The organism is Amycolatopsis sp. NPDC004079 (genome assembly GCF_040610415.1).
In the GTDB taxonomy this organism is placed as follows: Bacteria; Actinomycetota; Actinomycetes; order Mycobacteriales; family Pseudonocardiaceae; genus Amycolatopsis; species Amycolatopsis halotolerans.
The window spans coordinates 1-40,488 of record NZ_JBEXMH010000074.1 but is presented as its reverse complement, the minus strand read 5'-3'; the positions used below and the strand labels follow the sequence as shown (position 1 = coordinate 40,488).

The window sequence follows — 40,488 nt, the reverse complement described above, 5'->3', positions numbered from 1 at the left end:
GTACTACGTGTTTCTTGTTTATTGTCTTTGTTTTTTTGGTGTTTGGGAGGCGGATCTGGGGGCGCCCCCCCCCGGGGGGGGCGGCGGGACGGCCCGCCGCCACGCCGATAACGTGCCCGACCGTGCGCTATCACGACGTGCTGTCCGGCCCCCGCAAGCGGAAGATCCCGGAGGTCCCCGCCGAGCCAGGCCTCGTGGTCGAAGACCCGGCCAGCGGCTACTGCGGCGCGGTGGTGAAGATCGAGTACGGGAACGTCGTCCTCGAGGACGCCAAGGGCCGCCACCGGGTGTTCCCGCTCGCGCCCGCCGGGTTCCTGCTGGAAGGCAAGCCGGTCACGCTCGTGCCGGTCAAGAAGGCCGCCGCCCCCGTGCGGCAGGTGTCGGCGTCCGGCTCGGTCCGTGTGCAGGGCCTGCAGGCGCGGGTCGCGCGCGACTCCCGGATCTGGGTCGAGGGCAAGCACGACGCCGAACTGGTCGAACGCGTCTGGGGACACGACCTGCGCGTCGAGGGCGTCGTCGTGGAACCGCTCGACGGCGTCGACGTGCTGGCCGACCGGATCGCCGAGTTCGGCACCGGACCCGGCCGCAGGCTCGGCGTGCTCGTCGACCACCTCGTGGCGGGCAGCAAGGAATCCCGGCTGGTCGGGCAGATCCGCGACGAGCAGGTGCTCGTCACCGGGCACCCGTACATCGACGTCTGGCAGGCGGTGAAGCCGGCGTCGGTCGGCATCCGCGCCTGGCCGGAGATCCCGCGCGGCATCGAATGGAAAGCCGGCATCTGCGACGCGCTCGGCTGGGGCGAACCGTACGAGGGATGGCAGCGGGTGCTCGCCGGGGTGCGCAGCTTCCGCGATCTCGAAACGCCGCTGATCGGCGCGGTGGAACGGCTCATCGACTTCGTGACCGAGCCGGGCGACGACGCTCCGTAGTGTCCTATTTGTCGGAAACATCCAAGGTCACGCGTCGGTCACGTCGAGTAGTTTGCCCGGTGCGAAACGACGCGATCTGAGAGCATGAGGGCATGGCAGCGGCTCTGATCTGGCTGATCATCGGCATCGTCCTGATGATCGCGGAGGTGATCTCCGGGGACTTCGTGCTGATCATGCTCGGCGTAGGCGCGTTGCTCGGAGCCGGTTCGGAAGCGCTCACCGGCAACATCTACATCGACGTCGCGGTGTTCGCGGTCAGCTCGGTCGGGCTGCTCGCGCTGGCCCGTCCGGCGCTCAAACGCCGCTTCCTCGCCGGGGCGGGCGTCCCCACGGGCATCGACGCGCTGGTCGGAGCCCGTGCCGTCGTAGTGTCCACTGTGGACTACGATGCCGGCCAGGTGAAAATCGGCGGCGAGGTGTGGTCGGCGCGCGCCGTGCACGAATCGCAGCCGCCGATCGCGCCGGGCACCAGCGTCACGGTCGTCGAGATCTCCGGCGCCACGGCCGTGGTGGACATCGTCGCGTGAGGCGCCGTCCGAGGAAAAACGGTACTAGGTAAGGGGAAACGCTCTTGTCGACAATAGCGATCGTCGTGGTCGCGCTGCTGGCCCTGTTCGTCATCATCACAGTGGTCAAGGCGATCATGGTGGTGCCACAGGCCCAGTCGGCGGTGATCGAGCGGCTCGGCCGGTTCCGCACGGTCGCTTCGCCCGGCCTGACCTTCCTCGTCCCGTTCCTGGACAAGGTGCGCGCTCGGATCGACCTGCGCGAGCAGGTCGTCTCGTTCCCGCCGCAGCCGGTGATCACCGAGGACAACCTGACGGTGAACATCGACACTGTCGTGTACTTCCAGGTCACCGACTCGCGCGCCGCGGTCTACGAGATCTCGAACTACATCATCGGCGTCGAGCAGCTCACCACCACCACGCTCCGCAACGTGGTCGGCGGCATGAGCCTGGAAGAGACGCTGACCTCCCGCGACGCCATCAACACCCAGCTGCGCGGCGTGCTCGACGAGGCCACCGGCCGCTGGGGCATCCGCGTCGCCCGCGTCGAGCTGAAGGCGATCGAGCCGCCCGCCTCCATCCAGGACTCGATGGAGAAGCAGATGCGCGCCGACCGGGAGAAGCGCGCGATGATCCTCACCGCGGAAGGCCAGCGGGAATCGTCGATCAAGACCGCCGAGGGCCAGAAGCAGAGCCAGATCCTCGCCGCGGAAGGCCAGAAGCAGGCCGCGATCCTCGCCGCGGAAGCGGAACGGCAGTCGCGGATCCTGCGCGCACAGGGTGAACGAGCCGCCCGCTACCTGCAGGCGCAGGGCCAGGCGAAGGCGATCGAGAAGGTGTTCGCGGCGATCAAGGCCGGCCGCCCGACGCCGGAGGTCCTCGCTTACCAGTACCTGCAGACGCTCCCGCAGATGGCGCAGGGCGACGCGAACAAGGTCTGGATGATCCCGAGCGATTACGGCAAGGCCCTCGAAGGCTTCGCCCGCGCGCTCGGCGCCCCCGGCGACGACGGCGTGTTCCGCTACGAGCCGCCGAAGGACGACACCCCGGCCCGCCCGGACCTCGACGACGACGAGGTCGCCGGATGGTTCGACACGAGCAGCGACCCGAAGGTCGCCGAGGCCGTCGCGGCCGCGGAAGCGGTGGCGCGCAAGGAGGTCGACGGGCCGCTGGGCGCGTCGGCGGAGCGCCGGGCGATCGGCGGGGCTCCCGCCGCCAAGCCCGAGGCTCCCGCGCCGGTCCGGGAAGAGGAGCCGCCCGCCCCGCCGGAGCGGCCGCAGCAGCCCAGCACGCCGCCGCCTGCCCAGCAGCAGCAGTCGTTGCCGCAGCCGCACCCTCCCGCAGGGCCGCAGGGCGGGCCGTACCAGGGACCGCCGCAGCAGCAGTTCGGCGGACCGCAGGGTCCCGGGCCGGGCAGTGGGCCGTTCCCGCAGCAGGGTCCGTTCGGCGGACCGCAGGGCGGGCCGCCTCCGCAGCGCTGATCACGTCGGGAAAAGGGGCTGTCGCACCGGAAACGGTGCGACAGCCCCTTTTCTGTGCGCTCTGCCCAGCCCGCCGCGAAACCGCGCATAACCGTATGCGGATTCGGCAGTACCGCACCTCAACCGGGGTCGGTAACTTCGCGCTTGGATGACATCGCTCCCGGGGGCATCCGTCTTTGAATGCGCGCCGAAAGTGAGGGTTCGCAGTCACGAAGGGGCCATAGCGTGGATCAGGCACCAGAAGAAAACCTCGTCGACGTGCTTCGGGCGAGGGCCGCGTCGCACGCGGACAAACCGGCCTACACCTTCCTCGCTGACGGCGAGACCGACGCCGCCAGTTCGGTCACCTTCGGCGAACTGGACCGGAAGGCCAGGGCCGTAGCGGCGCGGTTGTCGCGGGACGTGCGGGCGGGGGACCGCGTGCTGCTGGTCCACCCCGCCGGACTGGATTTCGTCGAATCGTTCTTCGGAACCCTTTACGCGGGTGCGGTTCCGGTGCCGTGCCCGTCCCACGAGGGGGCGTCGCCGGAGCGCGTCCTCTCCCGCATCAGGGGCATCGTCGAGGACTGCCGTCCGGTCGCCGTGGTTTCGGTGGCGAGGTTCGGCGAACAGCTGATCCGGCACGCTCCCGCGCTGAAGAACCTCCCGTTCCTCGGCAGCGATCGGGTGTCCCCGGACGATTCCGGCGATTGGCACGCGCCCGCGATCCGCCCGGACTCGCTCGCGTTTCTCCAGTACACCTCGGGTTCCACCGGCAATCCCAAGGGCGTGATGGTCGAGCACCGGAATCTGACGGAAAACCTGCGGATGATTGATTCCAGCATGCGGCAGCGGGCCGATTCGGTGCTGGTGAGCTGGCTTCCGCTGTTTCACGACATGGGCCTCATCGGAATACTCCACTACGGAGCCTATCTGGGCGCGCACAGCGTTCTGATGTCGCCGGGACGGTTCCTCCGGAACCCGGTGAGCTGGCTGTCGGCGATGAGCCGCTTCCGGGGCACGATGACCGGCGCGCCCAACTTCGCCTACGAACTGTGCCTGCGCAAGATCGGCGCGGCGGAGCGGGCCCGGCTCGACCTGAGCTCGGCCGAGGTGATGTTCAACGGAGCCGAACCGGTTCGGGCGGACACTCTCGACCGGTTCGCCGAGACCTTCGCGGAGTGCGGTCTGCGCCGCGAAGCGCTGAAACCGTGCTACGGCTTGGCCGAAGCCACCCTGATCGTCTCCGCCGGAGCGCACGACCGGCCCCATCGTGCGCCGCGTTTCGACACCGGAGCGCTCGAAGCCGGGCACGCGGTACCGGACGAGCACGGGCGAGAGCTGGCGAGTTGCGGCGTGGCCGCTGGGGAACAACGGGTCGAGATCGTCGATCCGGTCTCCCGCCGGATCCTCGGGCCGGGGGAGACCGGCGAGATCTGGGTCGCCGGAAACCATGTGGCGCGGGGGTACTGGAACCGTGCGCGGGAAAGCCTGGAGACCTTCCGGGCTGCCACCGAGCCGGCCGACGGGAGGCATTACCTCCGTACCGGGGACCTCGGGTTCCGGATCGGCGAGGAGCTGTACCTCTTCGGGCGGCGCAAGGACGTGCTCATCGTCCGAGGCCGCAACCTCGCGCCGCAGGACGTCGAGCGGTGCGTGGAGAACGCCCATTCCGGCCTGCGTCCCGGTTGCGGGGCCGTGTTCCAGACCAGCCAGGACGAGGGCGAGCCGAAAGTCGTTGCGGTACAGGAGTTCGACCCCGCGGCCGGGGGCGATCCGGCGGCGGCGATCGAGGCGATCAGATCAGCGGTGACGCGGAGCTTCGAAATCGAACTGGACGCGGTGTCGCTCGTCGCGCCGCGCACGATTCCGAAGACCTCCAGCGGGAAGATCCAGCGCCGCGGTTCCCTGCGCGCGTTCTCCGGCGGTCTGCTCGACGAGATCGCGAGGTGGGAGCGGCCGGCGGACGGTGCGGAACTGGCGGACCGGATCGAATGGCATCTCCGCGAGCTGACCTGCGCCGATCCGGACGCTGCCTCGCTGCCCGCGCTGGGCGTCGATTCCCTGCGAGCCGCCGAGATCGGCGGCCAGCTGGAACGCGAGTTCGGCAGGCCGGTGTCCGCGGCCGATCTGCTCGGCGGGGTCGAAATCCCGGAACTGGCCAGGAAAATCGCCGCCACGCTGGAGCGGCCGCGGGAGACCGTGCCCGCGGGTTCCGCGCGGGAGTTCCCGCTCTCGGACAACCAGATCGCCCTGTGGTTCCTGCAGGAACGGCAGCCGGCGAGCAGCGCGTACACCATCGCCACCGCGCTGCGGATCCCGGCCGGGCTCGACGTGGCCGCGTTCCGCCGCTCCTGGGACGTCCTCGTCCAGCGCCACGAGGCGCTGCGAACCCGGTTCGGGCAGCGGGACGGCACGCCGTATCAGGAGGTGCTGGCCGACCGCCGGGCCGAGGTCACCATGGTTCCGGCCGCGGGCTGGTCCGCCGAACGCCTGCGTGCGGCGGTCACCGAGGAGGCGGAGCGACCGTTCGACCTGACCGCGGATCCGCTGCTGCGCATCGGCGTTTACGACCGCGGGCCGGACGGGCACTGCGTGCTGATCGCGGTACACCACATCGTCAGCGACTTCTGGTCCCTGGCCAGGCTTTTCCGGGAACTGGCCGAGCGCTACCGCGCCGAAACCGGGGGCGCGCCCATCGACTGGGCGCCAGTGCGCGGACGCTACGCCGAGTTCGTGCGGGAGCAGTCGACGTGGCTCGCGGGCCCGCAGGGCGCGAGGCAGCTTTCCGGATGCGCCGCCGGGCTGGATCCGCTGCCCGCTCCGCTTGAGCTGCCCACCGACCGGACGAGGCCGCCGGAACAGACCGAACGCGGGATGGCTGTCTCGGCCGAACTGCCCGGTCCGCTGTGCGCACGGGTGACCGCGCTCGCCAGGGAGCGCGGAGTCACCCGGTACACCCTGCTGCTCACTGTGTTCCAGGTCCTGCTGCACCGCTACACCGGGCAGGAGGACTTCGTGGTCGGTTGCCCGGCCGCCGGGCGGGAACCGAAGTTCGCCGACGTCGTCGGGTACTTCGTGAACCCGTTGGCGATCCGTGCCGGACTCTCCGGCGATCCGCGGTTCTCCGAGGTGCTCGCCGGGACCAGGGACGCGGTGCTGTCCGCGATGGACCGGCAGCGCGTTCCGTTCGTGCGGGTGGTCGAGCGGCTGGCGCCGGAACGCGATGCCAGCCGCGGCCCGCTGTTCCAGGTGATGTTCGTGAGCCAGCGGTCCCCGGTCACCGATCCCGGGCTGGCCGGCCTCGCGCGGTTCGCGCTCGGGGACGGCACCGGAAACCTCGAACTGGGCGGCCTCGCCGTCGAATCGTTCGCGCTCGAGCGCTGCCCGAGCCAGTCCGATCTGGTGCTGATGGCCGCCGAATGCGCGGACGAGGTGGGGTTGTCTCTGCGGTACAACGTGGATCTGTTCGACGAGGCCACCGCGCGGCGCCTGCTGCGGCACTACCAGGTGCTGCTGGAGGAAGTCGTAGCGGATCCCGAGCGGAGACTGTCCGAGTTGCCGCTGCTGACCGCGGCCGAACGGCGACAGTTCGCCGCCTGGCACGACACTGGCCGCGATCACAGCGGCTACGGCTGGATCCCCGAGGAGTTCGCGGCACGCGCGGCCGAGCACCCGGACGCGATCGCGGTGCGGTACCAGGACATCGAGGTCGCCTACCGCGACCTGGAGAAACGGGCCAACCAGCTCGCCCGCCACCTGCTCGAACGCGGTGCTGGCCGCGGCGCGCTGGTCGGCGTCGCGCTGGAGCGCGGGGTCGATCTGGTGGTGGCTCTGCTGGCGACGATGAAAGCGGGCGCGGCCTACCTCCCGCTGGACCTGGAGAACCCGCGGCGGCGGCTGGCCGCCATGCTCGGCGACGCGGCGCCGGCCGTGGTGCTCACCGCGAGCCGGTGGGCGGGATTACTGCCGGAATCGGCCGCCCAGGTGGTCGACCTCGACGCGTGCCGCCCGGAGATCGCCGCATACGACGACGCGCCGCCGGACGTAGCGATCGAGGCTGGAGACGCGGCATACGTGCTGTACACCTCCGGCTCCACCGGCACGCCGAAAGCGGTGGTCAACACGCACGCCGGGATCCGGAACCGGTTGGCCTGGACGCAAAACGCCTTCGGCCTCACCGCCGACGACCGGGTCCTGCAGAAGACCCCGATCGGATTCGACGTCTCGGTCTGGGAGTTCTTCTGGCCGCTCACCACCGGCGCCGGGCTGGTGCTGGCCGAACCCGGCGCGCATCGCGACACCGGCCGCCTGGTGTCGCTCATCGACCGGCACCGCGTCACCACCGTCCACTTTGTCCCTTCGATGCTCCAGCTGTTCCTGAGCGAACCGAACCTCACCCGGTGCGCTTCGCTGCGCCGGGTGATCGCCAGCGGAGAGACCCTGCCGGCCGGGCTCGCCCGGCGGTTCTTCCAGACGCTCGGCTGCGAACTGCACAACCTCTATGGACCCACCGAAGCCGCGGTGGACGTGGCGGCCTGGCGGTGCCGGCCGGACGACCCCCGCGACTTCGTCCCGATCGGCCACGCGATCGACAATGTCCGCCTCCACCTGCTCGACGGGCACGGCCGGGAGGTGCCGGTCGGCGTGCCGGGCGAGCTGCACATCGGCGGAGTCCAGGTGGCCGCGGGCTACTTGAACCGGCCGGAGCTGACCCGGGAGCGGTTCCTGCCCGACCCCTTCGGCCCGGACCCGGACGGGCGGCTCTATCGCACCGGGGACCTCGCGCGCCGGCATCCGGACGGCAGCCTGGAGTTCCTCGGCAGGCTCGACCGCCAGCTGAAGTTCCGCGGCAACCGGATCGAACTGGAGGAGATCGAACGCAAGATCGCCGCCCACCCGGCGGTGCGGGACGCCGCGGTGCTGGTGCGCGGTTCGGGTGAGGAGGCGGAACTGATCGGCTACTTGGCCGGGCTGGCAGCCGCGCTCCCGGAACCTGGGGGGCTGCGCGAGTTCCTGGCGCTCGAACTGCCCCGGTACATGATTCCCCACCGGTTCGTCACGCTTGCCGAACTGCCGCTGACCGCCAACGGGAAGGTGGACCGGAAGGCGTTGCCGCTGCCGGAGAAGCCAGCTCGGAGTGCGACCGCGATCTCGCCGCGGACCCCGGAGGAGCGCAGTCTGGCCGCGGTGATCGGCCAGGTCCTCGGGCACGACGAGATCGGCGTTCGCGACAATTTCTTCGAACTGGGCGGCGATTCCATCAGGGCGCTGCAGGTGCGCGTGCTCGCCCGGCAGCGAGGACTGGACTTCACCATTCCCGAGCTGTTCCGGGCGCAGACAGTGGAGACGCTCGCGGCGACCGCGCGGACAGTCGAACCCGCGACCGGCCCGCGCTCCGTCCGGCCGTTCGCCCTGCTCGCGGCCGAGGACCGGGCGGCGCTGCCCGAAGGGGTCGAGGACGCCTTCCCGCTCGCGCGATTGCAGGCGGGACTGGTCTTCCACAGCGAAATGAGCCCCGACTACGAGACCTACGTGATGGGTTTCCGCCTGCGTGGGCGCTTTGCCCGGCGGGCGATGACCGAGGCCCTTCGGCGGCTGGCGGCACGGCACCCGATGCTGCGGACCTCCTTCGCGCTGACCGGATTCAGCGAACCGCTGCAACTGGTGCACGCGAAGGCCGAGATCCCGTTGACGGTGCACGAGATCTCCGGTTCGGCGGCCGAGCAGGACGCCGAGATCGACCGGTTCATGCGGGAGCGGAAGTGGCGCAAACCGGAGTGGGCGGTGGCCCCGCTGCTGGAGATCGACGTGCATCTCCGGTCGGCGGAGGAGTTCCAGTGCACGTTCGCGCATCCGCTGTTCGACGGCTGGAGCATGGCGCTGCTGGTCACCGAACTGTTCGAGGCGTACGCGGCGCTCGCGGCCGGAACACCGCCGCCGCGCCTGCCTCCGATCCGGCAGACCTACGCTGATTTCGTTGCCCTCGAACGAGAAACCGTCGATTCCGCGGCCGAGCGCAAGTTCTGGGCCGCTTACCTCGCGGGCGACTCCCGCGGCGATCTGCCTCGCTGGCCCTCGCGCCGTCACTCCGGGCCCGCTGCGGCGCACCGGCGCACCGAAGTCGCGATCGAGGACGAGGTGCGCGACGGGCTGCTCGAACTCGCGCGGCAGACCGGGACTTCGCTGAAATCGGTGCTGCTCGCCGCGCATCTGCGGGTGGTGAGCGTGCTGGCCTGCCGGCGTGCGGTGACCGCCGGGATCATCGCCAACGGGCGGCCCGAGGAACTCGACGGCGACCGGGTGGCCGGCCTCTTCCTGAACACCGTCCCGCTGCGCATGCGCTTCGACGGCGGCACCTGGCGGGAACTGGTGCGGCAGACGCACGAGGCGGAGCGGGAACTGCTGGACCACCGCCGCTTCCCGCTGGCCGAGCTGGTGCGCGAGTTCGGGGCGGGCGAGCAGTTGTTCGACACCGCGTTCAACTACATCCACTTCCATGTGTACCAGGCGCTGCGCGAACTGGACGGGCTCGAGGTGCTGGGCTGGAAGAGCCCTTCGGACCAGACCTATTTCCCGTTCACCGCCTACTTCCACCGCGACGTCTCGACCTCGAAGCTGCTGTGTTACCTCGACGTGGACGAGGGAACGTTCGATCCGGCGCAAGTGGACTTGGTCGTCGGCTATTACCGCACGGTTCTGGCGGCGATGGCCGCCGAGCCGGACGCGCGGTACGAGGCGCGGAGCCTGCTGGGCCCGGCGGAGCTGATCCGTCAGCGCGAGGACTGGAACGAGACCGCGACCCCCTGGCCGTTGACGATGCCGCGGGGGGTGCACCGGCGGTTCGCGGCGCAGGCTCGGCGGTGCCCGGACGCGGTCGCGGTGCGCTGCGGCGACGAGGCGCTGACCTACGCCGAACTCGAGCGCCGGGCGAACTGCCTGGCACACCGGCTGCACCGGCTCGGGGTGCGGCCGGGCGACACGGTCGGGATCGCGTTGGGCCGCGACGTCGCACTGCCGGTCGCGCTGCTGGGTGTGCTCAAAGCAGGGGGCGCGTACGTGCCGATAGACCCCGGGTACCCGCGCGAGCGGCTTCGGCAGATGCTCGACGACTCCGGCGCGGCGGTGGTCGTCACCGAATCCTCAGTGCTGACCGGGATCCCGGAGACCGCCGCGGCCCCGCTCGTCCTGGACCGCGCGCCGGAGCCGCTGGCGGCCGAACCGGACACCTGCCCGGAAATCCCGTTCGACCCCGACCGGCTCGCCTACGTGATCTACACCTCCGGTTCGACCGGCGTGCCCAAAGGCGTCGAAGTCTCCCATCGCGCGCTGGACAACCTGTTGCACGCCATGGCGGAACTGCTCGGCTGGGACGACCGGGACGTGCTGCTGGCGGTCACCACGCTGTCCTTCGACATCGCCGGACTGGAGCTGTTCCTCCCGCTCACGACCGGGGCGCGGCTGGAACTGGCGACCGCGCCGCAGACCGGCGACCCCTACCGGCTCGCCGAACTGCTCGTCGACCGCGGCGTGACCACCATGCAGGCGACCCCGGCGACCTGGCGGATGCTCGTGGACTCGGGCTGGGCCGCGAAACCGGATCTGCGGGCGCTCTGCGGCGGCGAAGCGCTCACCGCGGAACTCGCCGAAGCGGTGCGGAAGCGCTGCGACGTCCTGTGGAACCTGTACGGGCCGACCGAATGCACGATCTGGTCGACCGCGGCGCGGATCGAGGAGGTCGACGGGCCGCCTCCGATCGGCCGCCCGCTGGCCAACACCACCTGCTGGGTGCTCGACGAGCACGGGCAGTGCACGCCCGCCGGCACCCCCGGAGAACTCCACCTCGGCGGGCTCGGACTGGCCCGGGGCTACCGCAACCGGCCCGAGTTGACCGAACGCGCGTTCCGGCCGCATCCGCACGCGCCGGGGGAGCGGCTGTACCGGACCGGAGATCTGGCCCGCTGGCGGCCGGACGGCACGCTGGAGTTCCTCGGCAGGCTCGACGACCAGGTGAAGGTCCGGGGTTTCCGGATCGAACCGGGCGAGATCGAGACGGTCCTCGGGCGGCGGGCGGAACTGAGCACCGCGGTGGTCGCCGCCCGGAACTCGGGCGAGGGCGGCGCGCGGCTGGTCGCCTACGTCGTCGGGCGGCCCGGCGCGGAGGTGGACACCGACGCGCTGCGGGGCGAGCTGACCGAGGCCTTGCCGTCGTACATGGTGCCGGATGTCGTGGTGGAGCTTGACGCGTTGCCGATGACCCCGAACGGGAAGGTCGATCGCAACGCCCTTCCCGCGCCCGCGGCGCGACGGCGGAAGGGGACCGAAGGGACTGCGGGTCCGCGCACCGGAGCGGAGCGCATGCTCGCGGAGATCTGGGGCGTCTCGCTGAAACTGGACGCGCTCGGGATCGACGAGCCGTTCTTCGAAGCCGGCGGGCATTCGCTGCTGATGATCCGGGTGCACGCGCAGATCCGGGAGCGGTGGGGCGAGGTCCCGCTGAGCGCTCTGTTCGAGTACCCCACGATCCGCGGCTTGGCCGCCTTCCTGGAACGAGGCTTCCGGCCCGACGGCGGACTGGACGACGCCCGGGGGAAGGCCGAGCGGCGGCGCGCGGCGGGCGGCCGCGCGAGGGCCCGGCGGGGCGTGCCCGACGGCAGTCAGGAGCGACGATGACCGAACCCGTGCTCGACGGGCCGGAAGCAGAGGACTTCACCGCCGTGGTCGGACTGGCAGGCCGCTTTCCCGGCGCGGCCACGATCGAGCAGTTCTGGCGGAACCTGCGCGACGGCACCGAATGCATCAGCTTCTTCAGCGCGGAAGACCTGCGCGCGGAGGGCATTCCCGACGAAGAGTCCGGGGCGGACGACTACGTCCCGGCGAAAGGCGCGCTGGAGGACATCGCGGGTTTCGACGCGGAGTACTTCGGCTACAGCCCGCGCGAGGCGGCCCTGCTCGATCCGCAGCACCGGCTGTTCCTGGAGATCTGCGTGGAGCTGATGGAGCGGGCCGGGGTCGTGCCCGCGCCCGGCAACGACCGGATCGGGGTTTTCGCCGGAGCGAGCAAGAACTCCTACCTGATGTTCAACCTGCTGTCGCATCCGGAACTGCGCGAGTCCCCGATGGCGACGCAGACCCTGCTGGCCAACGACAAGGACTACCTCTCGACGCGGGTCTCCCACAAACTGGGGCTGCGCGGGCCGAGCCTGGCGATCCAGACCGCGTGCTCCAGTTCGCTCGTCGCGGTGCACCAGGCCTGCCAGAGCCTGCTGCTCGGCGAATGCGAGTACGCGGTGGCCGGCGGGGTCGCGGTCGATGTGCCGCTGCGGGCGGGCTACCGATTCCAGCCGGGCGGAATCCTCGCCCCGGACGGGCACTGCCGACCGTTCGACGCCGACGCCAGGGGAACCGTGTTCGGCCAGGGCGCCGGTGCGGTCCTGCTGCGCCGCCTGCCCGACGCGCTCCGCGACGGCGACTCGATCTACGCGGTGATCCGGGGCAGCGCGGTGAACAACGACGGCCGCGAGAAGGTCGGGTTCACCGCTCCGAGCGTGTCCGGTCAGAGCGAGGCGATCGCGGACGCGATCGCGGCGGCCGGGATCGACGCCGGGACGATCGGCTACGTCGAGGCGCACGGCACCGGGACCCCGCTCGGGGACCCGGTCGAGGTCGAGGCGCTCACCGCGGCGTTTCGGCGGTGGACCGACCGGAGCGGGTTCTGCCTGCTCGGTTCGGTCAAGGGGAACATCGGCCATCTGAACGCGGCGGCGGGCATCGCCGGCCTGATCAAAACGGTGCTGATGCTGTGGCACGGCGAAATCCCGCCGAACGCCGGCTATCGGCGGCCGAATCCGGCGATCCGGTTCACCGACACACCGTTCCGGGTCAGCGCGGCGCGGACCGAATGGCAGGCGGACGGGCGGCCTCGCCGGGCAGGCGTCAGCTCCTTCGGCTTCGGCGGCACCAACGCGCATGTCGTCCTGGAAGCGGCCCCGCCGAGGGAACCGGCCTCGCCCAGCACCGGATGGCAGCTCGTCCCGGTCTCGGCCCGGACCGCCGAACGGCTGCCGGTCGTGGCGGCCGAACTCGCGGACGCGCTGGAGCGGAATCCGGAATGGAGCCTCGCCGAGGTCGCGCACACCTGGCAACGCGGGCGGCAGGCGCATCCGCACCGGATGGCGGTGGCGGCGCGGACCCCGCGCGAAGCGGCCGAACGGCTGCGCAGGCCGCCCCGGCGCAGCACATCCGGTCCGGCCGCGGACCGGCCCGGGGTCGCTTTCCTGTTCCCGGGACAGGGCAGCCAATACCCGGGAATGGGCCGCGAGCTGTATCGCCGCTGGCCGGTCTTCCGCGACGAACTGGACGCATGCGCGGAGGAGATCGTGGCGCACGGCGGCGTGGACCCGCGCGTCGCCGAGCTGGGCGCCGACGATCCCGAGGCGGCAGCGGACCGCCTGCGGCAGACCGAAATCACCCAGCCCGCGCTGTTCTCGGTGGAGTACGCGCTGGCCCGGCTCTGGATGTCGTGGGGCGTGCGGCCGGACGCGGTGCTCGGGCACAGCCTCGGCGAGCTGACCGCCGCGTGCGTCGCCGGGGTGTTCACCCGCGAGGAGGCGCTCCGCGTGGTGATGGCGCGAGCTCGCGCGGTCGGCGGGCTGCCGGGCGGAGCGATGGTCTCGGTGAACGAACCGGTCGACCGGCTCCGTCCCGATCTGGAGCCGGGGGTCGAGGTCGCGGCCTACAACGGTCCCGGGCTCACCGTGCTGTCCGGGCCGGAACCGGCGATGCGGCGCACCGTGGCCGCGTTGCGCTCCCGAGGGATGGAACCCCGTCCGCTGCGCACCTCGCACGCGTTCCATTCGGCCATGCTGGACCCCGCGGTGGCTCAGGTCCGCGCGGCTGTCGAAGCCGTGCGCCCGCAGCCGCCGGAGATCCGCTGTCTGTCCAATGTGAGCGGCACCTGGCTGACCGACGAGCAGGCGGTGGACCCCGGCTACTGGGCGCGGCAATTGCGGGCGCCGGTCCGCTTCGCCGACAACGTCGCCGCGCTGCTGGCCGAACCCGGCCGGATTCTGGTCGAGACCGGGCCGGGGCGAACCCTGGTGTCGCTGTGCCGCGGGCATCCTGACTGGCCCGCCGGACAGATCGCGGTCACCTCGCTGCCGGACCGTCCCGAAGCCGGCCGAGGCGCTGGCGAGACGGTGCTGACCGCTCTCGGCGCGCTGTGGGCGGCCGGAGTGGCACCGGACTGGCGGCGATTGCACGAGGACGGAGAGCCGCGGCGTCTGGTGCTGCCCACTTATCCCTTCGCGCGTGCCCGGCACTGGATCGACCCGAGGCAGGGGCCGAAGGTGTCCGGCAGTGAGATCGTGCCACCGGACGACAGGAAACCGGACCCTCGGGCCCAGCGCGCCGTCCCGGCGGAAGGCAGCGTCCTGGAGCGATCCGTGGCCGAGGTGTTCGAGCGATTGCTGGGAGTGCGGAACATCGGCGTTTCCGACGACTTCTTCGAACTCGGCGGCACCTCGCTGCTCGGGGCCGAACTCGCCGCGCGGCTCCGGGAGATCGGCGTCCGCCTCCCGCTGAGCGAAATCCTGGCCGACGCTCGACCAGCCGCGATCGCGACCCTGGCCGGAACGAACGGTCACGACAGCGACGACGGCCGAGCGGACATCTGGTTCGATCGCGAGCTCCCGCGAGGCAGGCGGCGCGGCACGCCAGCCCGGCCCGAGTCGGTGCTGCTCACCGGCGCGACCGGGTTCGTCGGCTCGTTTCTCCTGCGCGAACTCCTGGACCGCACCGGAGCGCGCGTGAGCTGTGCGGTGCGGTGCGCCGAACCGGAAGCCGGGCTGGCGCGGATCACCGCCGGGCTGCGCCGGTTCGGGCTCCTCGACGGCGCCGACCTCACCCGGATCGAGGTGGTGCCCGCCGATCTGGCCGCACCGCGGCTGGGGCTGTCCGACCGGTCGTACGCGAGGCTCGCCGCCGGTGTGGAGGCGATCTACCACAACGGCGCGGCGGTCAGCTTCCTCGATCCGTACCGGCGGCTACGACTGCCCAATGTGGACGGTACGCGGGAAGTCCTGCGGCTGGCGTGCGAGGGAAAAGCCAAGGCGGTGCACCACGTCTCCACGATCGCGGTGTTCGACTCGGACCGCTTCGCCGACCTCGAGGTGGCGGGCGAGAACACCGATTTGCGTGCGGCGGCAGGGTTTCACGGCGGCTACGACCAGAGCAAGTGGGTGGCCGAGCAGGTGGTCATGCTGGCGCGCCGGCACGGGGTGCCAGCCGCGATCTACCGCCCGGGCAACGTTGCCGGGCATTCGCGCACCGGCACGACGTCGGACGGGCACCTGGTCACCGCCATGCTGAAGGACTGTCTCGCGCTCGGGCTGGCCCCGGACAGCGATGCCTTCGTGGACGTGGTCCCGGTCGATTTCGTCGCGCGTGCCCTGGTCGCGTTGTCCCTGCGGGAAAGCTCCCTCGGCCAGAACTTCAACCTGGTCAATCCGCACGCGGTGCGCTGGAACGACATCGTCGGGCAGCTGCGCTCGCTCGGGCATCCGCTCCGGTCGGCGCCGTTCGGCGAATGGCGGGAAGCGATCCGCGCGGATCGGCGGCCGGACAGCGCCATGCGGGTGTTCCTGCCGATGCTGGACGAGCGCCCGCTGTTCTCCGGGCGCCGGTACCGCTGCGACAACACCCTGGCCGGACTCGACGGCAGCGGCATCGCCTGCCCACCGCTGGATGCCGCGCTGCTCACCACGTATCTGCGCCGGCTGACGGCGGCGGCCGCGGTGTCGGGATGACGAGCGGGAAGGAGCCGGCAATGGACCGGCGTGACTTCAACAAAGAGGTCGTGCTGGGCCTTTTCCGGGCGGCGCTGCGCGGTGACGTGCCGACCGCGCTGCGCCCGGTGGCCGACGACTACGTCGAACACAGCGCCTTGATCGCGCCCGGCAAAGCCGGGCTAGCCGAATTCCTGCGCGCGCTGGCCGCCGCGGAGCCTCCGCCGGCGATCGAGGTCCGCCACGCACTGGCGGACGGCGATCACGTGGCCGTGCACTACGAGTCGACCGCCGCCGCGGACGGCAGCGGATCCGAGGCGGTCGACATCTTCCGGCTCCGCGACGGCCGGATCGTCGAACATTGGGACGTGGTGCAGCCGCGTCCGGCTCGGCGGGACGAGCGCGAAGGCTAGCGCCCGAGCGCCGCTCTAGGCGGTCAGTTCCTTGGCGAAGCACCACAGGTTTCCGTCGGCGTCTCGTGCGCCGAACTCGCGCTGCCCGTACGGCATGTCCGTCGGCTCGTACTCGATCTTGGCGTCCGCCGCCTTGGCCTTCTCGTAGACCGAGTCGACGTCGTCGAGATAGACCATGACGAGCGAGTGCAGCACATTGGCGTGGCTCGCGGCCTCCATCCGGCCCGGATGCGGACGCGCGACCGAGACCGCGTAGTCGCCGAGATAGGCGCGGCCAACCAGTGCCTTGCCCTTGTCGTCGCGGGACAGTTCGCCTTCGGCCAGCCCGAACGCCTCGACGAGGAACTTCTGGCTGGCCTCCGGGTCGTCGGAGAAAAGGAAGGTGCTGATGCTCGGTGTCTTATTGCGTGGCATGTGGTGACGGTACCGCACCGCGGGTGCGCGCGGGTGCGCGAACGGATGACGGCCGGCCGGACGGTAAAACGGCCGTCGCGGACGGGATTCCGGCACGTCCATTGCCGAGCCCTTATGAAATGTGGTGTCCGAACAGGACCGCACTCGGCATTGGCCGCATTACCCGGATCGTGCTAATCGAGAACGGTCGTACTTTTATATGTTTGGTACGGGTGGGCATCCCGAGCGACCCGGCAAGGGGGTCCGAGGCCGAGATATCGCCGAGTGCGCATGTTTGGCCCGTCGTCACCCCGCGGTGGCCGGCTGTTCGCCTGCGCGGCGCTGACGGACGCGGCGAATCTTGCACTGTCGTCGCGACGCGCGAGCAATGAACTAGCGTCCGGTCAACAGTTCCGCATGTCCGGGCCCGGATGCCCGGCGACCGAGTGGGTGCCTGCGCAAACGGATTTCGATGAATGTAAAACAGTTGAGCGCGTAACCATTGTTCGCGGGGTCCGGCGCTCGCCGGCCGCCATTCCACTGCGGGACGCGGCAGGGCCGGACTGCCGGGTGCGCGGGGTGTGAAGTGGGCCGGAGCCGCGAGACGGCGGACGCGACCGCGGCCCTGTAACTCAATCGGCCTATTGCGATGTCCTCCGTCGTTGTGAAATGTTCGGGTTGGATCCCGATAGCGTTGCCGCTCCGAGCGGCAAATATCGGACTGGGGGGCTACTGGCGGGGCAAGCGGGGGCTTCCGGTCGATATAACTGATATTCCCACGCCTCTTTCGAGTCTTCCGAATGGGCGGGCCGAACAGTGCTGCGCCCGAATCGCACGGCGGGGAACGTTTGCTGCCAACGTGGGGGAGGAGAGCTCGCGATGACGACCACCGGGCACCTTTCGTCCGATGCGAGGAGAGCAGGCCATGCCCCCGGCTGCTCGGGGATGCGGGTGGAACCGCCCAGCCGGGAAGATCTGGCCTTGTTGCAGGGGGTCGCGTGCGCCGGCACGCTCAAGGGCGCGGCGAAGGCGGCGCGCACCACGCAGCCCGCGGCCAGCCGGCGCTTGTGCCGGTTGGAGCGCAGGGTCGGCGCGCCGCTCATCCGGAGCGACGAACACGGTCTCCGGCTGACCGAGGGCGGCTGGGGCCTCTTGCAGGCGGGGAACCGGCTGCTGATGGCTCTCGGGTCCGCGCTGAGCCTGGTTTCGCAGACCCCGGGCCGGCCGTCAGGGCCGCTGCCGATGCTCCGGATCGCCGCCTTCGGCAGCGAGTGGTCCGAGCTGATCGACGATATCGCGGTGAAGGTGCCGGGGATGCTGCTGAGCCTGGTGAGCGCGGAGCCCGAGACCAGCGTGGAGTTCTTCGAGCGCTACAGCGTCGACGCGGCGTATGTCTGGGAGCCGCCCGATTTCACCCGCCAGTGCACCCGTCCCTCCCGCTCCGAGGTGGTGCTGGAGGAACCGCTGTGGATGGCGCTGCCGATGAACCACCCCCTCGCGGCCGGCGAAACAGTGTCGATCGCGGACTTCGCGAACGACGAGTGGCTGGTCCGGGCGAACGAGCACGCGCGGGCACTGCTGGCCGAGGGGGCGCGGCGGGCGGAGTTCGAACCGCGGATCGCGCACGTCACGGAGGTGGCGTCGGAGATGCGAGGACTGCTCGGCCACGGCAAGGGCGTGTCGCTGGCATCCCCGTTGACGCGTCCGCCCGGTTCGCACGGGTTTGTGCTCAAACCTCTCGCCGAACGGCTGTGCCGTAAGTACGTCCTGCTGACCGATCCCACGGTGGTCAGCGACAAACTGTCCGCCGTGCTGTGTTCCCGCCTGCGCGACTGCTATCTCAACCGGGCCGCGCGACGCAACCCGGCCTACGTCGCGTCGCCGATGTTTCCGTTGCCCGCCAACAGCTCTGACGACGACGAAGCCGATCTGGAACTGTTCAGCGGCCTGGCGGTGGCGGTTCCCCTCGGGGAGCCGGAAACCCCGCAGGACGCGCTCGCGCCGGACGATCTGCACCTGCTGCGGGTGGTTGACGAATGCGGGAGCCTCAACCGGGCGGCACCGGTGCTGCTGATCACCCAGCCAGCGCTGACACGCCGGATCCTCCGGCTCGAGCGCAGGCTCGGTCTGCGGCTGTTGTTGCGCGGACATCGGGGGACCGTGCTCACCGCGACCGCGCGGCGGCTGCTCGACGGCGCCAGCGAGGCGGAGACGAGATTCGAGGCGATGCTGGCCTCGATCCACCGCGGGGAACGTGCCGCCCGAGTGCGCTCGGTCTCCTGACTCGCGGGCACCCGGTATGCCGATGCGGCGGCCGGTTCTCCTCCGCTATGCCGATGACCGGCCGGAGGTTGAGCAGTGGCGACGGCGGCGGCGAGAATCGGGACGCGAAGGCGCGTGCTCGCGAGGCGCGCGCCCCAGGGAAGGAAGCGACCCTTGTCTTTGCGGCTCTACTGGTTCCTGCCCTCGCACGGAGACGGTCGCGAGGTCGCCCGGGCGCGGGACAAACGGGATCTGCGACGGGAACCCGACATCGAGTACCTCATCCAGGTGGCCCGGGCCGCGGAAGGCCTGGGGTTTGCCGGCGTGCTCACGCCCACCGGGCTGTTCTGCGAGGACGCGTGGCTGGTCGCCGCCGCCCTCGCCCGGGAGACCGACCGGCTGAAATTCATGGTCGCGCTGCGGCCGGGATTCCTGTCGCCGACCCTGGCGGCGCAGATGGTCGCCACCTACCAGCGGCTGTCCGGCGGCAGGCTCCAGCTGAACGTCGTCTGCGGCGGCGATCGCGACGAGCAGGCGCGATACGGGGACTGGCTGAGCCACGACGAACGGTACGCACGGTCCGCCGAGTTCCTCACTGTCCTGCGGGAAGCGTTGCGCGGCAAGCCTTTTGACTTCTCCGGCCAATTCTACCGGGTGTCCGGCGCGATGGTCGCCCGGCCGCCGCGGGAACTGCCCGAGATCTTCCTCGGCGGATCCTCCGGCGCGGCCAAGGAGGTCGCCGCCGAGCACGCGGACATCTATCTGTGCTGGGGAGAAAAACCCGCGCAGCTGACCGAGCACCTCGACCTGCTCCGGGCGGCGGCGGACGGCCGCGGCCGGAAGCTCCAGGCGGGTACCAGGTTCCAGGTGATCGCCCGGGACACGTCGGAAGAGGCGTGGACAGTGGCCGATCGGTTGCTGGAAACCATGGACCCGGCCCGGATCGAGCAGGCGCAGCGCCGGTTCGCGCGCAGCGAGTCCGAGGGGCAGCGGCGAATGGCCGCGCTCACCGGCGGCGGGAGAGCCGAGCTGGAGGTCTACCCGAACGTCTGGGCGGGCTACGCCCTGGTGCGCCCGGGCGCCGGGGCCGCGCTCGTGGGCAGCCACGGGGAGGTGGCCGACCGGATCGAGGAGTTCCATTCGCTGGGGCTCGACCACCTGATCCTTTCCGGCCAGCCGCACATCGAGGAGGCCTACTGGTTCGGCGAGGGCGTGATCCCGCTGCTGCGCGAGCGCGGCGTGCTCGCCGGCTGAACGCCCTTCAGCCCCGCAGCCGGTAGAGCCGGTGGAACCGTTCCTCGACCGGCAGCACGTCCACCTCGGCGAAACCGGCGTCGCGGGCGAAGGCACGCACGTCGTCCGCCCGCATCACGGTTCCCGTTCCGGCCGACGGCGGGTCGGCGAGGCAGGCCGGAAGGCAGTGCAGAACGCTGGTGGCGTATTGGAAACGTTCCACCTCGTCGGCGGGCGCGGTGAAGGCGTCGCGCACCCGTGCGTCCATCACGAGCACCGCGCCGTCCGGGGAACGCAGGCACCGGCAGGTTCGCAGCGTCGGCACCGGCCGGGGCAGTTCGTGCAGGACGTCCAGCACGCACACCAGATCGAAACGGCCGGTCAGCTCGTCGGCCGCTGCTTCGATGTCCTGGACGCGGAACTCCGTTCGCTCGGCGACCCCCGCGTCGGCCGCGTTGCGGCGCGCTTGTTCCAGGCACTCGGCGTCGACGTCGAAGCCGGTGATCCGCGCACCGGGATAAGCGAGCGCGAGCGCGATGCTCGCCCAGCCCGCGCCGCAGCCGACGTCGGCCACGCGCGCGTCGCCGGTCGTGAGCCGGGCGTGCACGTCGGGCATGGCCAGCCGGATCCAGCCGGGGAACTGGTGAGTGAACAAGGCCCGGTTGGCACCGGAATGGCCGACCCGCCAATCGTCGCCGTAGACGGCGTCCGGCACGCCGGCGCCGCTGCGGTACGCCGCGAGCAGTTCGGGCAGGGCCAGCGCCACGCCGCCCAGCGGGAGGACCGCGAGCGAGCCGATGGCGGAGGGATCCGCCGTCTCGACCAGGACTGTCCGATGTGGATCAGGGAGCGTGTAGACCCGCTCGTCCCGCGGGCGGGCCGGATCGTCCACCTCGACGATCCCCGCGACCGCCTGCTGTTCCAGCCATTCGGTCGCGTACCGCACCGCGATTCCGGCGCGTCCGGCGAGCTGCCGCGGGGTCGCGGGCGTGTCCAGGGAACGGTAGAGGCCGAGCCGGACGCCGAGATAGATGGTCAGCTGTTCCTGGGTGGCCAGGCAGGCGAGCCACAGCCGCACGGTCAACGCCCTGGTCCGCGGGTCGGCGGCGGTCATCGTTTCTCCAGCAGATTCGGTCCGGTGCGGAGCGGAGCGAGGAAGTCCGCGATCGCGTGCACGGCTTCGGCGGACGGGGCCAGCACCGACGACAGCCCGAAGAAACCGTGGATCATCCCCGGCATGGTGCGCGCCTGCGCCGGGGTCCCGGCCGCGCACAGCGCCCGGTGGTAGGCCGCCCCGTGCGGGCGCAGCGGATCGCATTCGGCCAGGACGAGCAGCGCCGGGGGAAGCCCGCCGAGCCCGGGGCCGAGCAGCGGGGCGAATCGGGGGTCGGCCGGGTCGGCGCCGCCGAGGTAGAGCCGCTCGAAACTGGCCAGGCCCTCGGCGCTGACGAAGAAATCGTCGTAGCGGAGGTCCAGCAGATCGCCGCGGGCGGTGGTGACCACCTGCGGGTAGACCAGCACCTGCGCGGCGATCGCGTCCGGCCTTGCCTGCGCGACCGCGGCCGCCAGGTTGGCGCCCGAACTGTCGCCGACGAGCACGATGCGGCGCGGATCGTTTCGTTCCCTGAGCCAGTCGACAGTGTCGGCCACGTCGTCGTAGGCGGCGGGGAACCGGTTCTCCGGCGCCAGCCGGTAAGCGAGATTGAGCACTCGCGCGGAGCAGGCCGCCGCGAGTTCGCGGCACTGGCTGTCGGCGAGCCACAGGTCGCCGAGCGTCCAGCCGCCGCCGTGCAGATAGAGCAGGATCGGCGCAGATCCGGTCGCGTGCTCGCCGTACCACCGGGCCCGCAGCGTCCTTCCCGGCAGCGGCACGTCCACCTCGGCGCACGATTCGTCACGGGCTGATCCGTTGTCCTGCGGGAGGTTCGCGAACAGCGCACGAAGATTCGCGCGCTGTTGCGCCACCGGGAGTTCGTGGGTGATCCCGCCGCGCGCCGCCCACAGCAGCTTCACCAGCCGGCGGGCCTTCGGGTCGAGGCGTCGCAGATCCGCCGATCTCGCGACGACCTTCGCGACGTATTCGCTGGGCGTGCCCGAAGCTTCGGTCATCGGCTCCCGTCCCTGTGTCGCGTCCGGACAGTCCACGACGCCACGTTAGGGGCGCTGCGGCGGTTCCGGTGCCGATCGACTATGCGTTGCCGGGTGCCACCGATGCGTTGTGCGCGCGGGAATCCAGGGGCTGTACGCGGGTCGGGGTAGCGTCGGGCGGACCTGGTGCGCGTTCCCGGGAAGGTGAGGAAGATGCCCGTGCTCGAGACGGCAGCGAACGACTACCTGGACCTGTTGAAGAAGGTGCTCACCAACGTCATCTACCGGGACCCGCCGGTGGCCCGGTCGAAATACCAGGAAGACAGCGGGTTCGAGTTGGCCCAGCGTGCGCGCGGCAACGACTGGCCGAGCAGCGCGCACACCATGGTGGGGCTGGAACGGCTGGACAATGTGCAGCACTGCGTGGAAACCGTGCTGGCCGACGACGTGCCCGGCGACCTGATCGAGACCGGGGTGTGGCGGGGCGGGGTGTGCATCTTCATGCGCGCGGTGCTCCGGGCGCACGGGGTGCGTGATCGCAAGGTCTGGGCGGCGGATTCGTTCCAGGGCATGCCGGAGGTTCCGGCTCAGGGCCATCCCGGCGACCGCCGGGTCCGGCTGCACGAGTACAACGAGGTGCTCGGGGTGTCCCTGGACACCGTGCGGCGGAACTTCGCGACCTACGGACTGCTCGACGACCAGGTCGAGTTCCTGCCGGGCTGGTTCCGCGACACGCTGCCGTCCGCGCCGGTGGAGCGGCTGTCCGTGCTGCGCCTCGACGGCGACCTCTACGAGTCCACAATGGACTCGCTCGCGCATCTCTACCCCCGGCTCTCCCCGGGCGGGTTCGTCATCGTGGACGACTACGGGCTGCCCGCCTGCCGGCTCGCGGTGGCGAAATACCGCGCCGAGCACGGGATCGACGATCCGATCGAGTCGATCGACGAATGGGGGGCCTACTGGCGGCGCGGCGGCTGAGCGCGGCGGGCATGGCCGGGCCGGCCGGTTCTCATAACCGGCGCCGGGCCCGCGCCGATAGGCTCAGCCTGGTTCTGGTGTCGTGACTTCGCAATCCGCGTACGGAAGATCGGTGAGGAACGCATGTCGGTAACGGAACTCGCGGTCGAGGCGCGCCGCCGGGGCGCGATGCAGAAGGAACGCGAATTCTCGCAATTGCTCGAACTGCTCGCGGCGCGGCCGCCGAAGGTGCTGCTGGAGATCGGCGCCGGAGCGGGCGGCGCGTTCTGGGCGTTCGCGAAGGTCGCGGCCGAGGACGCCCTGCTGGTGTCGCTGGACAAGGCGAACGAGCAGTTCGACTACCAGGTGAGCGAGGAAGCGGTCGTGACCGCGTTGCGGGATTGCGCGCGGGAACGGCAGCGGGTCGAAGTCGTCCGGGCCGATTCGCACGATCCCGGAACCGTCGGCGCGGTCGCCGGAATACTGGGCGGCGAGGCGTGCGTCGATTTCCTGTTCATCGACGCGGACCACAGCGAGGCCGGGGTCGAACAGGATTTCCGCGACTACGCGAAATTCGTGCGGCCGGGCGGGCTGATCGGTTTCCACGACATCCTGCCCCCGCCGGAATGGCTGGGCTGGTGCAAGGTGGACCAGTTCTGGCAGCGGATCCGGCCGGAGTACCGGACGGAGGAGATCCTCGACCTGCGCAAGGGATTGCGGCGCTACGGCGGGATCGGGCTGATCCACTGGGAGGGCTGAGTGCCGGTCCGTGGCCTGCTCGACTGGCTCGAGCGCCCGTCGGCCGAACGGGGGATCCGGTTCGCCGAACCCGACGGGGGCTGGGATTTCTGGTCCTACGCCCGGCTGGCCCGCCTCGTCGAGCGGTGCGCTGCCGCGCTGGCGGCACGCGAGGTGGAGCCCGGTGCTCGGGTTGCCGTCCTGGCCCGGCCCGGGCCCCGGATGGTGGCTTCGCTGTTCGGCACGATGCTCGCCGGGGCGACCCCGACGCTGCTCGCGCCACCGCTGGCCCTGCAGGACGGCAACGAGCACCGGCGCGCCGCCGCCGCCGTGCTGGCGGCCGCCGATCCCGCGTGCGTGCTGATGGACGCCGATCTGCTGGACCGCGTCGAAGCGTATGCGCCGAAGGCGGTGACCTTCGACGCGCTGCTGGCCGAAGCCGGTGGCACCGTCGGGAAACGAGACCTCGCGGAACACGCCCTGGTCCAGTTCACCTCGGGCACTAGCGGCGCGGCCCGCGGCGTCTGCGTGTCGCACGACGCGCTGGCCGCCAACGTCGCGGCGATCGGACAGTGGCTGCGGATCACTCCGGAGGACACCGCCGCGTGCTGGCTCCCGGTGCACCACGACATGGGATTGGTCGGCTGTCTGCTCGCCCCGGTCGTGCACGGCGCGGCGATCCGGTTGATACGCCCGGAGGACTTTCTCCGGCGGCCGCTGCGTTACCTGCGCTGCTTCGGCGAAGACGGCGCCGCGCTCACCGCGATGCCCGCGTTCGGGCTGGACTACCTCGCCCGGCGGGTGCCCCCGCGGGAGCTGGCCGGCCTGGATTTCTCGCGCTGGCGCGCGATAGTGGTCGGCGCCGAGCGGATCCGGGCGGACACCCTGGACCGGTTCTACCGGCTGTGCGCGCCCCACGGCCTTTCTCGAAGCGCGATCCTGCCCGCGTACGGGCTGGCCGAGACCACGCTGGCGGTGACCGGCCTGCCCCTGGGCGAACAGTGGGGGACGCGCGCCGTGTCGTCAGGGGCTCCGTTGGTCGGCTGCGGCCGAGTGCTGCCGGGGATGCGCGCGAGCATCGTGAACGAGGAAGGCACCCCGCTGCCGGCAGGCGCGGTCGGCGAGATCGTGGTGCGCGGCGACTCGGTGGCGGCGGGGTATCTCGGCGCGGTGCCGGACGGGACGCAGACCCGGTTCGCCGGGGATGCCGTGTACACCGGGGACGCCGGGTTCCTGGTCGACGGGCAGCTGTACGTGTTCGGAAGGCTCGGCGACGCGCTGAAGATCCGCGGCCGGACGCTGTTCGCGGAGGACCTGGAACTCGCGCTGACGCCGCTGGGCCTGCCGATCGAGCGGTACACCGTGCTGCTCGGCGAGCGCGAGCGCGCCCCGGTGGTGGTGGGCGTGCTGGAACAGGGAGACCGGGGTTGCCGCGTCGCGGCGGAGCGGATCCTGCGCGGGCGGAGCGAGGGCGCCGAGGTCGTGGTGGTGCGGGTGCCGCCGGGCACCGTGCCGAGGACGACGAGCGGGAAGCCGAAGCGACGCCGGGTTTGGGCGTCGTTCCTCGCTGGTGCTCTGCCCGAAGCGGCCGAGAGAAAGGACCTGGGGTGACGACGAGGATCGATCCGGCCGAAATCGGCGAACTGACCGCGGAGATCGCGAAGCGGGCCGAGCAATGCGAACTGAACCGGCGGGTGCCTGCCGATCTGCTCGACGTGCTCGCCGCGGCCGGCGCGCTCCGGATGGGCGTGCCCGCACGCTATGGCGGCCTCGACCTGGCCGTGCCCGAGGTGCTGCGGGTCATCGAGGAGATCTCGCGCGCTGACGGGGCGGTCGGCTGGACGGTCGGGCAGATCTACATCGCCCAGCTGATCTTCGCGCATTTCCCGGCTGCGGCGACCGACGAGATCTACGCCGACGGCCCGGACGTCCTCGGCGCGGGCGCGGTGGCGCCGAAGGGCCGGGCGACCCGCGAGCCGGCCGGCTGGCGGGTGTCGGGGCAGTGGCCGTTCGTCACCGGATGCGAGAACGCCGCCTGGATCTACCTGCAGTGCCTCGAACACCACCGCGGCGTGCCCCGGTCCGCCGAGGACGGGCTGCCCCCGTTGCGCATGGTGCTGCTCCCCGCCGAGCAGGTGGAAATCCTGGACACCTGGCACGTCGTCGGGCTGCGGGCCACCGGCAGCCACGACGTGCGCGTGACCCGGATGCCGTGCGCGGACGAGCGCACCTGCGGGCTGGACGAACCGATCCCCGGCGGCGGCGCGGCGGCTCTGCGGATCACCCCTCGAGACCAAGGCGGCCTGGTCGTCGCGGCGACCGCGTGCGGCATCGCGGCGGGTGCGGCGGACGCGGTCGCCCGGCTGGCCGCCGACGGCAAACGGCCCGCGTTCAGCACCCGCGGCCTCGCGGGTTCGCCGGTTTTCCAAGACCAGCTCGGCGAGGCGTTCATGTCGCTGTGCGCGGCGCGGGCGCTGCTGGCCAGCGAAGTGGAAACGGTCGACGCCGCGGCGGCGAGCGGGCACCAGCCGACCGAGCTGGAACGCGCCCGGCTGCGCGCCGCGGGACCGCGCGCCGTCGCGCTGGCGACCGGTGTCGTGGACGCCGCACACCGGCTCGGCGGCGGCTCGGCGGTGTACGAGACCTCGCCGCTGCAGCGGCGGTTGCGCGACGCGCACACGGTGACCCAGCACTTCTCGGCGGGACGGGATTTCTACGCCTCGCTCGGCGGGCTGCTCGCGGGCGCCGAGCCGGGAGCCGGCGGGTTCTGATCGGCGCGTCGTCCCGCGGCCGCCTTCAGCGCGTTCTTGTCGATCTTGCCGGCACCGGTGCGCGGGAGCGTTTCGACGACGCGCAGGCGGTCCGGGAACTTGAACTCGGCCAGCCCCGCACCGGTGAGGAAGTTCTTGATCCCGGCCAAGGTCGGCGGGCCCCCGGCGGGAACCACGAAGGCGCAGGTCTTCTCGCCAAGGGCCAGATCCGGCACGCCGACCACAGCGGCCTCGTCGATCTCGGGGTGGGCTTGCAGATGGGTTTCGACCTCTTCGGCGGGGATCTTCTCGCCGCCGCGGTTGATCACATCCCGTGCCCGGCCGCGCACCACCAGGTTGCCCTCGGCGGTGCGGCAGACCAGGTCGCCGGTGCGCAGAAACCCGTCCCGGGTGAACGTGCGGGCGTTGTATTCGGCGTTGTCGTAGTAGCCGCGCAACGTGGTGGGGCCGCGCACGAGCAACTCGCCCGGTTCGCCGGGCGCGACGTCCTGCCCCTGATCGTCCACCACCCGCAGCTCGTCCGCGGCGGACAGCGGCCGCCCCTCGGTGCCGAGCCGCACCGCTGGCTCGTCGTCCAGCCTGGTGAAGATCAGCGGACCCTCGGCCATGCCGAACCATCGGGTCAGCGTGCAGCCGAGCGCGCCCGCGACCCGGTCTGCCGTCTCGGCGGACAGCGGCGCGCCGCCGACCTCCACCACCAGGCCGGACAGGTCGGCTCCGAAAAGCCCGGCGGTGTCCGCCCACAGCCGCAGCAGGCTCGGCATGAGCGTGGTCAGCGTCGCGCCGGTCCGCTCGGCGAGCGGGAAGATCTGGTCCGGGCTCGGGTTCCCGGCCAGCGCGACGACCCCGCCCGCGGCCAGCGCGCCGAGCACGCCGGGACAGCCGAGCGCGGCGTTGTGCGCCATCGGAAGAGCCGCCAGGTACACGCCGTCGCGGCCGAAGCGCATGGCTTCGGCGGTGGCCCGCAGCTGGTAGGCGTAGTCGTCGTGGGTGCGGGGGATCAGCTTGGGCAGGCCGGTGGTCCCCCCGGACAGCAGCAGCAGCGCCGGGCCCTCGGGATCCACCGCGGCCGGCGCGAGCGGCCGGCCGCCGCGGCCGAAAGCGGCGAGCGCGGTGAACTCGGCCGGTTCGCCGGCGACCACGACCTCGCGGAGCGCGGGCCGTGCCCGGCGGACCTCCCGGGCGAGATCGCGGTAGTCGAACCGCTGGTGCACGTCGGGGATCACGTAGGCGGCCGCGTCGGCGTGCTCGCTCAGATAGGAGATCTCGGCGCTGCGGTGGGCGGGCAGCGCGAACACCGGAATCGCGCCGATCCGGAACAGCGCGAGCGCGACCGCGAGAAATTCGGGAATGTTCGGCAGTTGGACGATCACCCGGTCGCCGGGCCCGATGCCGCGTTCGCGGAAACCGGTGCCGATCGCGTCCGCCCAATTATCGAGTTCGGCATAACTGACGGATTCCCGCGTCGAAACTATCGCGGCGCGGGATCCGTCGCGGCGGGCCTCGGCTCGGGCGATCTCGCCGAGCGGAGCGCCGGTCCAGTACCCCTCCCGGCGGTAGCGGTCGGCCACATCCTCTGGGTAAGCAACAAATCCGGGTAGCACGACGACAGGCTCCGATCGTCTGGGAGGCGTCTGGCGAACCGGCCTTCGGGTATGCGCCGAGCCGGTTCGCGGCGAGCGGTTTCGGCATAACACGCCAAGCACGCGCGCACATCTGGACGTTACAATAATAACGTGCCAGCCTTGGACGGCAATACTCATATCAATCTCACCGTTTCCGATCTCGACCGGAGCGTTCCGTGGTACTGCGAGGTATTCGGATTCGTTTCGGTGAACGACGTTTCGCCGGACGGATCCGGTTTCCGGTTCTGCACGCTGGTGCATCCGGCGTCGCTGGCCTCGGTCGTGCTCGGCGCCACCGAGGACGGGGACACCAGCCCGTTCGACGAGTCGCGGACCGGCCTGCACCACCTGGCCTTCCACGTCCCGGACCGGGAAGCGCTGACCGGGTGGGCCGAGCACCTGGACCGGGCGGGCGTCGCGCGGTCGGAGATCACCGAATCCCCGTTCGAGACCGGGGTGCAGATCTGGCTGCGCGACCCGGACAACATCTGGCTGGAGCTGTACTGGGTCAACCGCGCCTTCTTCGCCGACGGCCTGCGCCGGGCCTGGCGAGCGGCGCGCCGGGCCGGGATCGAGCGGCCCTGGACCGCGGCCGGGCAGCGCTGACATGACCGGGCGCCAGGCGAGCCTGCTGCTGGTCGGCTGGGACGGCGGCGGCGCGGTGCAGCCTTTCCTCGGCCTGGGCAGGCGGCTGGCGGCGCGCGGGCACCGGGTCGACCTCATGGGCACCGCGACCCTGGGCGATCGCGTGCGCCGGGCGGGGCTGCCGTTTCACCCGTTCCGCCGCGCCACCTCCTGGTCGCCGGAACCGGGCCAGCCGATCGAACGGAACCTGCCGGCCTTCACGCTGCACCTGCTCGGCCCGGAAATGGCCTACGACACCATGGACGCGATCGAGCGACTGCACCCGGACACGGTGGTGATCGACCACATGGCGGTCGGCGCGCTCTGCGGAGCGGAGCGCGCGGGAGCGGCCACCGCGGTGCTCGTGCACAACCTGTACCGGCCATGGCTCGACGGCGGTTACGCTGCGGAATGGGCGCGCGGGCGGTTCATCGTGAATGGCGGCCGGGCCAAGATCGGACTGGACGCGCTCGACGGACCCGGCAGCTACCACGCCGAACTGTGGTCCCGTGCGGATCTCGTGCTGGTCAACTGCCCGGCCCAGCTCGACGAACCTCCCGAGCCGCTGCCGAAGAACACGCACTACGTCGGCCCGATCTTCGCCGACCCGCGCGCTCCGGCGGCTGGCGCGCCAGTGCCGGAACCGAACCGGACGCCATTGGTGCTGGTGAGTCTCAGCAGTACCTACATGGCACAGGAATCTCTCGCGCAGCGGGTGCTCGACGCCTTCGAGGGCCTCGGTGCCCGCGCGGTCGTGACGCTCGGCGAGGGGCTCGATCCAGCCGGCTTCCGGGCACCGCCCGGGGTGACGGTCGAGCGGTTCGTCCCGCACGCCCGGCTGCTGCCCTCGGTTGATGCAGTGGTGTCCCACGGCGGGCTGCTCACCGTGCAGGACGCGCTCGCGCACGGCGTGCCCGTGGTGTGCCTCCCCGGCGGCCGGGACAACTACCAGAACGCCGCGCGGGCAGAGGCCTGCGGCGCGGGAATCGCGCTCGACGCCGAAGCCGAGCCCCCGCGGATCAGGGAAGCGATCGGCGAGGTGCTGGTCGAGCCCGGGTACGCGCGCGCCGCGCGGGACATGGCCGGGCATATCGCCGAATGCGCGGACGGCGCCCGCGCGGTGGCGCGGATCGAACGGCTCGCGGCCGCGGCTACGCGGGCGCGATCTCCACGATCTTGAGCATCGGCGTCGGGATGAAGGACACGACGCGCAGCCCGGCCGCGGCGGTCAGCGAAGCGAACTGCTCCTCGGTCCGCGCGCCGGCGCCGGTCATGGTGATCAGCAACAGGTCGTAGAGCTTCCCGACGTCCTCGCGGTTCCCCGCTTCGATCACCGGTTCCAGCACCAGCAGGCGGCTGTCCGGCTTCATCGCCGTCCGGACGTTGCGCAACGCGGTCCCGGCCTGCTCGTCGTCCAGGCCGTACAACACGCGCTTGAGCAGGTAGAGGTCGATCTCGCCGGGCGCGTCCTCGAGGAAACTGCCCTGGACCACTTCGCAGCGGTCGGCCACGCCGGCTTCGGCGAGGGCCGCCGGTGCGTTGCGCGCGGCGTGAGGCAGATCGAACAGCACGCCGCGCATTTCCGGGAACCTGCCCAGCAGCGAGGCCAGGAAGGCGCCGTTCCCCCCGCCGAGGTCGGCCACCGTGCCGAAGCGGGCCCACGGATAAGCGGACAGCAGGCTGCGTGACTCGAGCGCGGTCGCCGCCTGCTGGGAACGCAGCCAGCGGGCCCCCTCTTCGGGATGCCGCTCCAGGTAGTCCCAGCAGGAGGTGCCGTGCACTTCCTCGAACGCCGAGCGCCCGGTCCGGATGGTGTGGTCGAAGTTCGACCAAGCCTTGATTTCGCCGGGCAGCAAGGGAAACGCTTCGCGCAGCGACAGCGGATGGTCGCCGCGCAGCGGTTCGGCCAGCGGAGTCAGCTCGAAGTCGCCGTCGTCCGTTTCGGCGAAGATCCCCTTCGACGCGAGGGCGCGCAGCGCGCGCTGCAGCGAGGGGGCGTGCGTGCCCGATTCCGCGGCCAGCTCGACCACCGGGCGCGGCCCGGCGACGAGCAGGTCGGCGATGCGCAGGTCGCAGACCACCCGGATGGCGAACGGCACGATGTAGTCCGCGAGTTCGCTGAGCTTGAACACCGATTCCAGGTCGATCCGCGATTTCATCGGCGAGCCTTTCCGTTTTCGGCTGCGGCTCTTCATGGCTACCACCGGATCGGGCCCCGGCGGGCCGCCGGGACACGAGAGGCATCAGCGAAACGGGTGACACGCATGAGTGAACGGCCCCGCGAGACGCCCCGGATCGAAAGAATTTCGGCGTGGAACGTCGGAGCGAACGCCCCCGGAACGATGATGGGAATGTGACCCCACGTCCGAAAGTTCAGCCGGACCCGAGGCTCAGGCTGCTCGAGCTCTACGACGAGGCACTGCCCGAGGTGTACGGGTACCTGTTTTCCCGCTGCGGAGCTCGCGCGCTGGCGGAGGACCTGACCGCGGAGACCTTCCTCGCCGCCGTCAACGGCACCCAGCTGGAGATCCCGCCGGTGATCACCGTCGGGTGGCTGATCGGCATCGCCCGGCACAAGCTGGTCGACCACTGGCGAAGACAGGAACGCGAACGGCGCGGGCTCCAGGTGCTCGGCGGACGGCGCGAGGAGCCCGAGGACCCGTGGGACGAACGGCTCGACGCGATGGTGGTGCGGGAGGTGCTGGAGAACCTCGAGCCGCACTACCGCGCGGCGCTGACGCTGCGCTATCTCGACGGCCTCCCAGTGCCGCAGGTGGCCGAGTACCTCGGCCGGGGCGTGCGTTCGGCCGAGGGGTTGCTGGTGCGGGCGCGCACCGCATTCCGTCTCGCCTATCAGGAGCGGGGAGAAGCGCGATGACCGACGTGCTGGACAGCCTGCGGGCGCCGATCGTCCCGATCGACCCGGATCCGGAATTCGCCGCGGATCTGCGCGCCCGGCTGGAACAGGCCTTGCTGCGGATCGGGTCGCCGGAACCGGAACCGTCCGGGCCTGGCGAAGGCGAGGACGTCGCGCCGGGCACGCTGACCGCCTACCTCAGCGTCGACGGCGCGCGGGAGGCGCTGGAGTGGTACGCGGAGGTCTTCGGCGCCCGTCGAAGGGGCGCACCGATGGAGATGCCGGACGGGCGCGTCGGGCACGCGGAGCTGATCCTCGGGGATTCGGTGCTGATGCTGGCCGACGAGGCGCCCGAGCACGGGGTGCTCGGGCCGAAGAAAGTGGGCGGGGTCAGCCAGACGCTGATGCTCGCGGTGTCCGATGTGGACGCGACGGTCGCCAGGGCGCTGGCCGGGGGAGCGACATTGTCCCGGCCGGTCACCGAGTACCCCTACGGCCGTTCGGGGGTGATCCTCGACCCGTTCGGGCATCGGTGGCTGATCTCGACGCGACCGGAGAACACACGAGCGGCGAAGGAGCGAAGGACATGACCGCCCGGAAGAAGAAGGACCCCGCGCCCGATCCGCTGGCCCGGCTGCGGGAGGTCTGTCTCGGGCTGCCGGAGACGAGCGAGCGGCCCAGCCACGGCGTGCCGGCGTTCTTCGTGCGGGGCAAGAAGGTTTTCACGATGTACGTGGAGCTGGAACGGGACGGGGACCGCCCGACGATCTGGTGCCCCGCGCCGCCGGACGCGCAGGACGAGATGGTCCGCGAGGAGCCGGAACGGTTCTTCGTGCCGCCGTTCGTCGGGCGCAGCGGATGGGTCGGCGTGCGCCTGGACGTGGATCTGAACTGGGAGGAGGTCGCGGAGATCATCCGCGAGTCCTACCGCCAGGTTGCTCCGAAGAAGCTGGCCAGCCTGCTCGACTGAGCGGCGGCCGCGGCGAGGCGAACGACAACGAAAGGCGAAGGGATGACGACCGATACCACCGGGCCGACGGCCCAGCGGAGCGAGACCGCGGCGAGCGTGCAGGTCGAGGGCCTGCGCAAGACTTACGGGAAACAGGAGGTCCTCAACGGGATCGACCTGCGTGTCACGGCGGGCAAGGTACTCGGCCTGCTCGGCCCGAACGGCGCCGGCAAGACCACTACGGTGCGCTGCCTGACCACGCTGGCCCGGCCGACCGGTGGCACGGTCCGCGTCGCCGGCCGCGACGTGGTCCGCGAACCTTCGCGCGTCCGTTCCGCGATCGCGCTGGCCGGCCAGCACGCCGCGGTCGACGGGATCCTGACCGGCAAGGAGAACCTGATCCTGATCGGGCGGCTGCTCGGGCTCGGCCGCAAAGCGGCGCAGCAGCGGGCGACCGAACTGCTCGAATCCTTCGACCTTGTCGAGGCGGGACAGCGGCGCGCGTCGACGTACTCGGGCGGGATGCAGCGCAGGCTGGACCTGGCGATCGCGCTCATCGGCAAGCCGGAGGTGCTCTTCCTGGACGAGCCGACCGCGGGGCTGGACCCGCGCAGCCGGCTCGCGGTATGGCAGATGATCCGCACTCTGCGCGCGGACGGGCTGACGGTGGTGCTGACCACGCAGTACCTCGAGGAGGCGGACGAACTGGCCGACCACATCGTGCTGATCGACCGCGGAGTGGTGATCGCCGAGGGCACCCCGGACGCGTTGAAGCAACGGGTCGGCTCCGCGGTCTGCGTCGCCGAACTGGCCGACGACCGCCAGGCCGAGACCGCCGCCGGCCTGCTGCACGAATTCGCGGGCGCCGAGGTCTCGGTCCGGCAGGAGCGCCACGCGGTGACCATTCCGGCTCCCGGCGGCCTGGCCACCCTGATGGCCGCGACCGAGAAACTGCGCGCCGCGGACCTGGACGTGGAGGACATCCAGCTCCGGCGCCCGACCCTGGACGAGGTCTTCCTCTCCCTCACCGGGCACGACGGGGAGGACCGGCGGTGACCGGAGTGGTGCGGCCGGCCGCGGTGCTGGCCGGCCGCCACGTCCGCCTCATGGTGCGGTATCCGATGGTGCTGGTGTCCGCGATCGTGATGCCGCTGATGGTGATGCTGCTTTTCCTGGCCCTGTTCGACAAGCTGAGCGGGCAGCGCGGACTGGACTACGTGCAGTGGGTGACCCCGGCGATGGTCGTGCAGGCCGTGCTTTTCACCGGCATGGGCGCCGCGTTCGGCATCGGGATGGACATCCGGGCCGGGTTGCTGGACCGCTGGCGGTCGATGCCGATGCCGTGGGCGGGCATCGTGCTCGCCCGGGTGGGGGCCGACCTGGTGCGCGGGTTCGCCTCGATCGTGGTGATCGTCGGCTGCGGCGCGGCGCTGGGTTTCCGGCTGCCAGCCGACCTTCCGGCGCTGCTGCAGTTCGTCGCGGTCTGCGCGGTGCTGATCGCGGTCCTCTCCGTCGGCGGCGGCCTGGTCGGGCTGCGCACCGGCGATCCGGAGGCCACCACCGCGGTGATCCTGCCGCTGGTGATGCTGTCGTTGATGGTGTCGAGCGCCTTCGTGCCGGCGAGCAACTTCCCCTCCTGGCTCCGCCCGGTCGCGCAGGTGAATCCGGTTTCGCTGGCCAGCGAGGCGCTCCGCGCGGCGACCGACGCGAGCGTGAACGGCGCCGCACTGCTCGGCACGGCCGCGTGGGCGGTGGGACTCGGCGTGCTCTGGCTGGTGTTCACCGCCCGCCGCTACCGACGGGACGGGTGACGAACACATGGTGGTTCAATCGGCTTTGCTCATCGGCCGCAACCTGACGCGGACGCTGCGCATCTCGGAGATCATCGGCAGCGCGCTCGTCATCCCGCTGCTGCTCTACGTGCTGTTCATCGCGGCGTTCGCCAAGACGGTGCTGCCCGAAGGAAATTATGCCGACTACGCGAATTTCGCGCTGCCGGGCGTGATCGCGTTCGCGCTCGGTTTCGCGCTCCCGCATTCCGGCGGAGCCGTCCAGCGGGACGCGGAGGAGGGCTACCTCGATCGGTTGCGGTCGCTGCCGATCGGCCGGTCGGTGATGCTGATCGGCCGGATCGGCGCGGACGCGCTGGTGACCGGGGCGCAGGTGGTGCTGCTGACCCTGATCGGGCTGCTGTTCGGCGCGAGGTTCCAGGGAAACCTGCTGGAGGCGCTCGTGTACCTGCTGGCTCCGATGGGCATCGGCGCGATGCTCGCGTCCTTTGTGGTCGTTCTGGCCCTGCGGGCGAAGAGCGCGGAGGACGTGTCGGGGATGATCAACCTTTTCGTGCTGCCGCTGGGTTACATCTCCGGCGGGATCGTCCCGGTGTCGGCGTTGCCGAACTGGCTCCAGCCGGTCGCGGAGATCAATCCGCTGACCGCGATGGTGCGCGCGATGCGCAGTTCCCTCGAAGGGACGCTGCATTTCGCCTCGCTGTGGCCCGCGCTGGCCTGGATCGTCGGCGGGCTGGCTGTCGCGGTGCCGCTCGCGGTGCGGGTGGACCGGCGGATGACGCGGTGACCGCTGGCCGCCGGGAATGCGCCGCTCCGGCTCGGCTATGCAGAGTCCCGGCATTCCTTGACGCTGTCGCGGATGCGGAGTGATATGGGCCGTGCGCCGCGGGAAATCCTGACGGCGCACGGGAAACCGCGTTCGGTCCCCGTTCGCCCATGACCGCTCTCGCAGGAGGATGGCTAATGGCCGGCAAGAACATTCCCGATCTCTACCCGGGCATCACCGCCCATATCGTCTCGAAGGACGCGCAGGCGCACGTCGATCTCCTCGGGCAGTTGTTCGGCGCGGAGATCATGGGCGGGCAGCGCAACGAAGAGGGAAAGTGGTGGTACTGCGAACTGCGGATCAACGAGGGTCGGTTCATGGTCTCCGACGAGTTCCCCGAACTCGGCTTCCTGTCGCCCGACACCGTGGGCGGCACTCCGGTGATGCTGCACGTATACGTCGACGACGTGGACGCCACCCACCAGCAGATGCTGGACGCCGGCGGCACTTCGCTGATGGCGCCCGCAGACCGCTACTGGGGCGATCGCTCCGGCCAGGTGCGGGACTCGTTCGGGCACATGTGGACGGTCAGCACTCGCAAGGAGACGTTGAAGAACGACGAGATCGTGCGTCGTGGCGACGAGGAAGTCAAGCGCCTGTCGCACGCCTGAGCCCCCGGCCGGGACGCGAGCAGGCGTCCCGGCCGGATCCTGTTCGCTTCGACGGTATTGGCGGTAGGCCGTGAATGACACCTTGGTGCGGGACGGCGTCCTGCGGACCGCGACCCGGCTCGCCGACGAGCTGCTCCGCCCGGCGGCGCCGGCGACCGACGCCGCGGGCGAACTGCCGGCCGGCAACCTCGATTCCCTTGCCGAAGCCGGGATGTACGGGCTGGTCGCCCCGCCCGAGGCGGGCGGGCTCGGAGCGGACTTCCCGGTACTGTGCTCGGTGATCGAGACCCTCGCCGGCGCGTGCCTCACCACCGCGTTCGTCTGGACCCAGCATCTCGGCGTGCTGCAAGCGGTGATGCACAGCGACTCCGCGCGGCAGTGGGTGCCGCGGTTGAGTTCTGGCGAGGTGCGCGCGGGTCTGGCGATGGCGGGGACGCTGCCCGGGCCGCCGAAACTTCGGGCCGTGCGACGGGACGGCGGCTGGACGATCGACGGCACCGCGCCCTGGGTGAGCGGATGGGGCGGCGTCGATGTCGTGCACACCGCTGCCCGCGACGCCGAGGACAACGTGGTGTGGCTGCTGGTGGACGCGCGGGAGAATCCCGCCCTGCGCGCGGAGCCGCTGGAACTCGTCGCGCTGAACTCGACCTGCACGGTCCGTCTCGAGTTCGACGGCTGCTTCGTGCCCGCGGATCGAGTGACCGCCGTGGTGCCGCCGGAACACTGGCAGTCGCCGAACCCGTTCGCCATGCGGCTGCACGCCGCGCTCTCGCTCGGCCTTGCCGCCCGGGCGAGCGCGCTGGCGGGCGACGGCGCGCTGGAAAGCGAACTGGCAGCTTGCCGGGCGGCGCTCGACGCGGCGTTGGCGGCACACGACGAAATGCCCGCGGCCCGGGCCGCGGCGGCGGAGCTGGCGCTGCGGGCGACCGCGCTCGCGACGGTCGCCGCGGGCACGTCCGCGGTGCTTCCGACCTCCCAGGTGCAACGGCTGAGCCGAGAGGCGTCCTTCCTGCTCGTGTTCGGTCTCCGCGCGCCGGTGCGGACCGCGCTGATCGAACGGCTCGAGCGCCCGCCGGCATGACCGAGCATCTCGCGCCGGGACCCGTCGAGACGCCGGCATCGGCGGGCCAGCGGTTGCTGTGGATGATGCGGCATTACCGCAGCGAACTGGGCGCGCTGAGCTGCCCGGTGCTGTGCCGGGTGCGCGGCTCGCTCGAGGTGGCCCGGCTGGAGCGGGCGCTGAACGCTCTGGCGGACCGGCACGAGGCGCTGCGCACCACGTTCGCCGGGCGCGGCCCTCGGCTGCTGCAACGGGTGCACGAGTCGATGCCGGTCACGGCGCGGCTGGCGGACTTCTCCTCGGCCGAGGACCCCGAGCAGCCGGCCTGGCAAGCCGTGCGCCAGGAACTGAGCGATCCGATCGACGTCACCCGGTGCTCATTCCGCGCGCTGGTCCTGCGACTGTCCACAACGGACCACCTGGTGTGCTTCACGATGCACCATCTGGTCAGCGACGCCTGGTCCTGCGGCGTGCTCTTCCGTGAACTGTGCGCGCTTTACTCGGGCGAAGACCTTCCCGACGTCCAGTGGCAGTACCGCGATTTCGTTTCCTGGCAATGGGAACTGCGCGCGAGCGGAGGTCTCCGGCGTCAGGAGGACTATTGGCTGCGGCAGCTGGCGGGCGCCGAACTGCCGCGCCTTCCCCGGTTGGCCGGCGACGCGGCGCGGCCGGTCGCGATCGCCGCCGGGCAGCTCGGGCCCTCGGTCGCCGGACGCCTCGACGAACTGGCAGTACGGGAGCGGACCACGCCGTTCGCCGTGCTGCTCGCGGTTTTCTACGCTCGGCTGCACGTGCTCACTGGGCAGCGCGATCTGGTCGTCGCCTCGCTGTTCGCCAACCGGTTGCGTCCGGAAACCCGCGCCACAGTGGGGTTTCTGGCCAACATGGTGCTGCTTCGCACGGTCGTGGCCCCGCGTGCCACGTTCGCGGACCTGCTGCGTGCGACGCACCGCACCGCGACCGGTGCCCTGCTCAACCAGGAGCTGCCGTACCAGATGCTGCCCCTGCGAACCCCTGAAAGCGACGGCGCCCGCGCCGACGATCTGGTTTTCCAGGTCATGCCGGAAATGGAATATCGGATCCGGTGCGGCGAAGCGGAGTGTGAACTGCTTGTCCCGGACGACATCGGCAACCGGTTCCGCCTGGAGTTCACGGTGACCCCGGTCGGGGACGGCTATCGGCTGGTTCTGTTCTACAGCAAGGATATTCTCGACGAGGTGGGTGCACGCGAGCTCGTCGCCGGTTTCCTCCGGGTGGCCACCGCGGTCGCCGCGGCCCCGGACGTGCCGCTCGAGGAGATCGCGGGCTGACGCGACGCCTTATGCGGCTGGCTCGCCGGTCCTATGCCGACGCCGCCGGAGAGCTGATTCTTCCCATTCCCGGTGGATACGTTGGGCGAGTGCGCCCGGCGGTCTCGCCGGCCGCGCGCCGATGACCTCTGTCGGCGGCTTTGCCGAGATGGGAGCTCCGCATGCACTTGTCCAATGTCGCGGGAACCGCCCCCTGGAGCCGCGACGAACTGCGCACGGCCATCGGCGAACTGCTCGACGAACCAGCCCCCGCCATCGGCGACCACGACGATCTTCTGTGCCTGGGCCTCGACTCGATCGCGGTGATGCGGCTCGCCGCCCGGTGGCGCGGCGCCGGACTGGAAATCGGGTTCGGCGACCTGATCGAACGCCGCACCCTCGCCCAATGGCACGAACTGCTCGCGACCGCCGAGAGCGTGTCTCCTGAGGACAGTCCGACGGCGCCCGCGCGTGACGACACAACCGAGCCGTTCGAGTTGGCCACCATGCAGCACGCGTACTGGGTCGGCCGGGCCGACGGGCAGGAACTGGGCGGCGTCGGTTCGCATTTCTACTGTGAATTCGGCGGCCGGAGCGTCGAGGCGGAACGGCTCGAAGAGGCGGTCCGCGAGATGGTCCGCCGGCACGCCATGCTGCGCTGCCGGTTCGCCGACGACGGACGCCAGCAGGTGCTCGCCGACAGCCCGTGGCCGGGACTGCGGGTGCGCGACCTGACCGGAGCCGGCGCGGAAGCCGCGGAAGCGGGCCTGCGGGAGGCCCGCGAAGCCCTGTCGCACCGCAGGCTGGCGGTAGACCGCGGCGAGGTGTTCGACGTGCGGCTGACCCGGCTCCCGGACGGCACCAGCCGGGTGCACTTCCAGATCGAGATGATGGTCTCGGACGCGCACAGCTTCCAGAACCTGCTTTCCGATCTGGCCGCGTGCTACGCGAACCCCGGGCAGTCGCTCGAACCGCTGGGCTACACCTTCCGCCGGTACCTCGCCGAACGCGGGGAGCACGGCACCCGGGCGCGCGAACGGGCGCGGGAGTACTGGCGGAAGCGGGTGCCTGATCTCCCGCCGCCGCCCGCGTTGCCGGTTCGCCCGCTCCCTCGGGCGGGAGGGCGGCAGATGACCCGCCGGTTCCACTGGCTGCCGCCCTGCCAGCGCGACCTGCTGACCGCGCGGGCCCGCGAGCACGGGCTGACGCTGTCCGCAGTGTTCTTGACCGCGTTCGCCGAGGTGCTGGCCGTCTGGAGCGGCCAGTCGGAACTGCTGCTGAACCTGCCGGTGTACGACCGGGAGCCGGTGCATCCCGACGTTCCCCGGCTGGTCGGCGACTTCACCAACCTGGTGCTGCTCGGGGTGGAGGTCCCCGGCGGGCTTTCGTTCGCCGAACAGGTGCGCCGGGTCCAGGCGCGGTTGCACGCCGACGCTTCGAACACGGCCTACTCGGGGATCGAGGTGCTGCGCGACCTCGCCCGGCTGCACCCGGACCGGGCGCACCTCGCGCCGGTGGTGTTCACCACCGCGATGAGCCTCGGAGAACTGTTCGATGACGCGGTTCGCCGCCATTTCGGCGATCCCGTGTGGACGATGTCGCAGACGCCTCAGGTGTGGCTGGACCACCAGGTGACCGAGCGCGACGGCGGCCTGTACGTGAACTGGGACGCGGTGGACGACCTGTTCGCCGACGGCGTGCTCGACGCGATGTTCGACGCCTACCGGGGTTTGCTGGCGTGGCTGGCGGAGGCGGAGTGGACCGAAGGTATTCCCGGGTTGCTCCCGGCGGGACACCTGGAGGTCCGGGCCGCGGTGAACTCGACTGGTTCCGAGGTACCCGACGGGTTGTTGCATTCGGGGTTTTTCGAATGGGCAGCGCGGGATTCTTCGCGGGTCGCGGTGGTCTGGGGCGATTCGGGGCGCGCGTCTTTTGGCGCGCTCGGAGATTGGGCGTTGCGGATCGCCGGTGCGCTGACGGCCCGTGGCGTGCGGCCCGGTGACGTGGTGGGGGTTTCGGTGGCTCGCGGCGCGGGCCAGGTAGCGGGGGTGTTGGGTGTCCTGGCCGCGGGAGCGGCGTATGTGCCGGTGGGGGTGGAGCAGCCGCCAGCGCGGCGGGAGCGGATCTACCGGAGCGCGGGTGTCCGGGTCGTGCTGGGCGACGGTTCGGCAGTTGAGGCACCGGACTGGATCGACGTGGTAAATGTCAATGGCGCGGTGAATTCGGCTCCGCTGGAGCGGCCGGTCGGGGTGGGTCCGGATGATTTGGCGTATGTGATTTATACGTCGGGTTCGACTGGGGTGCCGAAGGGTGTGGAGGTGT

29 protein-coding genes are annotated in these 40,488 nt (G+C 71.1%); 24 read left to right on the top strand and 5 right to left on the bottom strand.

The features are described 5' to 3' along the window. Positions 1–122: 122 nt before the first annotated feature. The 6 genes from ABZX37_RS42340 to ABZX37_RS42315 all read left to right on the top strand — a co-directional run bounded on the left by ABZX37_RS42340 (position 123) and on the right by ABZX37_RS42315 (position 16,093). Entirely contained in the window at positions 123–929 is an 807-nt protein-coding gene (locus ABZX37_RS42340; RefSeq protein WP_354749527.1) for a DUF3097 domain-containing protein, read from the top strand. A 92-nt stretch (positions 930–1,021) separates the two neighbouring features. Next, positions 1,022–1,456, top strand: coding sequence for an NfeD family protein (locus ABZX37_RS42335; RefSeq protein WP_354749525.1), 435 nt, complete (start codon positions 1,022–1,024; stop codon positions 1,454–1,456). A gap of 53 nt (positions 1,457–1,509) precedes the next feature. Beyond that, the gene (locus tag ABZX37_RS42330) at positions 1,510–2,916 is read left to right on the top strand and encodes an SPFH domain-containing protein (RefSeq protein WP_354749528.1); all 1,407 of its coding nucleotides are present in this window, start codon (positions 1,510–1,512) and stop codon (positions 2,914–2,916) included. A gap of 225 nt (positions 2,917–3,141) precedes the next feature. Then, positions 3,142–11,568: an amino acid adenylation domain-containing protein gene (locus ABZX37_RS42325; RefSeq protein ID WP_354749523.1), complete on the top strand. Its 8,427-nt coding sequence runs from the start codon at positions 3,142–3,144 to the stop codon at positions 11,566–11,568. Further along, on the top strand, positions 11,565–15,701 hold the full coding sequence (locus ABZX37_RS42320) for a thioester reductase domain-containing protein (protein ID WP_354749521.1): 4,137 nt from the start codon (positions 11,565–11,567) through the stop codon (positions 15,699–15,701). The genes ABZX37_RS42325 and ABZX37_RS42320 overlap by 4 nt, the downstream gene beginning before the upstream one ends. Positions 15,702–15,721: 20 nt before the next feature. Next, positions 15,722–16,093, top strand: a complete 372-nt coding sequence (locus ABZX37_RS42315) for a nuclear transport factor 2 family protein (protein WP_354749519.1) — start codon at positions 15,722–15,724, stop codon at positions 16,091–16,093. A gap of 15 nt (positions 16,094–16,108) precedes the next feature. On the opposite strand, the gene ABZX37_RS42310 is transcribed toward ABZX37_RS42315, so the two are convergent. Then, positions 16,109–16,507 (bottom strand): VOC family protein, encoded by a 399-nt coding sequence (locus ABZX37_RS42310; RefSeq protein ID WP_354749517.1) that lies wholly within the window; start codon positions 16,505–16,507, stop codon positions 16,109–16,111. 858 nt (positions 16,508–17,365) lie between these two features. On the opposite strand from ABZX37_RS42310, the gene ABZX37_RS42305 reads away from it, so the two are divergent. Together ABZX37_RS42305 and ABZX37_RS42300 are read left to right on the top strand one after the other, a co-directional pair. Next, positions 17,366–18,769, top strand: coding sequence for a LysR family transcriptional regulator (locus ABZX37_RS42305; RefSeq protein ID WP_354749515.1), 1,404 nt, complete (start codon positions 17,366–17,368; stop codon positions 18,767–18,769). Between the two features lie 153 nt (positions 18,770–18,922). Next, positions 18,923–20,002: an LLM class flavin-dependent oxidoreductase gene (locus ABZX37_RS42300; protein ID WP_354749513.1), complete on the top strand. Its 1,080-nt coding sequence runs from the start codon at positions 18,923–18,925 to the stop codon at positions 20,000–20,002. Positions 20,003–20,009: 7 nt separating this feature from the next. Here ABZX37_RS42300 and ABZX37_RS42295 read toward each other — a convergent pair whose 3' ends face one another. Then, positions 20,010–21,095, bottom strand: a complete 1,086-nt coding sequence (locus ABZX37_RS42295; protein ID WP_354749511.1) for a methyltransferase domain-containing protein — start codon at positions 21,093–21,095, stop codon at positions 20,010–20,012. After that, on the bottom strand, positions 21,092–22,090 hold the full coding sequence (locus ABZX37_RS42290; RefSeq protein WP_354749509.1) for an alpha/beta hydrolase: 999 nt from the start codon (positions 22,088–22,090) through the stop codon (positions 21,092–21,094). Before ABZX37_RS42290 ends, ABZX37_RS42295 begins: the two co-directional genes overlap by 4 nt. A gap of 192 nt (positions 22,091–22,282) precedes the next feature. Here ABZX37_RS42290 and ABZX37_RS42285 point away from each other — a divergent pair, with 192 nt between their 5' ends. The 4 genes from ABZX37_RS42285 to ABZX37_RS42270 all read left to right on the top strand — a co-directional run bounded on the left by ABZX37_RS42285 (position 22,283) and on the right by ABZX37_RS42270 (position 26,535). Continuing rightward, the gene (locus ABZX37_RS42285) at positions 22,283–23,047 is read left to right on the top strand and encodes a TylF/MycF family methyltransferase (protein WP_354749507.1); all 765 of its coding nucleotides are present in this window, start codon (positions 22,283–22,285) and stop codon (positions 23,045–23,047) included. A gap of 123 nt (positions 23,048–23,170) precedes the next feature. Continuing rightward, positions 23,171–23,785 carry a class I SAM-dependent methyltransferase gene (locus ABZX37_RS42280; protein ID WP_354749505.1) on the top strand — a complete coding sequence of 205 codons (615 nt, stop codon included), beginning with the start codon at positions 23,171–23,173 and terminating at the stop codon, positions 23,783–23,785. Next, a complete protein-coding gene (locus ABZX37_RS42275; protein WP_354749503.1) occupies positions 23,786–25,375 on the top strand; it encodes an AMP-binding protein in 1,590 nt (529 codons plus the stop codon). Next, on the top strand, positions 25,372–26,535 hold the full coding sequence (locus tag ABZX37_RS42270; RefSeq protein ID WP_354749501.1) for an acyl-CoA dehydrogenase family protein: 1,164 nt from the start codon (positions 25,372–25,374) through the stop codon (positions 26,533–26,535). Before ABZX37_RS42275 ends, ABZX37_RS42270 begins: the two co-directional genes overlap by 4 nt. Here ABZX37_RS42270 and ABZX37_RS42265 read toward each other — a convergent pair. Continuing rightward, positions 26,478–28,106, bottom strand: coding sequence for an AMP-binding protein (locus ABZX37_RS42265; RefSeq protein WP_354749499.1), 1,629 nt, complete (start codon positions 28,104–28,106; stop codon positions 26,478–26,480). The genes ABZX37_RS42270 and ABZX37_RS42265 overlap by 58 nt on opposite strands. A gap of 165 nt (positions 28,107–28,271) precedes the next feature. Here ABZX37_RS42265 and ABZX37_RS42260 point away from each other — a divergent pair, with 165 nt between their 5' ends. Both ABZX37_RS42260 and ABZX37_RS42255 read left to right on the top strand, forming a co-directional pair. Further along, positions 28,272–28,766 (top strand): VOC family protein, encoded by a 495-nt coding sequence (locus tag ABZX37_RS42260; protein ID WP_354749497.1) that lies wholly within the window; start codon positions 28,272–28,274, stop codon positions 28,764–28,766. Position 28,767: 1 nt separating this feature from the next. Beyond that, positions 28,768–29,964: a glycosyltransferase gene (locus tag ABZX37_RS42255; protein ID WP_354749496.1), complete on the top strand. Its 1,197-nt coding sequence runs from the start codon at positions 28,768–28,770 to the stop codon at positions 29,962–29,964. On the opposite strand, the gene ABZX37_RS42250 is transcribed toward ABZX37_RS42255, so the two are convergent. Further along, complete coding sequence (locus ABZX37_RS42250; RefSeq protein ID WP_354749494.1) at positions 29,936–30,943, bottom strand: methyltransferase; 1,008 nt, start codon at positions 30,941–30,943, stop codon at positions 29,936–29,938. The two genes, ABZX37_RS42255 and ABZX37_RS42250, sit on opposite strands and share 29 nt — an antisense overlap. A 194-nt stretch (positions 30,944–31,137) precedes the next feature. On the opposite strand from ABZX37_RS42250, the gene ABZX37_RS42245 reads away from it, so the two are divergent. The 10 genes from ABZX37_RS42245 to ABZX37_RS42200 all read left to right on the top strand — a co-directional run. Beyond that, a complete protein-coding gene (locus tag ABZX37_RS42245; RefSeq protein WP_354749492.1) occupies positions 31,138–31,662 on the top strand; it encodes an RNA polymerase sigma factor in 525 nt (174 codons plus the stop codon). After that, a complete protein-coding gene (locus ABZX37_RS42240) occupies positions 31,659–32,231 on the top strand; it encodes a VOC family protein (protein WP_354749491.1) in 573 nt (190 codons plus the stop codon). Before ABZX37_RS42245 ends, ABZX37_RS42240 begins: the two co-directional genes overlap by 4 nt. Continuing rightward, entirely contained in the window at positions 32,228–32,611 is a 384-nt protein-coding gene (locus ABZX37_RS42235; protein ID WP_354749489.1) for an MmcQ/YjbR family DNA-binding protein, read from the top strand. Before ABZX37_RS42240 ends, ABZX37_RS42235 begins: the two co-directional genes overlap by 4 nt. A 42-nt stretch (positions 32,612–32,653) precedes the next feature. Beyond that, on the top strand, positions 32,654–33,646 hold the full coding sequence (locus ABZX37_RS42230) for an ATP-binding cassette domain-containing protein (RefSeq protein WP_354749487.1): 993 nt from the start codon (positions 32,654–32,656) through the stop codon (positions 33,644–33,646). Further along, a complete protein-coding gene (locus ABZX37_RS42225; protein ID WP_354749485.1) occupies positions 33,643–34,401 on the top strand; it encodes an ABC transporter permease in 759 nt (252 codons plus the stop codon). Before ABZX37_RS42230 ends, ABZX37_RS42225 begins: the two co-directional genes overlap by 4 nt. A 7-nt stretch (positions 34,402–34,408) precedes the next feature. Further along, positions 34,409–35,167 (top strand): ABC transporter permease, encoded by a 759-nt coding sequence (locus tag ABZX37_RS42220; RefSeq protein ID WP_354749483.1) that lies wholly within the window; start codon positions 34,409–34,411, stop codon positions 35,165–35,167. A 176-nt stretch (positions 35,168–35,343) separates the two neighbouring features. Continuing rightward, a complete protein-coding gene (locus ABZX37_RS42215; protein ID WP_354749481.1) occupies positions 35,344–35,817 on the top strand; it encodes a VOC family protein in 474 nt (157 codons plus the stop codon). Positions 35,818–35,887: 70 nt separating this feature from the next. Continuing rightward, positions 35,888–36,898 carry an acyl-CoA dehydrogenase family protein gene (locus tag ABZX37_RS42210; RefSeq protein ID WP_354749479.1) on the top strand — a complete coding sequence of 337 codons (1,011 nt, stop codon included), beginning with the start codon at positions 35,888–35,890 and terminating at the stop codon, positions 36,896–36,898. Then, positions 36,895–38,187, top strand: a complete 1,293-nt coding sequence (locus ABZX37_RS42205; RefSeq protein WP_354749477.1) for a condensation domain-containing protein — start codon at positions 36,895–36,897, stop codon at positions 38,185–38,187. Before ABZX37_RS42210 ends, ABZX37_RS42205 begins: the two co-directional genes overlap by 4 nt. A gap of 161 nt (positions 38,188–38,348) precedes the next feature. Continuing rightward, positions 38,349–40,488 (top strand): condensation domain-containing protein (locus ABZX37_RS42200; RefSeq protein WP_354749475.1); only part of this gene is annotated, 2,140 nt, incomplete at its 3' end.

Bases quoted from the DNA above. Each gene is read 5' to 3' on its own strand.
- ABZX37_RS42335 (WP_354749525.1), top strand. From the start codon at position 1,022: ATGGCAGCGGCTCTGATCTGGCTGATCATCGGCATCGTCCTGATGATC.
- ABZX37_RS42320 (WP_354749521.1), top strand. From the start codon at position 11,565: ATGACCGAACCCGTGCTCGACGGGCCGGAAGCAGAGGACTTCACCGCC.
- ABZX37_RS42315 (WP_354749519.1), top strand. From the start codon at position 15,722: ATGGACCGGCGTGACTTCAACAAAGAGGTCGTGCTGGGCCTTTTCCGG.
- ABZX37_RS42310 (WP_354749517.1), bottom strand. From the start codon at position 16,507: ATGCCACGCAATAAGACACCGAGCATCAGCACCTTCCTTTTCTCCGAC.
- ABZX37_RS42305 (WP_354749515.1), top strand. From the start codon at position 17,366: ATGACGACCACCGGGCACCTTTCGTCCGATGCGAGGAGAGCAGGCCAT.
- ABZX37_RS42295 (WP_354749511.1), bottom strand. From the start codon at position 21,095: ATGACCGCCGCCGACCCGCGGACCAGGGCGTTGACCGTGCGGCTGTGG.
- ABZX37_RS42290 (WP_354749509.1), bottom strand. From the start codon at position 22,090: ATGACCGAAGCTTCGGGCACGCCCAGCGAATACGTCGCGAAGGTCGTC.
- ABZX37_RS42285 (WP_354749507.1), top strand. From the start codon at position 22,283: ATGCCCGTGCTCGAGACGGCAGCGAACGACTACCTGGACCTGTTGAAG.
- ABZX37_RS42280 (WP_354749505.1), top strand. From the start codon at position 23,171: ATGTCGGTAACGGAACTCGCGGTCGAGGCGCGCCGCCGGGGCGCGATG.
- ABZX37_RS42255 (WP_354749496.1), top strand. From the start codon at position 28,768: ATGACCGGGCGCCAGGCGAGCCTGCTGCTGGTCGGCTGGGACGGCGGC.
- ABZX37_RS42250 (WP_354749494.1), bottom strand. From the start codon at position 30,943: ATGAAATCGCGGATCGACCTGGAATCGGTGTTCAAGCTCAGCGAACTC.
- ABZX37_RS42240 (WP_354749491.1), top strand. From the start codon at position 31,659: ATGACCGACGTGCTGGACAGCCTGCGGGCGCCGATCGTCCCGATCGAC.
- ABZX37_RS42235 (WP_354749489.1), top strand. From the start codon at position 32,228: ATGACCGCCCGGAAGAAGAAGGACCCCGCGCCCGATCCGCTGGCCCGG.
- ABZX37_RS42230 (WP_354749487.1), top strand. From the start codon at position 32,654: ATGACGACCGATACCACCGGGCCGACGGCCCAGCGGAGCGAGACCGCG.
- ABZX37_RS42220 (WP_354749483.1), top strand. From the start codon at position 34,409: ATGGTGGTTCAATCGGCTTTGCTCATCGGCCGCAACCTGACGCGGACG.
- ABZX37_RS42215 (WP_354749481.1), top strand. From the start codon at position 35,344: ATGGCCGGCAAGAACATTCCCGATCTCTACCCGGGCATCACCGCCCAT.
- ABZX37_RS42205 (WP_354749477.1), top strand. From the start codon at position 36,895: ATGACCGAGCATCTCGCGCCGGGACCCGTCGAGACGCCGGCATCGGCG.